Source organism: Legionella sp. PATHC039, from assembly GCF_026191275.1.
Taxonomy (GTDB): domain Bacteria; phylum Pseudomonadota; class Gammaproteobacteria; order Legionellales; family Legionellaceae; genus Legionella; species Legionella pneumophila.
In genome coordinates, this window is record NZ_JAPHOP010000002.1 from 1 (window position 1) to 57,671 (window position 57,671).

Sequence of the window (57,671 nt, forward strand, 5' to 3'; positions counted from 1 at the left end):
AGTATCCAATTTGAATGTTACCCCATTCTTTTTTAATTGTTGCGTTAAGGAATCCAAACCTTCCACTTCAAAAGCAATACTACCCCCGGACACAGCACTTGGTTTAACACCTTCCGCAAGGGTTGTGATTGCAAAGCATCCGCCTTGGGGTAAGTCGTACTCTATCCAATGACCATTCGCAGATATTTTGCTAGGTATTAAACCAAGATTTTTTTTATAAAAATCCATCGCTCGATCTAAATTTTCGACAGGATACATGGTAAACGCTACTTTTTTAACATGGTTTCTCCTTTAAATAATTTTTCCCATTATTATAAGCTCACATGCGCCCAAATGTCGTCATGGTGAAAATGATCGATTATTTATCGAAGCGGTTTGCTGGATTATCAGGACTGGCGCGCCTTGGAGAGATTTGCCACCTGATTATGGAAAATGGCAAAGTGTTTATGGTCGCTATAATCGATGGGTTAAAAATGGACATTTCAATGGAATACTTGAAATTTTAAAAAAAAGATGGCGATCACGAATGGCACATGATGGATGGTAGCGTTATTCGAGCACATCAACATGCGGCTGGAGCTCAAGGCGGCCAAGAGAAACAAGCACTAGGCCGAAGCAAAGGTGGTTTTAGCTCAAAAATCCATGTAAAGGTTGATTCTTTTGGATTGCCTTTGAGTTTTATTTTAACACCTGGACAAGACAGTGAGATAAAAACAGCAAAGGAATTGCTCGGTGATGAACTATCCGAGTATTTATTAGCCGATAAGGCTTATGATAGCAATGAATTTCGCGGGGAGTTGAAAAATAGAGGAATCACGGCGGTCATCCCATCCAAAAAGAATCGCATCATACCTATAGAGCATGATACACATATATACAAAGAGCGTAATTACGTTGAGCGTTTTTTTAATCGAGTCAAAAGTTTTAGGAGAATTGCTACACATTATGATAAAACAGCTATCATGTTTCTAGGAGCACTAACTCTAGTAAGTATTATATTGTGGCTGAAACTTTAAAAACACGCCCTAGTATTAAAGTGCCATTGTTACCTAAAAATAAATTTTTTTAAAGAATTCACTCTAGACATTGAATAGAACTATTTGTTTTTCTAGCAGTATTTGGAAAATTAATTACTAATAAAGAAAGACTTTGGTTATCTATCTGTATGAAAATACTATAACAACTTTATGTCACATGAACATCATGTATTTATTCAAGCATTTTTGGGACCCTTTTATTAAAAGTTCACGAGAAGTTTTCAAAGAAATTTTTGGCTGGGTATTTATTGTGTGGGATATTTTGCGATTATCTGCCTTTATTAGCCTCTATTTTACAGAAAGGAGGTTCTAGTTCACATTTGCTCCGTTTCTGTAACTTAAGCATTCAAATTCTTAATGCTAACTATATGAAAACAAATTATTTTGTTAAAATAAGCGCTAACTTTTGATGGTAAGTGGCCTAGCGCTCCGGAACTTGCGCCCTGATGCAAAAATCTAAAATATTAGATTGGAAAATCTCTTATGACGTCATTATATTTATCTTGTGCATGCTAAGCCTTCCTTGGATTTAAAAAACAGGCAGCATTGCAGGCATCAGCTGATTCGTGATGGCTCTTGGGATAAGGATAGAGGATGTCAAGTCTTAAATTTCTTTAAGCTTAACTTAAATAGGTTGGCTGTTTTATTTATTGAAAAATTTTAAATGTTGCAGAATTAATAACTCTAGTTCTCTTATTCAAGGATATATATTTTGCCAGAATTAGCATCGATGCGTAATTTAATTTTTTTATCCTCTGTACCAAGGGCCTTTGCCTCATACTGACTGCCGTGCGCTTCAATTTTGAAAATAGTATGATAGCCAGCGCCCTCAATTCTCTGCGCCGCTTCAAGCATTGAGATGGGGTATTTCTTGGTTTTTAAATTGGTGTTGATAAAGTCCCCTGTATTTGGGTTCATTCGAATAATAAGCTGAATCCCTTTTTCATCAAAGGCTTCCACCTCATATAAACCATCATCAAATTCAACTTCTCTTATTACGCTATAACCGCGAGTCTGTAGAATTTTCAAGATTTCAGACATAGGTAAGGTGCGACTGGGAATTTCATCGGCCAGGATTGTTTGTGTGGATAACGAAAAAATAAGGCCGCCACAGATTGAAATAAAAACCTCTTTTTTCATATTCGCCTCCTGTGCGGTGTTGACGGGAATAAAATTTCATCAATTTAACTCCGTTTTTTTTATATTGAATGAATATAAAACCAAAGGAGTACAATTTACTTTTATTTCATCCATAATAATGATATTAAAAAATAACAGCAAGTGAGTTATTCCAAGGATGCGAATGATGAAAAAATCTAGTTTGGTAACCCCATATGTATTAGTGCTCATTTCTTTAATGTTTTTGTTGGCTTCCTGCGCTTCTTCTATTAATAAGGAAGATTCAAAAAACAATAAACAGCCTAAACGTGTATTTGGTGGGTATCACCCGCGTGGTCATGGTCACGGACACCACTAAACCGAATTAAATTAAAAAATTGACATTAAGATAACCGTTAGTGATTCATATTTTAATGCATGGGTATGGTGTGAAAATATTTTTGATATAAAGATAAATAAAATCCATTTTTTTCGATATGTTTTAAGGCTTGATTGATTTGGTTCATTAGCATCTTAGAATCCATTTTGGCCATGATTCCATAACCGATGCCGACGGGGAAGGGTTTACCTAATCCTTTAAACAAGGTGTTATTATTGGCTATCCAATAATCAGCCGAAAAGTCATCCATAAGCAAGGCATCCACTTCCTGTTGATTTAAGGCAGTGATGAGTTGATTAGTTGAAGGATATTCTCTAACCCTATTGGTTTTAAATTTCTGAGTAATGAGTTGTTTGAAGAGAGAGCCTCTGATAATGCCTATTGATCTATTGTTGAGTTTTTTAAGAGATGTAATTGAGTCGTTTTTTGTGGTCATAAAACGTGCTGCACTTGCCAGATAGGGAAGACTAAAGAGAAAGGTTTTCTGTCGTTCGTCGGTGATGATAATTGCCGCTATCCCCAAGTCAATTTTACTCGCTTTTAATTCTGTAAACAGCTCGTCAAACAGCATGGGTTTCAATTGACACTGAGCTTTAATTTGCTTGCAAAGCTCTGTTATGAGCTCAACATCAAATCCAAAGAAATGATTTTTGTCGGCATTCATTGAAAACGGCGGGTCATACGCTACTATTCCAATAGTTAATGACTGAGCCTTAAGTTCGGCAGTCAAGATTATTAAAAAAACAAATAATAATCGTAGGTGCATAGGATAAACAAGTTAATGGATTATAAAGATCAGTGTATACCAGTTTGGTAATCATTTCAGTGACTTAATGCTATGATTTTCTGGTTTTTTTAGCAATAAGGTGTATCAAGGCCCAAAATCAAGGTACACTGGAACGAAAGGTTTGACAAGGATTTGATAGGGTAGGGAATGCGTTATTTATTTTATTATGTTGTGTGGAGTGCAATGAGCCTTGTAGCGAGTGAGGCACTCGCGGCCACCCCTTTGACATTCAAACAAGCCCTGGGCATTGCTTATCGCAATAATCCCGAATTACAGGCCGAAATAGATAAAGCACAAGCCATGCGCGGTTTTTTTATCCAAAGTGGGCTTTATCCCAATCCTCAAGTGACTTTAACCGCAGAAAACTTTGGCGGCTCGGGGAGTTATTCAAGTTATGAGGCGGCAGAAACTACGGCATCAGTGACCCAGCCCATCCCTTTGGGTAATCGGTTGCAGTATCTGAAAAAAGCAACCTATTCAGATTACTTAGCCTCTCTTGCCCAAATTCAAGTACAAAAAGCGATACTTTATGTGGCAGTTGGTGTGGCCTATGTGGATGCACTTTATGCGGGTCAATGGCATCAAGTCACCCAAAAACTTATTCGCCTCAATCAAGACATCGTAAGCGCAATCGAGCGTCGAGTTAAGGCAGGCGCTGGAGCGGAATTAGACTTACGTTTGGCCCAGGTGCGCTTAGGCGAAGCGCGTATTCAAGAAAATAAAGCTGCAAGGGATGCATTATTTCAGCGTGCGAAATTGGCGCGTCTATTAGGTGATGGATTACGAGTTGATGGACAATTAGTGGATAAAGGTCTTCCTGGAGTGACATTGAACTGGGCTGTGTTACTTAGAAAATTACCGCAAAGCCCTCAGTTAGTACAGCTTCAACAGCAATTACACGCCAAGCGTGCGACTATTACTGCAGTTAAAAAATCTGTGTGGCCGGATTTAAACATTCAATTAGGCGGTCGTCATTTCTCTGATGATGGCAGTAATGCCGCAGTGGCTTCAGCCTTTGCAGAAGTCCCTGTTTACAATAGAAATCAAGGAAAAATCATAACCGCTGAGGCACAATACACCCAAACGGCTCATGAGCTTCAAGGTACACGCCTTGATGTGCGTCAAAATGTCTATGGGGCTTTTCTACAAGCCGAACAAAGTCATTATGAGGCGAGCTTGGTGACGAATTCGTTATTACCTTTGGCGCGTAAATCAATCAAATTGGCACAGGATGGCTACCAAATGGGACGTTATACGTATATTGAATTATCCACAGCCCTTAATTCGTTGTATGAAGAAGAGCGTCATTACCAACAAGCTCATGCTGATTATCATAAAGCCTTAATTCAACTGACCGGGCTTTTAGGATTAGCGCCTTCTAAGGAGAGTAAATGAGAGTTTTAAAGCCATTCCTATCCTGCATGCCCTTTATAATTCTGTTATTGGGGTTGAGTTCCTTTTCGTTATGGGCAACAAATGAAGAATCCCATGGCGATGAAGAAAAAAATCATCAAGAAACCATGGAAAAGGGTCCGCAAGGTGGGCGTTTGTTTAAGGATGAAGATATAGCCCTTGAGTTTTTAATTTTTGAACGGGGCATGCCACCGCATTTTCGCGCTTATTTGTATAAGAATGGTGAGCCTATCGCGCCTGGGAAAGCGCAATTGACCGTTCAGTTAAAGCGATTTGGTGATAAAAAAGAAGCAATTGCGTTCACTCCTGTCGAGAATTTTTTACAAAGCGTTGAGGTGATTGAAGAGCCTCATTCTTTTGATGTGAGCATTCAATTAGAGCTTCAGGATAAACGCTATACCTGGCATTATGCGACTTATGAAGGCCGCATTAAAATGGTGCCAGCCATTCTAAAAGCGGCAGACATTCAAACGGCTAAGGCACAAAGCCAAACAATTAAAACTCAACTTAAAGTCGTAGGTAAAATTGCTCCCAATCGAGACACCTTAGCTCCCATCTATGCACGCTATTCAGGCATTATTAAATCAATGACTAAGAATTTAGGCGATGAAGTCACCAAAGGGGAGGTATTAGTTACGATTGAGAGTAACGAAAGTTTACAAAATTATACAATTAATGCACCCATGAGCGGAACCATCGTGCAAAAATACGCAACCAATGGGGAGCTTGCGCAAAGCACCAAACCTATTTATGAAGTGGCTAATTTGGCTACTGTGTGGGCTGATTTTACCTTATATCGTAAAGAGGTGCCTTTAGTAAAACAAGGAATGAGTGTGGTGGTAACTGGAGATGAAGGAACACCAAAATCCATCAGCACCATCTCCTACATTGCGCCCTTAGGCATTGAAGACAGTCAAACAACGCTCGCACGAGCAGTTCTTTCTAATGAGCCTCGTGTTTGGTTGCCTGGGATGTACATTAATGCCGCAATTACCATTAAAGAAAAAACGGTTCCAGTTGCCATACTTTTGTCGGCTATTCAGCGCATGGATGAGAAAGAAGTAATTTTTATCCAGCAAGGAGATTATTTTGAGGCAACGCCTGTTATTTTAGGCCAAAGGGATGATGAATGGGTCGAAGTGGTTTCGGGGCTTGATGCAGGCCAGCGCTATGTCAGCAATAATAGCTTTTTTATGAAAGCAGAGTTAGGAAAGGATGGCGCAAGCCACGAGCACTAAGGATTGGTAATGCTTGAAAAAATAATTCGTTTTTCCCTAAAACATCGATGGTTTGTCTTATTATTTACGACAATCATTGCTCTTTATGGTGTGTATAATTTTCAACGTTTGCCTATTGATGCGGTACCTGACATCACCAACGTGCAAGTGCAAATCAATACTCAAGCCTCAGGCTATTCACCCTTTGAGGTGGAGCAACGAATTACTTTCCCTATTGAACTGGCTATGAGCGGGTTGCCTAATCTGGATTACACTCGTTCTTTATCACGTTATGGACTATCGCAAGTCACGGTGGTCTTTAAAGATGGCACGAACATTTATTTTGCGCGTCAATTAATTAATGAGCGCTTGCAGGAGGTAAAAGACAAGCTCCCACCAGGAGTAGAAACCACTTTAGGCCCAATCTCTACAGGGCTTGGTGAGATTTTTATGTACACGGTAACCAATAAAGCCAATGTACCAGCAAGTCAACGTTACAATCCAACGGAACTGCGTACCATTCAAGATTGGATTATCAAGCCGCAACTGCGTAATGTAGAGGGAGTGGCTGAAGTAAACACCATTGGGGGTTATGAAAAACAATTTCACATCACTCCAGATCCCATGAAACTGGTTCGTTATGGGTTAAGCTTAAACAATGTGGTTGAGGCATTAGAACGCAATAATGCCAATGTGGGTGCAGGATATATTGAAACTAATGGCGAGCAGAACTTAATTCGCGTACCAGGGCAGGTGCAAAACATCACTGATATTGAGAACATTGTTATTGCAAGCTTTGAAGGAACACCTATTCGAATTCGTGATATTGCAGAAGTGGCTTTAGGCAAGGAGCTACGAACAGGAGCAGCAACAGAGAACAGTAAAGAAGTCGTTTTAGGCACAGTATTTATGCTTATGGGCGAGAACAGTCGCACAGTGTCTGAACGAGTTGCGGCCCAAATGAAAGTTATTAATAAATCATTGCCGGAAGGCATTGAAGCAGTCACGGTTTATAACCGAACCTTGCTTGTGAACGCTACCATTAATACGGTGAAGAAAAACTTGCTCGAAGGGGCATTGCTTGTTTGTGTTATTTTGTTTTTGTTTTTAGGTAACATTCGCGCAGCACTGATTACCGCGATGGTGATTCCTTTATCCATGCTCTTGACCATTACAGGGATGGTATCTAATAAAATCAGTGCCAATTTGATGAGCTTAGGCGCTCTTGATTTTGGTTTGATTGTCGATGGTGCGGTCATTATTGTTGAAAACTGCATTAAGCATTTGGGTGAACAACAGCATGCCTTGCATCGTGTTTTAAATTTAGAAGAGCGCTTGAAAGTCATAGCTTATGCCACAACAGAGGTGATTCGGCCCAGTATCTTTGGTGTCTTTATTATCACGGTGGTTTATTTACCGATTTTAACGTTAACAGGGGTTGAGGGGAAAATGTTTTTGCCGATGGCGCAAACGGTTATTACCGCGCTGCTCGCCTCCATGCTTTTTGCTCTGACTTTTGTTCCAGCAGCCGTTGCCATTTTTTTAGGTGGGCGTGTACAAGAAAAAGAAAATTGGTTGGTACACTACCTCTCACTTGTTTATGCAAAAGCCTTGCGCCGCTGTTTTCATGCCAGAAGGTTGGTGATAGGAGCTGCGGTTGCTTTGGTGGGGATAAGTCTTTTGCTTGCATTTCGGTTGGGTGGTGAATTTATTCCAAGTCTTGATGAAGGCGATATTGCCATGCACGCGATGCGAATTCCTGGCACTAGTTTAACACAAGCCATTACCATGCAGCATTTAGTAGAGGAGCGAGTAAGCCAGTTTCCAGAAGTCAAACGTGTTTTTGCAAAACTAGGGACTGCGGAAGTGGCTACTGATCCCATGCCGCCCAATGTCGCTGACACGTTTATTATGTTAAAGCCTCGGAAGGATTGGCCGAATCCTAAAAAAAGCAAACAGCAACTAGTACAAGAAATCGAGGCGGCAGTAAAGCAAATTCCGGGGAATAACTATGAATTTACTCAGCCCATTCAGATGCGCTTTAATGAATTAATTTCAGGGGTTCGTAGTGATGTTGCGGTGAAAGTATTTGGCGATGACATGAATACATTGCTGGAAGTAGCTGAAGCCATCAGTGCTCAATTAAAAAAAGTGCCCGGTGCTGCTGATGTAAAAGTAGAGCAAGTCAGTGGTTTACCGCTACTAACCGTTGAAATCAATCGCGATGCTTTGGCACGCTACGGCTTACAAATTGGCACGGTTCAAGATGCCATTGTCATTGCCACAGGCGGCAAAAAAGGTGGCGAGCTCTTTGAGGGAGATAAGCGTTTTGATTTAGTGGTGCGCTTGCCTGAAGAGTTACGTACAAACCCTAATGTACTACGCCAAGTATTTATTCCGTTGCCACAGGCTAAAGATGGCGAACGACATTTTATTCCGTTGAGTGAAGTAGCCAAAATGGTGCGTAGTGAAAGCCCCAATCAAATCAGTCGGGAAAGTGGTAAACGGCGTGTGGTGGTCAGTGCTAACGTTCGCAATCGGGATTTAAGCTCGTTTGTGAATGAAGCCAAGCAACGGATTGACCAGAGTGTCAAAATTCCCAGTGGCTACTGGGTAACCTGGGGTGGTCAGTTTGAGCAGTTGCAATCAGCCTCTCAACGGCTACAAATCGTTGTTCCTATCACACTATTGGGCATTTTCTTATTGTTGTTTATGAGTTTTGGTCGAGTACGAGATGCGCTCTTAGTGTTTAGTGGCATTCCTTTGGCGTTAACTGGTGGGGTATTTGCACTGTGGCTTCGAGGGATTCCCTTGTCCATTTCAGCCGGTGTTGGGTTTATTGCGTTGTCAGGGGTGGCAGTTCTTAATGGCCTGGTCATGATTACCTTTATTAATAAACTGCATGAACAGAAAAAAATGTACTTAAAAGATGCGGTATTACAAGGCTCTCTGGCGAGGCTTCGTCCGGTACTCATGACTGCTTTAGTGGCCTCTTTGGGGTTTGTGCCGATGGCTTTGGCTACGGGCACGGGCTCTGAAGTACAACGTCCCTTGGCAACGGTGGTTATAGGTGGCATTATCTCATCCACTTTCCTAACACTCTTAGTCTTACCCGGTTTGTATTACCTGTTTCATGAGCGGCACAAGAAATCAGTAATTAAAAAATCAGGCGAGGATGAGTGATTCCTTTGATGGAATTGTAACATATTGGTGATTGTCATTTTAAAATAAGTGGAAAGACATCTATAAAAAGCACTATAGCAAAGATAAGTGCGGCAGCAAGAGAAAGATAAAATCCCAAGTGAGTTATAAATTTCATTTTATGGCCGGAACTCCCTTTTGCCAGAATAATTAAAATTATTCCCATAAAAAAAGCAAATCCTAAGATGATCAGAAGACTGTGATTTGAAAGAAGGGTCGTCATTCTTCTTCCTTATACAAAAATAGATTCATTTAATTATAGCTCTTTTGAGCAAAGGACAACGGATAGTGTTTTTGACAACCGCTGTGAATGAGCTACACTTAAAGTTAAATACTTATTTAACTGTTTAATAAACTATGCTAACTCAAGACCAAATCATCACTTTAAGCGATATCTTGCATTTGATGGGTGAGCCTAATCGTTTAAAGCTTCTTATCGAGTGTTTGCATGGTCCAAAATCAGTTTCAGAGCTGGCGGAACAACTGCAACTTTCGGTGCCATTGGCGAGCCATCATTTAAGTCTGTTACGTTCTGCACGCCTTCTTCTAGCAAATAGAGAGGGAAAGCATATTTATTACACTATTTATGATGCGCATGTGCGTTGTATTTTAGAGGACATGCTCAAACACTTTACTGAAGAGACGGAGAATTAACATGAGTTTTCTAAAACGAATGCTTGGAAGTCTTGGCGGCCATCATGGCGGATACCGACGCTCTCATCATGGCCAAATAAGCCAACAGAATAATTACTCAACCAATCCTGAGCCAAGAGGATTGAGTTGCCCGCGCTGTAAGAGCTCTCTAGCTCCTGGATCACGATTTTGTAGTCAATGTGGCAGTGGTCTTGAGAATACTCAATGCAGTTGTGGCGCCACTATTGCTGCAGGGGCAAATTTTTGCGGCCAATGTGGGGGCTCATTATGACAAAGCCTCTAACCTTAACCACTTTTTTTGTTGCAGGCCTTGATTGCCCGGCTGAAGAGCAATTAATCAGGCGGCAATTAAAAGTGATTCCTGAAGTGGCGCAGATGGATTTTAATTTCATTGCTGAGGAAGTGACCGTGCACCATCGTCTTCCAGCTATTGATGTGTTGCAAAAACAAATTGAAGCGTTAGGCATGAGTGTTCGGGTTCAAGGCAGTACCTCCTCTGCAAAAGAAGAGAAGAAGCAAGTTGATTCGTCATGGCCATTGCTTGCTTTGGCAGGTCTTTTAGCGCTTTGCTCTGAGTTAACTGCTTATTTCATTGCCAAAGAGCAATCAATCTGGGTCATTTTGCCTGCGGTGCTTGCCATTATCTTAAGTGGCCCTTCTACTTTTAAGAAGGGTTTAATCGCGCTTCGTACTAAGGCCATGAATATTAATAGCCTGATGTTAATTGCAATCACCGGGGCTATGATTATAGGTGCCTGGCCGGAAGCTGCGATGGTCACCGTTTTATTTGCTCTTGCTGAGCGAATCGAACGTTATTCATTAGATAAAGCCCGCCTTGCCATTCGCAGTCTCATGCAAATTGCACCAGAGGTGGCTCGGATTAAAATGGATAATGGTCAATGGCAGACTTTGCCTGTAGAAGATGTAGCGGTCGGTGCGGTATTTAAAGTAAAACCCGGTGAGCGCATCCCACTGGATGGGGTGTTGATATCGGGACAAAGTACGGTCAATCAAGCCCCGATTACAGGGGAATCCATGCCGGTGAGCAAGCAAGTAGGTGATGACGTGTTTGCCGGAACCTTAAATGAGCACGGTGCCTTTGAAGTTAAAGTCACTAAGGCTTCGGGTGATACGTTGCTTGCTAAAATTGGTAAAGCCATTGAGCAGGCACAAAGTGAGCGGGCACCAACGCAACGCTTTGTCGATGAGTTTGCCAAATACTACACCCCAATTATGGTCTTGATTGCACTGGTTATTGCACTTATTCCCCCGTTGGTGTTTGGTTATCCTTTTTATGATTGGATTTATAAGGCCTTAACGTTATTGGTTATTGCTTGCCCTTGTGCTTTGGTCATCTCTACACCGGTAACGGTAGTCAGCGGATTGGCTTCAGCAGCACAACATGGTCTTCTTATCAAAGGCGGCAGCTATTTAGAACTGGGGCACCAGCTCAAATTAATTGCCCTGGATAAAACAGGCACCTTAACTGAGGGGAAGCCTGTGGTGACTGATTTTATCGTTTACGATAAAATCCAACCAAAAGAATACTTGTTAGTGCTGGCTGCAAGCCTTGATAGTCATTCGGAACATCCAGTGGCTCATGCTTTGGTTGAGTATTGGAAGCAAAGCCAACCTAATGGGTCTTTATTTGAGGTAGAGCAATTTTCAGCACTTCCTGGCCGCGGGGTGCAAGGCATTATTAGTCAAGAACTGTATTACGTTGGAAATCATCAACTGGCAGAAGATAATAAGGTGTGCTCTCTTGCTGTAGAGCAGGAACTTAAGCGTTTGGAAGAGGAAGGAAAAACAACAGTCATTTTGAGTAATTCAGCGGTAGTTTTGGCGGTTTTTGCGGTGGCTGATACTTTGCGCTCTACAAGCAAATGGGCAATTGACACCTTGCATCAACAAGGACTTAAAACAGCGATGTTAACGGGTGATAATGCCTTAACAGCTAAAGCCATTGCCAAAGTGGTGGGGATTGATGAAGTGCAGGCGAATGTCTTGCCTACTGAAAAATTACAAGCAATTAATCACCTTTTGGAACAGTATAAAACGGTAGGAATGGTGGGGGATGGAATCAATGACGCTCCAGCCTTGGCTAAGGCTACGATTAGTTTTGCAATGGGGAAAGGTACTGATACCGCTTTAGAAACGGCAGATGTTGCATTAATGAATGATAATTTAGCCATGCTGCCTTTATACATTGATTTAAGCCGAAAAACGGCGCGTATTCTTCGCCAAAATATTACTTTGTCCCTTGCCATCAAAGGGGTGTTTTTTATTCTGGCCTTGGGAGGATTCGCAACGCTATGGATGGCGGTATTTGCTGATATGGGTGCGAGTCTAATTGTTGTTGCGAATGGTCTGCGCTTACTTAATTCCCATAAAGGGCATTCTGAATATCAGGAAATGAATGGATAATGAGAGTCTTTGCGGGTTTGTCACGAAAGAGGTTGCATGATGAATGATTGGGTTGAAAATGAACAATGCAGCGCTCATCCATTGCGTTTTTTAGTGGTGGAATCCTCATTAGGAATTCGTATTCTCATTCGTATGCATTTATTAGAGTTGAAGCATTTGGTGGATATGGCAGGAGATGATGACTCGGCAAGAGAGTTGGCTTTCATGAGAGTTTATGATTTTATTTTAGTGGATAAAAATTTAAATTGCCATGAGCTGATTGACCAGATACAAAAAAATTCAGTATTAAACAACCATACGCCTATGATCATTTTAACTTCCAACCCTAATCAGGAAAACCTGCACGATAGCGCTACTTATTTTAAAAAACCTATATCCAAGAAGGATGCAGTACAGTTGCTTGATTTTGTAAAGAATATTAAAAAATGAATTTTTTTAAAGGTGGCGTGTAAACGTAAAATTGGAGAAGATAAGATGCATTTATCTTATGTTATTGAGTATATTACGATGTAAGTAGTTTCATGTTATTTTGATTGGCTGTTAAGGAGAAATAATGAATATTAATGGATTTAAAATAATTGTATTGATCGGTTTATTGGGTCTGGGCTTAACTGCCTGCACTCCTAAAACAACACCTGCTCCAGCTCATCCTGAGGTTGGCTATGAGGGAGGATTTGGTGGTGATGGAGGTCATAACCACCAACCTAAGAACGACTAAATAGGAAAACATAATGTTTACTAATGGATGGTTTTTAGGTTCTTTAGGTATTGCAATTATTGTATTGATTGGTCTTATCTTCTGGTTCAGAAAAACTAAGAAAACCATTCATTTTTACACCGCTTTAATTACTTTTCTTATTCTTGCCGCAATTTTCTTACATGGTGTTTCATTTAAATTAAATTAGCTGGTGGTGATGAGGAGCAATAATGAGTAAGGATGTACCTCATGATTAAAAAAATACTCAAAAGAGCAGTTACTTTGGTTCGCTCTTTTGCTCACGGGAGGCTTTTTAATTGTCGATGTCGCTGGTGGCATTATGGGTTAAATTACTCGTAACACTAGTTCCTATTTATTTTACTTCGTTAATTTTTTATATCCGAATACTAGCTCTTACCCAATAAACTTCTTTAAAATCATTTCAAGAGGACAAAATCCTGTAAATCCACTTTGCAAAAGATTAGCTCCTACAAATACCGTAAACCATAAAAAATTAACGTTGATAAATACTGGGCTGGTCGACACGCCTAGAGCGAGTGATATCAAAACAAAGGCACCAGCGACAATTCGAATAATACGTTCAATAGTCATCATCTATTCTCCTAATACTAATTAATGGTTACGCTTCCACCAACTTAAATAGATCAATGGAATTAAAAACAAGGTAAGTACTGTTGAAGCAAATGAACCAAATATCAAAGAAATAGCAAGGCCGCCAAAGACAGGATCGGATAACATCACAGCGGAGCCCAGAATAATAGCAAGTGCTGTTAAGACAATCGGTAGAATTCGCTCCACGCCTGACTCAATAACGGCTTCTACGATAGAGGAACCTCGATGTTGATGTTCTAAAATAAAATCGATGAGTAATAGCGAATTTCGAACAACAATTCCGGCTAAAGCAATTACCCCTATCATGGACGTGGCAGTGAACGGTTGGTTCATTAACCAATGGCCAGGAAAAACGCCAATGACAGTTAGCGGTATAGCCCCCATAATAATTAGGGGAATAAAAAACGACTGGTAAAAAGCTGTTAGTAAAATATAAATCAAGACTATAGCCACAATAAAGGCTGAGCCTAAATCACGAAAAACATCCAACGTCAGGCGCATTTCACCAAGCCAAAAGAGTTGACTTTTAGCAAAGCGATTAGGCTGTGATTCATGAAATCCTAAATTTTCAACCCCCATTGAAAAAGGGGGCTTCTTGAGCATATTTGTTGCAGAAGTGACCGCATAAGCAGGGCTCGTGCCCAACACTTCACCGGTTACATAAACAACGGGTGTTTGATCTTTAGTGAAGATGGGTTTTTCCTCTTTATCTTCATGTAAGGTTGCAATTTTTGCCAGAGGGATTAGTTGTTGTTGCTGATTTTTTAAACACAGCTGATTAAGTACTTGAGCAACTTCACGTGCCTTTTGCGGAAGACGTAAGATGATGTGCTCGGGCTGTCTGGCATTGGGTTCATGTGCATTTCCGATGGAAATACCCTTGAACAAAGCGCTTACCTCCTGCGCTACCGTTTTTGGGGCTAAGCCTGCCAGCATGACTGCATTATGATTGATTTCAATGCGGTATTGATTGGTGTCTTGAGTCACTGAGTTATCAATATTTATCATGCCGTATATTTTGGGATACACTTCAGAGGTTATCTTATTAGCGACAGACCTCAATTCATTGTAATTAGGCCCGTAGAGACCTGCCTCCATTTGTGAGCGAACAGGCGGCCCAGGAGGGCTTTCAAAAAGCTTGATATGGCTTTGGGGATGTTGTTTTTGCAAATGCACAAGTCCCTGGTAAACCTGTGTTGCAATTTGGTGTGAGCCAATAGCTCGATGATGTTTGTTCACCAAATTCACGCGTATTTGCCCGTATTGACTGCCTCTTAATAGATTATCTCCACGCACCAGAGCGGCAAAATCTTCTGGGGCTGATTCTCCTAAGTACAGCTCCAAGTCTGTGACGTAAGGATTTTTTTGGATGGTTGCACTAAGTTCGCGAAGTAACTCGTTTGTTTTCGTTAACGTTGCGTTAGCGCCTGCATCAACGGACACTAAAAAGGTATTCACGTTGTCATCGGGTAGCATTTTAATTTCAACTCCTAACGGGCTTAATGGGCCATTAGGGCCTGCAGGGCGAATAAATTGCCAGGCAGGTTGGAGTAATACCGCGAAGAGCAATAGTACAATAATCAAATAAAAGAGATGTCGTTTTTTCGATGAGTAAAGTAATCCTTTGAATAATACAAGGTACGCTCGCTGCAACCAGGTGCTATGGCTTTGATGATGCTCATTCATTTGTTTTTTAGCTTTAGTTCTTAACCAACGATAAGCAAGATAAGGAACCACGCTATAGGCAATAAAGAGGGATACAATCATTGCCAATGGCGCATTAAAAGGTATAGGCGCCATAAACGGCCCCATCATTCCACCTACAAAATCCATAGGCAGTAGCGCCAGCATCACTGTAAAGGTAGCAATAATCGTTGGCTTACCAATTTCATTGGCTGCATAAATAACTAAACGGGTAAAGTTTTTTTGCACTCCCTTAATAATATGGCGGTGAATGTTTTCAATCACCACAATGCTATCGTCTACTAAGAGGCCTAATGAAAGAATGAGCGCAAACAAAGTAATTCGATTGATAGTCTGGCCTGATAGCCAGCCAATACCAAGTACTAGGCACAAAATTAAGGGAATAGAAAAAACAACCACTGATGCTTCGCGCCATCCTAAAAACACCATCAGCAATACCACGACACTTAGAATCGCAATCCCTAAGTGCTCGACCAAAGTATTCACTGCATCATTAGCTTCATCTCCATAATTGCGAGTGATTGAGACATCTATATTTTTTGGAATGAGCTGACTGTTTTGTAATTGCTCAAGTTTATTCAAAAGTGCTTTTGCTACATCAACACCATTGCTTCCTTTTTGACGTGCAAGAGCAATGGTTACTGCAGGTTCTATATCTGCATTCTTCAATGGGCCGTGTGCTCCATAGGCAAAATAGGACGCAATAGTTTCATCTTGAGGCCCCTTTTCAATAGTCGCAATATCTTTTAATAAAATAGGTTTGGCCCCATCAGTTCCAATAATAATGTTGGCTAAGTCTTGATTGGAAATGAGTGAGCCCTCGATGCGAAGAGATGTTTCACTTAATTCATGCTCTAATGTTCCTGCGTCAAGACTGATGTTATTAACAGAGAAGGCTTGTTGAATGTTGGCAATTGAAATGGCGTGCTCTGCCATGTGCTTTGGGTTCAGCCAGACACGAATAGCCTGAGGTGATGCACCCATTACCCAACTTTTCCCAACTTGGGGTACGGTGCGCAATTCCTCCAAGACTTTATCGGCAAGCGTGCGTAAGTCAACTGGATTTGCGCCTTTAGCATGTAATGTCAGTGTCACTAGTGGAACATCGTACAAACTGATAGAGCGGATTAAAGGCATTAAAGTACCCGGGGGCATTTTATCCATGTTGCTGTTGATTTGGTTATAGACCTTAACCAAGCTCGCCTCTTCATTTTCATTCACTTTAAAGCGAACCGTAACCATAGCACTATCATCAATGGCCATCCCGTAAGTATGCTCAACGCCTGAAATAGAGGCCATCAACCCTTCTAGTGGGCGAACAATTTGATGTAGCATTTCTTGGCTATCACTACCAGGGCGACTCACAGAAATAGTTACTGCTGGAACAATAATTTCAGGATTATAGCTTCGCGGGGTGCGTTCTAGGGCAAGTACGCCAAACAACAGAATACCAACAATCAGTAACAGAGTCAGCTTGGATTGAATAAAGGTTCGCGCCAATTGCCCTGCTTTATTGAGCTTATTTTTGGAATAAAACACATCCTTCACCATAGTCTCCTGGTATACAATCAATTTATGCGCTTTTTATCGCTTTAGAAATTAGTTGATTACTGAGCATCAGCCAATGGGCTTGATGCACTCTTGATTGATGAAGCGCTTGCAGTTCTTGTGCTTTACTCTGCGTTAGTTTCATCTGACTCTCCAATAAAGCACTTAGAGGAACCAACCCACGACCAAATCGCTGCTTTAGTTTTTGAATTACTGCCTCTTCTTTCTCTGCTGTTTGTCGACTTAATTGCAACTCGTAAAGAGTTTGTTGCTCGGCACGCCGTATTTGCTTTAATTGTAATCGCAGCTGATTTCGTTGCTCATCAAGCTCAAATTGAATTTTTTTTGCATTTGCACTTGCTACCTGGACAGCGCCAGCGCGCTCGCCCGCACTAAATAAAGTCCAGTTAGCACCTAGCGCAATCGTATCTGACGGAAGGCCTGAACCTATGGTATTGCCATTCCAATCATGTCTTAATTGCATCGACACTTGGGGCTTATAGAGTGCCAAAGAGGCAGCAATTACCGCTTTTTCTGCTTGAAGACGTGCATGAAGGGTTTTAATTGATGGATTATCATTGATTGCTCGTGTCATCAATAAAAAGTTGAGTTTTGTCTTTGCACTCAAGGTTGTGTGCCGACTTGGTATAAAGGTGCTTTCGGGACTACCAAGCAACGTTCTAAAGCCATCAAGTTCATCTTCTGTTTGAATTCTTGCATTAGATAAACCAAGAAGAGAGCTGTTTAAGTAAGCCTCTGCCATTAATACATCGCTATTTAGGGTAATAGATTGCTTTTTTAGGTCCTTGGTTGTTGACAGAAACACCTTTGCTCGAGCAACCTGTCTTTCAGCGATGCCTACCAGTTCCTTGGCTGTTAAAAAACGCTCATAGGACACATAGACTTCATACGCCAGTTGATTTTGAGCTTGTTGATTGCCACGTTGTGCGGATGCAACTAAAGCACGCGTCTGTGCTTGCTGCGCTTTTATTCTTCCTCCAGTATAAATAGGAACGCTTAGTTTAAACGCAGTATCCAGATTACTATAATATCCTGGGTGGTTTAATGCTTGAGGCTTGGTATATAAGGTATTTAGTCCAGTATATTGATTGGCGCCAAAATCAGCAAAACTGGCATTCCCTTGACTTAGTTTATAACCAAATACCGACATCGGATTATCAGTCCTTGCTCCGCTTACCTCAAGGTCTAATTGTGGCCAACTCATACTTTTTGCTTGCTTTGAGGCCCCGACCGCTGCTTCTATTGAAGCGTTTGCCGCATGGATTTTAGGGTTATTAGCGAGCGCAAGCTGAATCGCTTTAGAATATGAGATGGGTACCGAGCCTGCGCAAAGAGAAGTCGACAGTGCACTTATTACAATAATAAAAGCACTGTGTTTTCTTGGGGTAATACTACTTAATAACATGACAGAAATCCTTAAAACATTAGAGTATTCTAATGAATGGAGCGATTTTTATTCTTTGCAATAAATTAAATAAAGCGTTGATAAAACAGCTTCCACTTCGGGTTTGCTAATAAAATAATAAACTCGAGTCCCTTCTTTTCTTACCGAAAGTACACCTTCGCGCCTCATTTTAGCTAAATGCTGTGAAAGCGCAGATTGAGACAAACCGACAAGGGGTTCTAGTTCGCCAACCGTGCATTCTTGTTTGAGGAGATAGCATAGAATGAGAAGCCTTTTGGAATTGGCTAAAAGTTTAAGTAATTGTTCAGCCTTAGAAGCATTATTTTTCATCACTTCAAGGCTAGTGTTTATTAATGTATTCATAGGGTCATTATATTAGAAAATTCTAATATTTCAATGTCAGGTACAATCTTTTTTTACGAGTAGTTAAAGTCGAGCAACCGGGTCTTGACTTAATCACACTGTGTTTAGGTTACGGCTTCAAATCTGTCTCAAAATAATGGGCATACTTATTTGCGACTTCTATCCTAATTATTTCATGATGTATTTCACGTAATTATAAAATATACGTTATTTTATTGTTATTACTACAGAGGGATACTTAAAGGAGCGAGATTAAAGTGGGGCCAGAATCGATGTTTTTATGAGGAGCCATAGGCCAACTTGATTATCGGTAATTAGACGCCTCTTTGTGTAAAACAAACATTGAAAATGTAACGCATTTGTTATACAATTTAATTATGAAAAGTATTGGAGTGAATATCATGAATAAGGCGGCGACAATTAATGCTCGTATTGAGCCTGCTCTTAAAATACAGGCGGAAGAGATATTACATAAAGTAGGTTTATCTGCTGCTGAGGCTATTCGGCTTTTCTATAGTCAAGTATGTCTTCAAAATGGTCTTCCATTTGATGTAAAAATACCGAACAAAAAGACGCTTGATGCAATTGAAGAGCTTGAGTCAGGTAAGGGCGAACGATTTAAAACAATGAAGGATGTTTGGAATTCTATAGATAATGCTTGAATTAGAACTGGCTACTCAATTTAAGCGTGATCTTAAAAAGATAGTAAAGCAGAGGAAAAATAAAGATCTTTTAGATTCTATTTTAGATCCCAAGCATAAAGATCATAATCTTTCAGGAGATTGGCATGGTTATCGTGAGTGTCATATAACCCCTGATTGGCTTTTAATTTATAAAATCATTAAAGATGATTGTGTGCAGTTGTTAAGATTATCAAGAACAGGATCTCATTCTGATTTGTTTAAGTAAGTATGGCATCATTCTAATGCGTACTTCTAAGAATATTAGTCAAATCTCTTTTAGGTTGAACATGGAACTTTTAGATAAAATTAGCGCTCTGGAAGAAGAAGCCTCCCAATTTGGGTTCAAGTGGCAAAGTGCAGACCAAATCATGAATCAAATTCACAGTGAGTGTGATGAAATCAAGGAGCACTTGAATCATGATAGTTCTAAAGAAAATCAAACTGCTTTGCAAGAAGAGATTGGTGATTTACTCCACGCAGTGTTTTCGCTGTGTATTTTTTGTAAGTTAAGCCCAAGAGTAACACTTGGACAAACGCTGACTAAATTTGAAAGACGATTACGAGCGGTTAAACTGATTGCTGAGGAACGTGAATTGATTAACCTTGAGGGTCTATCCCTTAATGAGTTGATGCATATTTGGGATAGGGCTAAAGAGTTAGTTGGGTAAAGAGCTGTAATCTCATTATTAAAAGTTAAGCTGAATTCTGGGTCTTTTTTGTTGTGCGTGGAATTAAATTCTGTAGTGAGCTAACCAAGGGACGTCCTGTATACATAGAAGTCATAGTTGTGCCTGTGCGCAGCTGTGATTGCCATTGAATTGAGATCATCCTTGATCTCGCTAGTGTTTCAACATCCTGTCAACAATCCAGCTGCGCCAAACAATTACATTGTAGCTTTATATTAATAAAATAAATTGATTTGTTTGCTTATTTTTTTGTAAGATATTTCTCAAATTAAATACTGATATACCTTGGCGTTCGTTTCAATCGACCATGTATGTTTAATGATCTATTTGATCCAATTAACGTACATACACTTCAATCCTGCTTTTTATTTTTTATCTACTTTTATCTAATCTTGATAAGTATATGACAAACAACAATATAATTGGGTAGCCGTTAAAATTACATAAATTAAGACACTTTTTGTTTACTTGGCTTAAGAAAAAAAAATATTGATGATGCTTTTATCCAACCTTACTCCGAACATGCGAAAAGAGATTCGTTAGAAATTTATTCAAAATTAAGCTTAGCTGATGCACAAGATAAATATAATGATGTTATTGGAGACTTCCCAGTCTGATATTTTAAATTTTTGCATCAGGGCGCAAGTTCTGGAGCGCTACGCCAATTAGAGTATTCTCACAAAAGTTTAATTGGGGGTAATGGGATCTATACAAAAACAGCATCGATAGTTTTTATAAGTCCAATAGTTTATACTATTGGACTGTTTGCAATTATTTGAAAATTAAGTATTATTGATATCTAATTTGGCAATTAAACTTTTTGCAACGCCCGTTGCAGAAAGTTTTTGAAATTAAGTTATCGTAGTCGTATAATTTTCGCTCACGACAGGACAGTGAGCAAAAATTTTGTGCTTGGAAGACAAATTGAATTGAAATCGATTAGTCAATCCAACAAAGGAACCAAGTATGTCAAAAGAAATAACTTTTCATCTCGATCATGATTATAAGTCATTTTTAAGTGCGCTTAAAACTCAAATAAAATCCTCACAATTCCGTGCAGCACTGGCCGTAAATCAAGAAGTTATCAACCACTATTGGTACATTGGCAAACAAATAATTGAGAAACAGAAGCAAAAATCTTGGGGAACGGGCTTTATTGAAACATTATCTCGAGATCTACAGAATTTATTTCCTGAAACCCGGGGTTATTCAGTAGCAAACATCCGACGAATGAAACGTCTTGCCGAGGAATATCCTGATTTAAATGAAATTCGCGCACAAGCTGTGCGGGATTTACCTTGGGGACATATTGTTGTTTTAATACAAAGAGTTAATGATGCTATCATGCGTGATTGGTATGTAAGTCAAACCATTGAAAATGGTTGGTCACGCTCAACACTTGAAAAAAATATTAATCAAAATTTATATCAATCTCAAGCTTTATCCTCTAGTAAAGCATCTAATTTTATACACCGATTACCAGCGGCACAATCATCACTTGCGCAAGAAGTACTTAAAAGTCCATATAATTTTGATTTTTTAGGTCTTCATGATGATGCACTTGAGCGCGAAATTGAGCATGCTTCCATTGCACATATTACCAAGTTTTTATTAGAGCTGGGCAAGGGTTTCTCATTTGTTGGTAGTCAATATCCGATGGAAATTGATGGCGAAACTTATTTCCTAGATATGCTCTTTTATCATTTAAAACTTAGGGCATTTATTGTTATAGAATGGAAGGCAGTTCGCTTCAAACCAGAACATGCTGGACAATTAAATTTTTATCTCAACTTGGTTGATCAGTATCTTAAAACGGAACACGATAACCCTAGCATAGGTTTATTGCTTTGCAAATCAAGAAGCAAAGTCATTGCTGAGTATGCTCTAAAAGGCATAGAAAAACCAATAGGCGTTTCTGAATATCAACTTACAAAGGCAATTCCTGAAAACTTAAAATCAAACCTGCCAAGCATTGCAGAACTTGAAGCAGAATTCAGTGAAGATAATATTGATGGTAGTACGCATAAGACCAAATGATCTATTTATTTTAAATTAGAGTGTGACCATGGCAAGTATTCCTATACCACAACCATTAATAGACACTTGCCAACAGCTTAAAGAAAAAAATTGGCAAGCATTTATGCCACCATCTTTTGCGCCATATGACCTAATTTTTTGTCTCGACTTTTTAAAACAATATGATAACAATAATGCCACATTTGAATCATATCGTCGAGAAGTAGAACGATTAATTCAATGGGCCTGGCTAATTGAGAAAAAATCATTACTGGATTTGAAACGGCAAGACATTGAAAATTACATGCAATTTTGTTTCAATCCACCAAAATCATGGATTGGATTTAAAAAAGTAGCACGATTCATTACGCATAACGGCGAACGCATTCCCAACCATGAGTGGCGCCCATTTGTAGCCACTGTAAGTAAAATTGATCATAAAAATGGACTGAGGCCCAATAAGCAAAACTATCAATTATCACAAAAAGCAATTCGTGAAATTTTTACGGTGCTGAGCAGTTTTTATAATTACTTGGCCTTAGAGGAAAAAGTATCCATTAACCCGATTACTTTGATCAAACAAAAAAGCAAGTATATCCAAAAAACTCAACATCAAGCACAAGTGATGCGCTTGAGTGAAAAACAATGGCGAACTTGTCTTGATACAGTTAAAAATATGGCAAATAATGCGCCCGATAGACATGAACGGACATTGTTTATTATTTCTGCGCTTTATTTATTGTACTTACGTATCTCTGAGCTATGTGCCAGTGATCGTTGGACTCCAGAAATGCGACATTTTTATCAAGATAGCCAAGGATGTTGGTGGTTTAAGACGGTAGGAAAAGGTAACAAAATGCGAGATATTGCCGTACCTGATGACATGCTTGCAGCACTCAAGCGATATCGTGTCAGTATGCAGTTAACCCCACTTCCTTCAATGAATGATCAAAGCCCTCTATTACCTAAAGAAAAAGGTAAAGGAGCAATGACTAGTTCAAGACACATTCGTCGCTTGGTTCAAGACTGCTTTGATAACACCATACAAAATTTAAGAAGCACCGGCTTTTCAATAGAGGCTGATAGTTTTGAGTCAGCAACAGTACATTGGTTGCGCCATACAGGTATTTCCGATGATATTAATATGCGTGGGCGGCCTGTTGCGCACGTACGAGATGATGCTGGTCATAGTTCCAGTGCTATTACCGATCGATATAATGATATTGATCTCCTTGAACGACATCAATCTGCCAAATATAAAAGACTAATGTCGAAAGAAGATTAATCAGGAGGTGTACCAAAATAATTCTGTCAGCAATGCTGACAGTTTCGCATTTTACTTTAACAGATTTCCGCAACACCGCTGCGGAAATCTGTTATTAGCTAGTTTACTGCCGGAGATAGTGACAATTATCACAAATATGAGTTGGATTACATATCTGGGGCAAAAGCGAACTGAGATCCAATAGATACCATGCCAGGCTTGAGTTTATCTCATAATTTATGACATTCAGTGAGTGACAAAAAATCCAGGGGAGAATCAATAAAATTAGTGTGACACGCAACCGGTTTGATTATAATTAACACTTATTTGTGTGATATAGAAACTCTAATTCGCTTTTGCCCCAGATATGTAATTCAACCCAGTATAGCGAGAAAAACAAAAAATACGCTGCTCTCTGGAGTCTGAGTAGATTAATTCGGGATCAATATTTTGCCATGTCTCCTTTATATGAGTATTCAGTCCACGAGTAAAGCAATGCAAACCAAATTCAATGACAAACGCATATCGAATTTCAGGCTTATTTGTAGCTTCCTGTTGAACAAATTCCCAACGCAATTCGTTTAGATGATCGAGTTGATATACTTTGCTTTTGTAAATAAATGGATTCCACGTTTTAATTGTACATACCTCTTATTGTTATTTTGATTTTATCAATGCAAACTGGATTACTTGTTAAGCAATAAATAATCCCCCCGCTCCATAGCAATGGTAATGAATGCACTATATCTTAATGGGCTTGTGCTCCTACGGGCTTTAGTTCTTTTTGAAAAGTCCAAATCAAACCTAATATAATAATCCCCATCCAAGTTATTGATTTGCACCATGAAGCATAATAATAAAGCTGTATGAAGTGTTGTGGCTGATTTAAAATGGGAATTACATTAGGGGATGAAAATAAACTGATATTATTACTTACAATAATTGGTGATGCAAAAAGGAAAAACCCTTTTAAAATAAGCTCATGATTCTTCATTTTAACAGAAGAAAGAATAATCAAAACAAGCGCAGGCGCTAGAAGCAAAGCAAACCTTGGCCAGTAAAAAATATGAGTTATTGGGGTAAATAAATCGCCATAAGAGGAAAATACCCCTGATTTTAAAGCGGTTTCAAAAGAAAGCGACAAATAGGACAGAACTAACAGTAAAAAAGAGAAGTAGTGTATTGGTGTTTTTAGATTTATGCGCATTATAATAGTTCCTTTTTTTTGATCACGGTGTGAGCGTGCTTTAGCTCACCGCTTATTCTTTAGGATATAGTGTTCTTCCAGAAACGGTTGCTATTGCTTCTATAGGAATCGCATGTTCCTCATCATTAGAACAATTTAGGCTGATGATGCTAGCTATAGCATTGCTGTATCGTAATCAGGCCTAATATGTGTATCTGACGAGGCGATACATAATGTATTTCCAATGAATAATTTAAAACGTGCTTGGCTTAGTTTTTCTGAGACGTCGAAAGTCTTTAGAGTAACTCCTGATAACACTGTCCCAGGGGAAATTGTTTTTTCCTTGTGAGCCTTATCAGATGGAAGCTCAAATTGTTTTGTTACTATAATGTGCGCTGTTTTCCCTCCTTCAACATAAATTCTATTGGGTTTTTCTGATGAAGTCGAATTGGTATTTTTTGCTTTGCTTTTTATTAAAAGGAGATCAGGCGGCATTGGGCCGATAATTTTTAGTTCTGGTGAAGCCCAATAGATGGCTTTATTATTGCCTAAAAGTTTATAAGGCAAAAACACCACATCATGTTCCCCCATATTCCAAAAAACACCACAAAATAGATGCTTATCACCTATTGTAGAGCGGTTTAATAAATTACCTTTGCTGTCTGTAAAGCGATCGCAATAATGGTTATTTTGGGTCTTTGGCACTTTTAATGGTGAATACGCTAATTGAATTTCGCCATTGGCACCCATAAGAAACAATTGCCGTGAAGCAGTTGCATAGAAATCATAGCTCAATTTAGCAATGAATGGAGACAAAAACAGCACCAAGATCCCTAGCTTTATACCCAAACGCCGCGATGATTTTTCATCGAAAATAGAAAATAGAATGCACCACGTAAGCACAAGCCCCAGAACAATGATACAACCGTTAGCAAATGTTAAGAACACAATACCTCTCTTGTAAAAACTATCTATGCAAATGGTTACCATTTTATCATATTATTTTTTATAACATTTAATCTTATTAATTAGCTCATTTTTATTGAGTGCATCTATTTTATGTATTATCTTCTTAGGATTATGCCCTTGATCGAGCAATTGTTTAGCCCATAACATAAACACATCATCCTCGGTGAGAATCTTAAAAAGAATACGTTTTAATAAAGTCTTCGTGTGAACGTTTCAGATGTGATTTAACCTCCTCCAAAAACATCTGATATTGCTCAGTCGAAGAAAATAAATCCATGTTTAGATACCAATGTGCGCCATATTTCAAACTCATGGCATTTGATATAGCGGTACGAAAAGCGACTTCTATTCTCTCTAGGGCATCGATAACTAATAAGCGTAGCTCTCTATCAAAGGCATACAAATTTAAAAGATCCGAAAATCGCGTGTTAGGTTTAAATTGGCTAGTGTTTGTCGCAGAGCTAATGAGAAAAGGCTTAAAATAAATCATCAAACGATAGTAACCAATGGTCGTCAAATACTGGCTAGCTTCTTGTTCATTATCCAACAATAGCCCTTTTTGCCGTAAGTGATGTATTTGTTCTGGTATGGAAAGAGGTGGTTTATTAAAAACCATTTTTGAATGCATAAAGTAAATAACCCGCCCTGGTCCGCATTATTAAGAGGCGTGGCAGGTATGGTTAATTATATTATAACCCGATTGCGCTCAAAATCAAATACGATTGATTGTCATTAATGTAATTTAAACAGAATGTGCAACGTAACTGCCTGAATCACCGTACACGCCAATTCCCCATAAGAATGTTATAATTAACCGATCGTTAAAAGTCCTCATTTAAAGATTTTTGATTTAGGAATTATGGTGTAAGCAATGGATGTGAGTGTAAAAGAGTTTTTGATAACGCTATATATCGTAGGTGGATTAATTACCCTAAGTTATTCTATCCACAGCTTTCTCAATTTTCGACGCTTAAAAATATATTACAATAATAATTTGCTGCTAAAAAGGCCTGATATTAAACGCTATTTGATTCTTAACCCTCTCCCTTTGGCCATATTTTTTTGTTATCGAAAAAAGCCCTATAGAGCGATTTTCCGAGCTATTTTTTAAACATTATGGTGATGAGGGGCATACTTATTTTAGAAGCCAAGGGCTTAAAAACTTTTTAAATGACCTATTCAAAGGAAAAAATCGTTATAAAAAGTATCAAATACACACACTTTGCTGGCCAATTGACAAAAACTCTCAAGATTGGATTGAGCATGAGCGATTTTTTAAAGGCAATAATTTCTATGCGCGGATTGGGTTGAAGGAAGAGACACAGGTCTATTAGCCTATATGTACATAAAACAGTTAGCCCCTAATTTTGATTTTGGCTCAACTGGAAATTATAATAGTGAGGTTTGGGAGTATGGAGAGTCTCTACCCTGGATTATAATGCACCATTGCCGGAATGGGTTCTAAAAGCTATTTAAATAGCTTTTAGAAATATTTTTCTTTTCAACCTATAGAGATTATATTTGGGATATTGAGTTGCAATTTAATTAAACAATAATGTCCCAAAATTCCATCTTTCTGGTACTGAACAAATCCTCTTTTGTATATTATATGTTGTCCTTGGTGTTGATTGAACTTGAAACAGGAACGTGCAATCTGTTTTTATCAATTAAATCCAGATGCTTTGGAAGTCATCTATCAAAAGTAAATATTTAAATCATATGATAGATGTAACCCTCTTGTTTTCTGCCTATCACTAAAGTGTGTACCCTTGTGATATCAGAAAGCCAGTTTTGAAATTGTGTGTAATGGCTCGGCATTGGCCATCAATGCTCTTGCTTTTTTAGAGACTTTAATAAGAAAAGGCTAAAATCAAATAGCTGAATTTGTTTAAATAGTTTCGAGATCCTCATTGAGCGTTTATTATTACGGGGAAGGAAAATAATTGTTTGGTCATAAAATGGTCGTGGAGCAGGGTAAAATCCAACTGGAGCACCAAAATGTTCACATTCTTCACTAATAAAGAACCAGTCTTTACTATTTACAGAAAAAAGATCAAATTGGTTTAATAAAGAAAATACGGACTGTGAGTCTAAATGAACTGTATATAGTCTACCGCAAACAGGAAACTTTTTATTTAATTTTAAGGCAAGATATCGAGCTGCTGAAAAATGATGAGATCCCCCACTATTACATAAATGAATGCGGTTGTTATCCCATGCATAGCAATAAAATGAAGGATTATTGAATATTCGTCCGCCCTCCCACTGCAAATTTTTATTTAAATTTTGTTCTGATATGTCGGCGATTAAATTATGGTTAACTGTTGTTGCGAAATCATCAAGGGTTTTAAACAGGCTCAGATCTGATTTTGATGCGCCAAGGCAATCAATATCGCGAATATCACACCACCAATTTTCTGTTTCGTTAACTGTGACAATATATTCTAATTCTGGGATATATTGTTGTGTTGAGTAGTATCTTTCCCTTAGATTCATGGTGTATTTTTTATCAAAATAAAAACTATCCCACCTGTTCCAATGAATTATTTGATCCGCGTTAGCCGTTTGGGGAGGTGTTTTTAATAACATTTGTAGCTGAGAGTGACTTTTGATTTTTTTTATAAATCTTGATGGGTGTAAAAAACCTTCTTGTATCGAATCAACAATTAAATTAAGTACAGTCCCCATGCTTATCCTTTGTTTAGACGTGCGTTCAACTAGCTCAAAAGCTATTAAAATAATGCTAAAGAAGTATTCCTTTTACTATTGATGAAATACTGTTTTTTAGTTGTTTCCCATTATATATTTAAAGTGTTCAGGTTTTTTTTGTTTTAAAATGAGTTGTGTAGTTGGCTGTAATATCATCAGCCTCTAACTTGTATTGATTAAGACGTTGTTTGACAGTTTGACTGTCTTCAAACTTATTATCAGAGGCTATAGATTTTATAAATTGACGAGCGTTATTAACTAACTTTTCTAACAAGCTCTTATTTATTATTTTTATATTTTTACTTGGAGAACACGCATACTCAAAACAAGCAGATAAATGAATCATAATAGGTACACATTTAGCACCATTGCCATAATTGTTATTAAACCAAATTTCAGAACCATTCAGCTGATTACAATCGTGTTTACAAATAAGATCAGTGGTTGCACCATTTTTACATTCAATAACTAAAAATTTTAAATCATCCAACAGCCAGAGATTATCTGGTCCTTTTCCATAATCATTTTCGGGGCGTTGGCCTATAAAGCCAAGTAGGTATGCTAACTCTTTAAAAGCATCCTCAAATATATTTGCAGTGCCTTCACTAAATACAAGTTTTGAAAATACTCCCTCTGCATAGATAATAAGTTTGTTTCCATCTTTAAATTTTTCTTTTAAATAGTTAGAACATTGTATTGCTTGTGATCCGGTATGATTTTGTAGTGGCCTATAACAGATGCCTTCGATTGGTTTAAGAACTCTTAAATTATCAGATATAGCGGATAGCTGAGTTTTTTGCGATTCCACCTTATCGTACTTGTTTATATATTCCGACATGTATTGTTTTAACACGCCTCTTAATAAAGGATCTTCAGTTGACCTATTGATTTCATTCAAAATTCTATTTGCTGCTTCTTGTGGTTTCCCAGAGCGATCTAAATCGTAAGCCTCTCTTAAAGCTATTTTTATTGGGTCAGTTTTATTTTGATTGGAATAATTTAAGTCTGCCATAATACCTCTGCTTAACTTAACCCATTGAGGATCCCTTTTTAGACTGTAGTTTATGACAGTTTTAATCTCATCAGCTCCCTTATCTTTTATTTGGTCTGCTATTTGCTCTGATAATTCTAATTGAGCCTTTGTCGCGGGTGAAAATAGTTCTAAAGTTTCGCTCGTATAAAGCTGAGAAGTAAGATCTTTCCCCATAAGAAAAATGACGCAATAATCATCATTAGATCTAATTCCTCTCCCCATCCCCTGTTCCACTTTATGAACTATTTGATTTACTCTGTTCGAACTACCTGCAAGCTCACTCTGGCGAATTTTATCAATATTATTTCGGGCTGCTGGTAATCCATCTATAACTAATAATCGGCAAGCATTTTCGGGTAAATCAATCCCATCATATTTGTTAACTAAAATCGTTAAGCCAATATGAGTCGTTTTAAGTTGTTCAATTCCATGAAGCATACTGTCTTTATTTAAAATGAGATCCGCTGCATCCTCCCAAAACTCCACTCGCTTGTTAGAGGGGACAATAACTACCACGTTATATTCTTTGGATAATTCCAAACATAATGCTTTAACATCACTATCGAACATATTGGTGTTAAGAGCTTGTGGTAATAAGATTAATCTGTCACCTACATCCCCCGCTGAATCTGGAGTGATGGGGGTATTAAGATATTGGGGGCTTACACCAAAATGAGTCGTTAAGACGCTATCGTCCGATAATGTGGCGGTCATAAATATTTTTCTTGATGCATTACTCAGAGACGGAATCACATCAATTGGAATACAATTACTTGTAATTTCAATGTCATGCTTACTAATCACGCAACTACATCGCTCTAAATTTTCTTTTATTAATGCCCATTTAAATTTTATTTCTTCATGATTTTTGTTTTCAATTAAAACCTGCATTACATTACTAAGATTTTCTTGCCAGTTCCAATATGGGATTAAGATGTAGGCAAAAGGATCCCCTGATTTAATCTCCAAATATTTTGCTTCCGACTGCCTTTTCATTGCCTCTTCAAAAATACTAAATATTTTTTTATGTGCCGGGTTAGAGGATGATACATTCAAAGTGAATTGTTCTTCGACTGTATTTACGCATGCATGGGCATCATCAATAAGGATCGTTTTAATGGGTATTTTAGTTCCTTCATCCCCAACACCAAATACTGATTTTCCGTTAATTAATTTATATATATTAGTTACTAAAATTGCTTTCCCTTTTAAAAAACTCTCATTTTCAGGGTCATCGACTGCATTTAATCCAAGATCTTTTGCTTCGGATAAAACTTGCTCTACTAAAAAATTATCTGGAACAATGTAAACTACAGGTCCTTTCTTCTCATTCAAGCAACTTTTTAAAATTAAAAGGCCAACCACTGTTTTACCGCCGCCTGTATTCATTTTTATGACCAGGTTTCGTTCCTCTTTTCGGTCAAACCACTTGCTCCATACTTGAGATTGCACATCGCGGGGATAATGGAATTTGTTTGATTTTTTATTGGGTAACGCATTAAAAATTTCTCTCGGTTTTAAAACAGTATCAACAGTTTGTCCCGTACCCAATTTGGAAAAATCTAATGCCATTTAATGTCCTTTAAAGTTTACTGTTAATCCATATTGGCCAAAGAGTAATTAGGCCTGTAATTGCAATTTTAAGTGCATGTTCAGCGCATCAGCAACCTTCACCAGGGTCTCTAATGAGGGAATAAATGAACTATTGCCACTTTCAAGGCGAGAAATAACCGATTGTTTGGTTCCAATTTTATTAGCCAATTCAGATTGTGTCATATGTCGCTTTTTACGGGCATTTACAATCATTACTGCTATATTATTAATAATTTGCTCACGCTCATAGTGCTTGGCAAATTCTTCATCTTGATTGATTTTATCGTCAATAAATTCATTTAAGGTAAGTGCTTTCATTCTCGTATACCTCCATCATTCGTTTTTCAGCCAGTTCAATTTCTTGCTTTGGCGCTTTTTGTGATTGTTTTTTATAGGCATGTAAAAGAACGATGATTTCTTTTTGAATGCACACATAAAAAAACCGATAACCACTGCGCGATGTTTTAATTTTAATTTCCCAAAGCGAGCCTTTTATTTGCCTGAATTGTACCCTTGGGCTGTCAAACCCTAGCTCTTCAATACTCTTTAAACAACCAGCAAGTCGCGCTATCTCATCGGACGGCAAATCATTTAGAAATTCCGCCACGGGGTTTTTGCCCGATTGTTTTTGGTAAAATTTTATTTTCATAATAATTTATAGCATAAATGTGATAATTTGGAAAGTATTTAACTAAACTTAATCCATGGATTTTAGTTTATTGCTTAACGTTTCCGAGTTATTCAAAGATTCTAGTTTATCGAGCAGTTCCTTGAGCGGTCTATGATTTTTTAGTAATGGATTTGCCCACAAAAACAAGATATCGTCATCAGTTAATATTTTTTGCACTATATCTGGTTTTTCCTCCAGTAAAATCTCTACAGCACAAGCTACTAACCATTTAGAGGTTGATAATTCACCTTTTGCGATTTCTTCAATGGTTTTTGGCGCAATACTTTTATCTTTATTGAAAAGCGTTCTGGCTTTTTGGTGCAGTTTTTCTGATTTGTTATGAATGGATAATAATTCAGAAAATATCGCCTGTATTTTCAAGGAAACATCTGTTTTTACATTTTCAGATAATCCTAGTTGATTAAGCAGTGTAAGCGCTTGCTGTTTTTTTTCATCAGGAAGGCTTGCTGTCTTTATTTTAAGTTGCCCAATAGCGGCACTTATCATGGCATCATAAACATTCAAGTCGATGTGTTCTTCAAAGCATAACCTGCTGAGCTCATCAATAGCATCAATAAAACTACCTGGTAATCGGATCCTAAAATCTTTTTGTTCGGACAGAGCCTTTGTGGAAAAATAATGCTCAATAGCCACAAGATTATTCATGTAGTGCTTTAGTTCAATGGCTTCGTCCTGGCTTAATTTGTCCCAGCTATCGAATTCATCGCAGTTATTTGCTTGAAATGAGCCATAGGTTGTTTTTTTATCGGCTGATTGCACGTGAACTCTAGGTGGTTTATTCATGTTTGCTTTAACGGCAAACGATAGTTTTTTCATGAATCTACTCCTGTTAATGGCCTACTCCCTACGGTAGGGAGTAGGGCAATAGTCAGTATTTATAATCGGGTATTCTTTCTATTCTGTTATCAATGAATTCAACCAGTTGATCGCAATAGACTCCTTTTATCGGTTTATAGGGTATCACTGGCCACACTAGCATGTCTGAAAAGTCTTTGTTAAGGTAAAAGGAAATATTGTATAAGTCTTGCGCCTCATCCAACTCGATACAGACAAAACCATCTAAATAACGCGCATGAACTCTTATTGCAAGTGCATTAGATGATAGTTCATGCCATTTAGATACGCCCCAAGACCAAACGATCGCTTTATTCGTGTGCAGCAATTGTTGCTGGATAATTTCTGGAATAGTCATTGTGTTCTCCTATGTTTTTACTATGTGTCATTAGGACAAGAACAATATAACAAGGGCAGCAATAAATATCAACATTTTTGGTAAATAATTTTTATAAATATATTTTATAATAATTGTTGACGATTACGCGCTTTTTTGAGATACTGTATTTGTTCCTTGAGAACAATAGTAAAAACATAGGAGAAAACATAATGTTACCCATTTTATCAAAAGAAAAACTATTTAAATTAGCCCCTTCCATATTCACACAAGAAAGTTCCCACAAAACAAGTGATCAGTACTCACCCATCTCAACAGAGCAAATCATTGAAAAATTAATGTCAGAAGGATTTTTTCCAACTTGGGCAACTCAGACCAAAAGCCTGAGTCAAGAATCGAAAGCATTTGCAAAACACATGCTCCGTTTTCAACGCCATGATGTCATTCAAAATAATCAGGGACTTTATCCAGAACTTGTTCTTATCAATTCTCATGATGGCCTGTCTTCTTATCGCCTAATGGCGGGTCTTTTTCGGGTTGTGTGTGGTAATGGAATGATTGCGGGACAATCCTATGACGAAATTAGAATTAAACATCAGGGAGATGTTGTTGGGAACGTTATTGAAGGTACTTATAAGGTGATTGAAACCGCGAACAAGATGCTCGATGTATCAGATGATATGGCTTCAATTCATTTAAACGATACTGAAAAGATGATTTTTGCCGAAGCTGCCCATTCTCTAAAATTTTCTGATGATGAGGGCGCAATGATCGTTGCTCCTGAGCGTTTATTGCAACCAAGGCGTTATGTGGATCAAAAAGATAATGATTTGTTTACGGTGTTTAATGTCCTACAAGAAAATTTAATTAAAGGAGGGATCCGTGGCCATCGTTTAAATAAATACGGTTACACCACTCGAACAAAAACGAGAGAAGTAAAAGCCATTGATCAAAATGTGAAATTAAATCGTGCGTTGTGGACGTTAACCGAAAAAATGATGGAAATAAAAAGGTAAAGGAATTTTTTAGAGGCAAAGAAAAATCCCTTTGCCTCATCTTGAAAATAGCGTGTTAACAATAGCAAGATAAAAGGAACATTGATGAAATTAAGACTATACCACGGACGCAATACCCCAGAACAAGAAATGGATGATTGGGGCTTTGAAGGAGCAACACTTTTTGGTGTTGATGGCATTATCTGGACATACGGAGTTCCTAGAGTGTTTTTTATTAATGATGATTATTTTAATATAGCCAAGGAAGTAACCGGTTGGGATGAGATTGCTGATGGTTTAGAGATGCGTGTTTATGAGGATTTAATTAAAACCAAAGAGGGGTACTTTGGGGATTGGGAATTAATTGGAATATAAGTGGTACTTTTTTCTATTCTTTTTGTCTCCTTTTGTTGGTTTTATATCTTATATATGCGTTGATAATTAATAGTATGTTAATTGATAGGATCACAGAATAATAAAAAATTCTGTGATCTAAAATTAGAGCTTCCAATTTATTGATGATTAAAAATAAAAAATTCTTGATGTAAGAAAAAATAGCATTAATATTAATCAGAATAATAATGACTAAAAATAACCCCACCTTCCTTTTTATTAAGGAAAAAAATAACATTATTGAATGTGCTTTTATTTGTAAGGATCTAATATTCATTCTAGGATAGTACCCTACCTGATACCAATCCCACGGCTTCTAAGGGTATCGATTTTGAGTTCTCATTGGCGCAGTTTATGCCGCTAATTTTTGCAACTATATTTCCTGATCTATAATCAGTTTTTAAAATGGAATCCGCAATTGCCGTACAAGACATGGAATTGATGTTTATTTTAAATCGTAATTGATTTGGATTATCAGAATCATGAAAAGGAGCCATGACGAATGCGCTGAAAATTGTACCCATGGGTATCGATTTAGATTCCTTAATATCAGATGAGGTGAAATTAAAATTTTTTGTAACCACAACTTCCCCCATCTTGCTTTCTGACACATAAATTCTTTTTGATTTTGATGTGAGTTCATTTTTATGTTCGGCCAGCAGTTTTAGAGACTCATTTTTATTAATAAACGGAATAGGGATAAACCAATCAACAATGGTTATCATGACCTTATCCAGAAAAGGAGGTTCAACACCATGAATTTTCGCGGCAATCTCGGACAACTCTTTTAGAGATATATAGGTTTGCTTTTCTTTTTGATTTAGTTTTGATTGAACGGAATAAGAGTGATAACCAAATAGACCAATAATAGTTAGTGGTATGATGTATTTACATGTAGTCCTAATACGGTTTTTCACTCGGATATCCTTTTTTTTTAATTGTATATTTACTAAATTAAATCCTAATGCGGAACAATACTAAACGGATTCAATAGCCTGTTTCTTCTCTTTTCGATGTTGCTTCCATTCTTTATCTTTAGAAAAGATCATGATGGAGGACTCTTCAAAAAAATAGCTAATATCATCAATGCCAACCCATGAGCAGTATTCTTTTATTTCTGAGTAAATGTCTTTACTAATTTCGATTTTAATTTTTTCTTTTTCAGGTGTTTTTTTTGCACTAATTAAAGCCATGGTATTCTCCAAAATTAACATCAATTTTATAAAAAATTTAGTTTACTATATCAGTAAAAATAGGACATAAAAATACAAATCGAAACAATTAATAGCGATTGGCAAACGGATCATAACTATTGCAATAATTTGTAGATGAATAACTACGATAATTGTTGTCATGATTTCTATAATAATCATCAAATGAACTGTTAGATCCAAATGTATTGCCATTTACATCCAGACAACCAATCATTGGCAGGCCGCTTGCAGGATTAATTTTTGTATCATTTGATTTAGAGTAAGAATGAAAAGAATGCCGTTTAGCATACACAGCCTTCTCTTCTTCAGTCCATTCACTATAGGGTCTAAAATGAATGATTTTAGCAATTTTTTTCAGAAATCTTTTTAATATATTCATGATATAAATATCCCTATTGAGTAAATGGTTAAGAGAATACTGTGAATCACAAGCACGCAATTATTATGCGCTTTTCATAATATTAATTTAAATAAATAATACTAAAATTCCCAGTTAAATGCCCATACAAAAAGAATGATTAAATTAAAAAAGAACACACCCCTCGCAATGGTCATTGCCTAAAACAATTCTGTTATAATTCAGATAGTTAGCTATAATTTTGCATTTTATATTTTATCAACACCTTAATTACCATTAGGTGTGGATGCACTCTTATATAGTAATCAATAAGTTAAAATAATTCAACACCTAATCCACACCTATTTATTAATATATAAAAGTCTTTAAATAGCTAATAGACACCTATTCCACACCCATTATTAAATGGTACAATTCTCTATAATGTATCAAAAACGATGTGCGGAATGTGCATTCTGAATTAACCAGAGGAATTTATGCCCAAGGCTTATTGTTATCTAAATCAAAAAACAATCGACCAGCTCGAATCAATAAAAAAAGATGAAGGACATGATTCATCATCTCAAACCATGAAAGAAATAATTGAGTTGGGGATCAAAGTTTATCTCCATAATAAAGAGAATCCTACGATGAGCGAGGATGAAAAAAGACGATTGGAAAAAGAAGAGGAATTGAACAAGCAACACACAACTCATCTGTTAAGATTGCTCGCGGTCAGTGCTGATATTTTTCGTTGCGTTTATGATAAAAACAAACTCCCTGATGGAGCGGTCAATGCAGATGAACATATAGCTGCACTTAAGAAAAAAGTAGATAATTTTGTTGATGGCTATATCAATAACTAAGTCATTAAGATGATTATATGAGTTAACAAAATAACATTTGAATGGTTTAATAGGGGCTTCTATAGCGAAACCCTTGAATGTATTTTCATACATATTTTTAGCTTTTTGATAGCTTAATTTTTAATTGAAAGCCAATTAGAAAACCTAAATGAAGCGACAATAATAGGATTGATATTGCATAAATGGTTTCAATTTCCACTAAATTAAAAACCTCTATTTTTCTTGGAGAAACGCTTAATAAGCTATAAATTGAGATAATTGCTACTGAAAAAAATATAGTGTATTTTTTATGACTGTCATTAAAAACAAGCCCTGATAGTGAGTAAATCAATGAGAATATAAATCCAAATGCACTGACAAAAAAAATTAAAAAAGGCCAAAAATCTCTAAGATCACTATTATTCGAATCCATCATTAATGAAACAAACCCAGCCAATAGAAATGAAGAGGTTATCAGGAATAAATCAATTTTAAACCCTTCTTTTTTTGTAATTTCAGAACCATTTAATAACAAGAGTTTATTGTTTCTTTGTGACCAATAAACAAATGCTAGTACTAAAGGAAGTGTCATAAAAATTCCTTCTAAAGGTACACTTAACTTATAACTCTGATATTCCATAGCTAAGGTTCCAGCTAAGTAACAGATAATTATTAGCCATGTGTATCTATTAATTTGTTTCAAGTACGCCTAATCTTTTTATTACAAATAAGTATGATCATAATAAATAGTACCGGTATTTTAATAACATTTATGTTCATGAATAGAGTTATTAAGAGCCAATTTAATGACCCATTCATCATAATAAATGTGCCTATAAAAGCGAAAATAAATGCAATGAAAATGTGTATGGAATCGCGCATAATGAACCTTAATTAATATAAATTTAATAAAATTATTCGTGATGAAATCTATGAAAATATATTTAACTTATAGTAAATAGATTCCACCACCCCAATTTACTACTAATAAATTTCCATTTCTTCTCGTTGTAACGTTCTTGTTTTTTCTATGGATGGATTTTTATTTTCAGGTATTTCTATCTTCAATTGCCGAGAAATTGTCTCAAGACACTTCTTTATTTGGTCTTCATTCACATCGATTTTGTTATTAGTACCAAGCATTTTTTCAATACTTACTGACTTGTTCAATGTATCAATAACACCTTGTACTCCACTGGATTTATTCACATCATTAAAATCTTTTTCCCGTATGGGTATGGCAATCTCAACGGTTTTTCCATGATGTTTTAATCGTTCAATAGTTTGAATGATTGCTTTGTCTTCCTTAATTGGTTTTCCATCATTATCAAGACAAATAACCACTTTATCAGTGAGTAAATCCATATGAATACTAGGAAAGTTACTTTTCCCAAGAGAGACTATGACGCGTTCATTTTGTACGGCATCTCGAATACTTAATCCAGTGACCACGCCTTCGGCAATGTAGGTGACACTTTCCTTTCCTTGACCTTCATTTAAGATAACCCCTGCTCCATTTTTTGAACCATATGATCTCTTGTCTTTTATGTTCATTAGAGGTTTATTAGCTGTGTCTTTATCGAGGTAAATTGCCTCAACTGCTACCACCTTATTATTTTTATCGCGCGCAATATTTAATAAAGCTGGCCTGTATTTTATTTCTTCAGATTTATGAGTATATACCTTCGGATGAAAACGAAGATTCTCACCAGAAATATTGTGTATTCCTCTAATTTCTTTTAAATACTTTTCTGCAATCGTGCCTATTATAGGCCTGGATTCTCGAATCAATTGCATGCCATATTCATTTTGTTTATCCTGTTTTATAGTATGTTTCGTTTTAAAATGATTCTGCTGTTCTCCCATAGCTTTAATACTTTCTTTTAAGTCATCACCTGTTAATTTTGCCGCATATTCAAGACTTTCTTTAAAGTTTAGATTGCATGTATTTTGAATTAAATGAAGTAAATTTCCTTTTTCATTGGTTTCATGGTTGAACCATGTTCCTCTTTTTTCTCCAGTTAAACAAAAGCTTAAACTGCCATGTGTGCCATAACGATAATTAACTTTTGAGGATAAAGCTGGATTAGGTTTTCCAAGCAAGGATTCAATAACCAGCTCCGCATGATGTGATAAATTCTCTGACACGATATTGGCATCATAATGAGGCCTCTGGTTCTTTACTATAGGATTGAAATTAAACGAAGTTGGATCCGCTGATGGAGGACTAAGTGCTTTAGTTGTATAGTCAGTATTAAGACGGTTTAATGATTCCAATGCAGAGGTTTTCTCTGGAGTTACACGAAGTTGTTCTTGCAATTTCTTATAATTATCCGTGTAAATCATGGCATGCTGTGAGCCACGTGTTACCATGATGTAGAACGAGCGTAAATGATTTACCTTATCATTCCCAGTTTCAGCTACTCCGATAACAAAAGGTGATGATGCGCCTTGAATAGAGTAACTCGTAGCCGTATAACTGTAATCCCAATGTGAATCTTTCATTTCCTTTTTTAGTAATACATGATTTGCTCCACTGCTGTCTTTTACTGTAAAGGACTCGTCTTTTACATCAATTACTTGCACCCTTTCATTAGCAAAACGTCCTAAAGACTTATCGGATTTTTTAAAATGTATTTTTTCTCCAACAGAGATTTTTCCTGGCTTCGATTGAAACAATTCGATTTTCCAATCCTTATTTTCTTTTTCAGGTATAAATACTGTTTTATTACCTTTCGTATCATTTAAAACTACAACTTTAGCGGATTCATCCACAGAAACCACCTTGAAATAGTGTTCTCCTCTTTTTAAAAAAAACTCCCCATCTTTTTTTAAACAATCACGATATGTTTCACAATAGTAAAGCTCTGCGGTGGTGTAGTTAGTACTTAATAACCGAGGAAATGACTTATTTTCAGAGCCTATAGAAGATTCTTCCATTAGAGCATCCCGTATAAGGGTATTTGCAAATTCTCTTTTTTTGTTTTCATGAATAATAACAATGGTTTTATCACGACAAGCCGGAGTACGGGATAAATAGTCCCCTACTGCCATTTCAATTGGGCTCTTTTGCTTTAATATCTCCAGAGTATTTTCATTAGAGTCTTGTATATTATTAGTCTGTTGTAGCGCGTTTTGTTCCGCGTTTCTTGTTTCAATAATTGACGAGTTCATCTTATGGTAAAGACTATCGGCATTAGTTCGCTCAATATCGACTAAGGGTAGATCTGCTAATTGAACTAATGCTTTATCAGTATCACCACTAATCAAGGTTTCAATCGCTTTTTTGTATCCTACAACCTGCTGCCTTACCAGGTCGTCCATACAGGCAACACGTATACTCCCTTCCTGTATCAATATTTTGCTTGGCTTTCCACTTTCTATACTCTGATGCTGACTAATATCGCCTAGTAACGCACAACGTGCACCCGAAGCTTGAATTTTTTGTACTAGGCTCGCACAATCTCGATTGGATACCATAGACGATTCATCAAGTAATACCAGCGAATCTTTGGTTAGGGTAGACTCTTGGTCTTGTGCAATAAGGAAACTCTTTAATGTTTGTGCTTGGATCCCCAATGCCCTCATTTCCTTAACGGCCTGGTGTGTCGGTGCTACAGCAATGATATGAATATCTTCCTGAACCATTGATTTTGCAAACTGTATGCTGTCGATGGCGCTTCGAGTCATGGTTGTTTTTCCAGTGCCTGCATAGCCTTGAATCATAATAAACTGATCGGATGTGGTCGTGATTAACTCACAGGCTTCTTTTTGACCTTTTGTAAGGTTCGCATGATCTAATTTTTGGAGTGCCTCTTCATTGCTCATCAGTGGCTTAAGCGTATTTATTCCCGCTTTAACTGTATTCACAATGGATTCTTCAAAGACAACAGCTTCTTTGGTGGTCAACAAATTCTGGGTTCCAGAAATTAAATCACCGCTTTTTATTACCTTATCTAATACAGTATCCAATTCGTTAAAGCCTGACTTCCCAATAGCCTTATCCAGTGCCACCTTGAGTACTTCTTCCCTTTCGAATGCAGCTTCTCTCTCTGAAAGATGGGCTATAGCAAATTGCAGTGCTTTTTCTGCATCACTTTTTATTGGTTTTTCACCGGACAAAAGTACTAGGGCTTTCTCAAGTGATGTTAACAGCTCACCGGTGGTTACGTTGTCAATAATTTGTGCTCCATGATTCATTTTGGCAGCCTCTAAAGTTAAGGATATTGCAGAACCTTGTGAGGTGGTCCTTAAAGCGTATCGGTTAGCCTTATCCACATCATCGGTAATAATCATTAACTCTTCTTTAGTTGATTCCGATAACAACGACAGGGTGTTTTGACGAAGAGCATAGGCTGGTAGAGTAACGAGCGTTCTTTCAACAGGCTTAAAATCATGAGCATGCATGGTCTTGGCATATGCATAATTGAGAGGAAGATGTTTGTCGGTACTCGTGATTAGGTGAATGGTATTTTTTCCATTCTTTATCTTTATTCCATGACGTGTAAACGCGGATACTTCATACTGAGTACCCATTTTTACTCCCTCAAAGGAAAGGCTTCCCGTGGCCACCAATTGTTCACCTATCCCAATAGAGAGTGGCGTTTGTTCATAAACCTGCATGGAACCTGTAATATTTTTAGTAGGTAATTGTGAGATTCCCCCATTGTGATTACGCACAACCAGCAGATTATCCTTCTCATTAACACTAATCACGGTGAATTTTTTAGACTCTGTGCGAGTGTTATGGATTAATACCAAGTCTTTCTGATAACTTTTAGCCAGTTTTTTTTCACTGTCCGTAAGTGAGAGACGGGTCAACGTATTAATAATTTTTTCTTCCGATGAAATCTCACCTTGTTCTTTTAACTTTGTTCGAATGGTTTCATTAACTTCTTTTGCCTCCAGCTTCGATGCAGTTAATACCAGGGTATTCTGCCTTTGATTCAATGGCAGGGCACTATAGAGCGCGGCTGTTTTTAAAATACGAGCATCTTTTTCTCGCGCTTCTATCAGATTGACATTGGAGGTACGCAACGGTTTATGTTCGACATTAAATGTTTTCACAAAAGCTTTATCAAGAAGACCTGGTATATCTGACTTAAAGCCGTTTAATGAGTGTGATTTTTCCAGAAGAATTACTTTGGCCGCACGCCTATCTGCGATAGCTAATAAGGTATTCATCTCGTCAGGAGAAAGGCGCTGTGACTCATCCACAATAAGTAGCTCTCGCTCTTTTTTACTTTTAAAAAAAGGTAGTCTATGGTCTGAGTCATGACGGTAATTAAAGCCTGCAACTGTTTCGCACAAATCCTGCTTTCCAATAGATAAAATCCATTGCCACAATGAGGGCGCTGATTTGGCCATATCTTTATTAATGCTTAGTGCAGAAAGAGTTGATGGAGCAAGTACTCTAATTTTTTTTGAATTTTGCGCATAATCGATTAAAGTGCTTAGAAGCTCTCGTGATGTGGCACTTTCTTGTTTGATTCGAACAACCCCCTCTTTATGAGATAAGGCCTGTGTAACCCCTTTTTGAATGGACTCATTATTCGTTAATTCCTTTACCTTATTCATATCGCGAACTATGGCATTTTTTTGTGGCGTAAAGTCTGAGATTTTTTTAATAAGTTCACGCTCTTTATAGATGAGTTTATGCGTTGTAAAACACGTATCTTCTGTATCAAGAGCAATAAGCTGTTGTGTGCCAAGCGCCTGTTCAATCTGAGACATCAGCGCATCAAACCCCTGCTCGCCCAATGAAAAATAAAGGCTTGTCTGCAATAGCTCCTGATAAGTAAACTTAAGTTTTTTTTCTTCTAAGTGAGCAATGGCATCAAACACACCCATTCCAAACTCTTGACTCTTGATTTGAGTATCCTTTATCGAGTGTGCCGCATGAGTTTGTTCTTTCAAAGTAGCTAAATAAGTCGATGGATTAATACCCAAATCTTCGCTTTCTTTGTTCCAACGTTCACGCAATACCTCGGGATCGGTCGTCTCTTTTGCTTTTCGGGAATCCAAAGTTGCCCGGTCATACGCTTTTAGAGAATCAGAGTGCATTCCCTTTATTTGTTCCTCAACCTGAGCGCGACGTTTGGACAATTGCGCCAAGAGTTCCTTATCAAAATGTTTGATTTCAAATAAACCATGCGCATCACCAGTCTGCTCTATTTCTAACCCCATGTTTTTTAAACCAAGAGCAATTTCAGAACGATACACAAGGCCTAAAAAGATTTGGTTATCCATAATCCATTCCATGGTTCCGTGATTGCGACTGATGTCAGAAGCCAGTGCACGCCACTTGCCATCAAGACGCTCAGTTAAATTCATCAACAGCGCATGCACATGAAGTTGGGGATCTTGCTCTCGCGAGGTGTCATGAAGAATGGTTGCAAAACACAGGTTGCCAGTTTTTTCATACTCTATGCCTTCTTTCCCTGACTTTCGCGCTTCTGCAGCTTCCCTCTCAATGAGTTTCAATACGGTTTTCACCGCATTTAAGTGCAAATCAACAAATTCTTTATGCCCACAGACCAGCGCAAGATACGACACAGATTTAGGTGCGGAAAAGGTCAAGTCATAACCACCACGATGCTTGATTTCACCACTAAGAGATTTCAGACCAATGACATCACCGCTTGGTAATGTACCGCCAACAACGGCTTCAAGATCGAGTACGTTGACCTCTCCAGATAGGTTTTGACGTACAGCACTTAAGCCAACCCATTCGGTGGTTAATTGATTAGTAAAGTAATAATTTTCTTTATCAAAATAATACTTGGGATTAGTAATAGGTTTTACTTGCATACTTAACATGATTTATTCCTCTATCAAAAAATGGATTCCATATCGCACTCACGTTCGACACGTTTCTTATTGATTGGTGCTTGAGCATCAAAGCGGCTGTCTGCCGTATCATTAACAACAGCAGTATTTTTAAGAGTTGCATTACAGGCCGAAGGAAGCGGTAGGGTTCGAGGTAAAAAACCTGATGCTTTTGCACTTCGTTTTTGATAGAGAAGTTCCAATTTAGTAATAGGATATTGACCAGGTAAACGCAGGTAGCAGGTAAGGGGATCAAGTCCCATAATTTCAGGATAGGTTACTAAGGGGCGTGTTATACGGTTTTTTCCTAATGAAATACCGTCACGAATGGAGTTGGCTCCATAAGAGTAATTTTCTCGGGTGTCATCAATTTCTTCATCCCCAAGCTCTTTACTGACAAGTTGCGCCATTTCATGGCTTGGGCTTGCAAAAAAGGCTCGGGTATTAAGCAAATCAAAAATTTCAGCTGCCCCACTACGCCCATATACCTTCTCCAATTGACTAAAGCTCTGCATTCCCAGAAGAAAACAGCCGCCAAATTTCCTGACTTCAGCAATGGTTTCACCCAATAAGGGTAATTTGTGCAGGCTTGGTAATTCATCACAAATAAACCAAATTCGCCTGTTCGCGTCTTCTGGCAAACTTAAGAGTGTCAGTGATGCCATGGCAATCCACATCGAAATCAACGGCTTTAAAGATTTATGTTGCTCCCCATTGCTTGATATAAAAAGCCAGCCCTCCAAATCTTTATTTAACAGATAATCACGAATGGAAAAGGAAGGCTTCCCAGACTCATCAAGCCCACTTAACGACTGCATTGATTTAAGGTAGGTTGTAATGACAGAGCGAATGGAGATGGCTGTTTTTTCTATTTTATTACTGACCAAAGTCGCTGCGGCTGTACCGTTGAGATAAGGTTCCAACTCGCTAAACTCGCCAGTTACAAGTAACCCTAACAGCTTGGATAAGGAACGTTCTTTATCCTCACGCATTTGACTTGCAAGACAGGCAAACACGGTACGTGCTGCATTAACCCAAAACGGATCGTTTTCTCCATGCATAGGGATAAGACTTTCTGCCATATTTTCCAGTAATTCATCTTTTGGGGCTTCCAGCCATAAATCCCAATTAGCGCAGCGTGCATCAAAAGGATTGAGCAAGACATCATGACCTTCCTGAAAATACGCCTGAGTAAACGTGCACCCCTTATCATAAACAATGACTCGGTCGCCACGCGCACGTAAACAATCCATCAATTTCATGATGAACTGACTTTTTCCCATACCGACCGTACCATGTACTAATAAATGCTGTACCTCTGAGCCTTGCAAAAGAGGGAATCCATCAAGATGTAAATCAGATGCTTTTCTTTGCTTTATTATCTGTTTTTTAAGTGTTTCTGATGGGACTAAACTCGCCCCTCGTATAAATTGGTTTTGTGTTTGTACCTTTCCTCGATAAATGAAATATCGGCTCACCAAAAGTGCCACAATCAACGATAAGGGAAAACTCCATAGAGTTGACTGTAACAAGAAGGTCAGTAAACGATCTGAGGTAGCAGAAAAATAGTGATTGTGGAGAAGCTGCTCGACAGTTTGTGATGCATACCCCCCTTTAACAGGGATAGAAAATACATGTGGCACCCCTGCCAGGTGATAAAAGTGAGCCGCGTGATAGGACACCGTCTGTCTTATCATTCCATGTGGCGCAAAAATACCGGTCAATACAATGCTTAACCCTGCCCAAATGAATAAGTAAACATGAAAGAGCGCTTTGTTAATCTGAAACCACATCCGCAGATTATGGAATGAGATCTGGCCTCCCCGGGTATAATGTTTGTAATTGGATTCATGACTCATTTTATCTTCCTCCTGCTTGTTTTGGGCAAAGCAGCGGCTTCCACTGCTTGTATTTGTGGTTAAAAATTATTCTTTTTGATGTGTTTTTTTTATTTTAAGGGTATTGCCGCACTGGCATTTTTGTCCTTATCAAAATAATTCTTTATAAGAGTAAACAGCACGCTGATGCCTATCCTATTGAGCTCCATTTCAACAAGGATGCTCGTTAAAATCCCACTGATGAAAAAAGCGCCAAAGGATATGAAGAAGGCAGCACTGGGAAACAAGAACAGTGATGGAATCAAAACAATCCCCGCAAATATTCGATAGGCTATAGTCCCAGCTCGCCTTATTTGTTTTACAATCAATGAGCCTGTTCTTAGTTTGTGTTTCAATTGATAGTCAATCAAAATGTATTGATTTAATGAGCTGTAAATGAATAGAAAAACAAAAAGGCACAGTCCTAGAGCCATTAATGGCAGCCAGAAAAAAATGTAGATGAGCTCGTGCGTTGAAGTCTCCACCATCAACACGTTCCAATAAAAAGGAAGTGGAAGTAAAAATCCTAGAAGTATTGTTCCATATAGTTTAAAAAAAACATGCAAAAACAAACGCCTGTTCGCCTGGTAATACTCCTTGGCCGGCATAATATCCACGTCCAATGTTTTTAATGTTTCTATATCCAAGGCGATGGCCTCTTTTAATTCTTGTGAATTCATTTCTTCATTATTCATGGATAAGCTCCTTCTTTGGGGCTGATTTATCATGATGATCAACCCATTTAGTAAAATAGGCGGGTATAGCCACGTTGGTTTGCCCCAGTTTTTTACCTTCGCCTACATCGTTGTTTGTTGTTTCAACCGCTTGCTGGTATTGACTCTTTAAACGCCCTCCTCCACTGCTTGTTTTATTTACCGCCGCATCTACCTGATTATTAATTTTTTGCTGCATACTTTTGGCTCTTGATGCATCCATGCCAACTCTCATAGTCCTTCCAGAATCCTCCAATGCATTACTGTTTTTGTGGTAGTCAGCTCTCATTTGTGACTCTTTTGTACTTAATGGATTTGCTGCATCCTGATAAAAGGAGTCAATCCGAGCATTTTTAGAAGCATTGCCGTATCGTGCGATTAAACCTTCTCGTTGCTCATGGATAAACTCATTAGCTAGCGTTTGTAATTGTTTTAACGAAGCCAGATCTGAAGGATTGGAATACAACGCATCACGAGTTACTTCATCAGTTCGACTGGCAACATATTTCGAGAAGGCCTGATTTAGATCGGTAGTAACTTGATCAGCGTTTGATTCCACATAACTCCTGGCCGTGCTAATGCGAGCGGCTTTAGACATCGAGGCATCGTAGTTTTGGCTTGCCGTTTGCGCCTCCCTTAAATCGGTACCCATTTGATTCGAAAGACTTGCCCCTTCCGAATGGCTGTTATCAAAATGATGGTTTTGTGCAAACTGGCTCACGTAATTAAGCGCCTGATTAAAGTCTTCTGCTTCCTTCGCTGACATGCTACTGTCCGTCCCTTCATGGTAACGATCACTACTTGTTGATGACCGATCGAACTTGGCATGACTATCAGCACCTCCTGTTGCTCCAAAAGCAAACCGCCCAATGCTTCCCAGCATGCTTTTTTCACTTGCAACTCCGGCGTGGACATTTAATCCAGCAGCGGTCATATGAGCCAGCGCATCTTCTTGGCTTATCCCTTCGCGTTTAGCTACATCCGAGGCAATGTGCGTCATGGTCGATAATGCCTGGCTGTATTGACCGGATTCACTTTCAGACACTCCATCGCCCAAACGCATATCATGCCCCTGCATTTTAGATAACTGCACGGCACTGTGCGCAAAACTGGACAAGGACGTTTGATAATGCTGACTTTCATTGGCTGCAGCCTGTCTGGATTCTTCAAAAGCCTGATTTAAAGAGCCGCTTATGGCCTTTGTATCTGATATGTGTACGGGTCCTCGTGACATCCCAGGATTTACGTCAAAAACAGCATCCCCATGGCTTGTGGTAGTCTTAAGCACACCACTTCCCAATTGTTCCGTGTGCATCCCATGCATGTTCGTCCAATTGGTATCGTGCTTGTTAGCCGAAACGTTATTAGCGCTGGTATTTTCATAGTTCATATTCCAACCGCTGTAAGTTGCCATTGAGATGTTACCTGCAGCTGCAGATTGCGCTTCACTGACTGACAAAGATTGCGCCATACCACCAAAATGCTGGGAGGATGTACTTAAAATCTGTCCTAATCCTTTCGTGATGTACAGGGCAATAACTGGAACACTTGCAGCCAATGCACCTGCCGTATAGGCAAAATTACTGTGCATGCTGGCTAATGAATCGATATTAGAGAAGGTCACTCCTCCTGTTTTTTGACCAAACAAAGTGATGGTAGTACTTGAGGCCATGGAAACAAACCAATGAAAAATAATAAACATCGGCGGCCATGACCAAAGGTAGATTTGAGATTGCACCCACAGGAAATAAGCGTTACTCAGGGTCGGAAAAAATGAAATCAAAACAACTAATGGAAAGATACACAGCGTCAACATCCACATTACGGTCATATAGTAAGGCAGGCGAAATCCTGCAAGCCAAAAGCTATTGGCTTCAGCGATGTGCATTTTTTGGGTGCTGTCCGTATTGGTGTAATTCATGAGTGCAGCATCAGCTCCTGAAAAAGCAAAAGCATCGGCTGCGGCATCTCGGGTCGCATTAATTAAGATATTTTGGGTGAGTGTTTCGGCAGCATCTTCGGTAATGTTCATGTAATATTTGTGAGCGGCCTGCAGTCTGTCACCAAAAGTCTTTTCGCCAGGCAACGAACTGCTGTCTGTGTTGCGTGATGTTAAAGCGCCTGTGGTTACCAGATGATTAAGACGCTCCAACTCCAATTTCGCTGCAATGGGCAGTCGAGTCTTCAAATTGGCTGCCGCGTCACCACAACTTAAATTGACTCCATTATGCAGAATCACCCGATAAATGGGTGAGGGCTCCTCAAAATAGGTTTTAGAAAGATGAGCACTTTGGGTCAGCTCTTGAGGGCTTAATTGATGGCTTGCCAAAAGTTTTGCCGTAAACACGCATTGGCGGATAAAGGACGATAGGTCTTGTGCCAAATCAGGCGACATGGAGAGTCTTGTCTGAGTTGCGGCCAGCCAGGTTCTTGCACCAAAAATCATTCCGGTTTTGTTGTATTCCAGGCTATCTGGCATGTGAAATACATCACTAAAGGCGGTCGTAATTCCATACCCCATGCCACTAATCAATGAGGCAGGTAAAGCAACGCCTAGAGGTACATGATCAACCGTTAAGGCTTCCCCTGCTCCTTCGGCTGTCTGCATGTCAATAATAGCCACAGGCACTTTAATGCCCAGCACGCAATACATGACTAAAAAGGTGGTCAGCATAAAGCGAGTTAATGATTCGAGCTTTTTCCCCATCACGAACTGATAACCGACCATACTAACGGATAGAATCATGATAATGTCACACGCCGTACTAAAGGTAGATTCAGTAAGCAAAGTGGCCATACCATCAAGCAGCTCTTTTAAATAAATCCCATTTTGTGGGGTATAGATTAATAATGGGCTCATTGTGCGCCTCCGGTATAGGATTGTCTTAAGATGGGATTAAGGGCATTCAGTGCCTGCTTCACGTTGTTTTGAACCAATTGATTGGTGGTCAGTGCCGCATTAAAACGTGCTCTTGATTCGCTATTAAAATTATCTACAAATTGTTGTGCAACCTGCAGATTTTTAAATAGTTTTTCTTCATGGGCATTTCCTATATCACGCCCTGCAAGGGATGCTCGAATCACTTCAAGTGAGTTTGCAAGATATTGGGCAAGCAAATCCGTTGCTACACTCTGGGCAAGCTCATAACTGCTTTGTATGCCAATATTCTGCTGTGCGCTGGCTGAAATAAGCTGAAATACGGACGGCTGGGTGAGTTCAATTAACCCTTTTTGTTGGGGCGTTAAGGCTGTCCCTGATTTGATATTCTCATAAACTCCCTGCAGGATGGCCTGTACTTGAGATACCAGAGCGTCTTTACTGCTAATCTCCTGGCTTCCTTTCACATTGATGGCAACACATTTCATCGGCTTATTCGAATCAGTACATTTATAGCTGGGCAATTTGCCTCCATAAAGCAAGGCTTTTACAAAATCCTGATTAGTCGCTAAAGAGGGGTACGTTTGCATCCCTCCTTTGGCATCAAATACCAGCGTTCCTGAAATCGACATATAGACTTCTGAAATTTCTGTATCTGATTTGATGAATTCATTCAGTTGTAATGCATCCCAAACTACGTTGGTATTCAAAAGAGCCCTGTCTTTATATTCTGAATCGTTTTTTGCCTGTTCCAATCGTTTTTCAATCTCCCCTCCTGTCGAACATTTATGTCGGGCTTCTGCCCAATCGGTGTATACATTACGGTTACGCCCGATGTCCTCACACAAACGCTGATGTGCCGCTCTATTTTTGGGATAAAGCGCTGCAGTCAGATTTTCTCCCATCTCACACGAATTAAAATTAGTTCCATTAATGTCATTTGCCAGCTTTTGCATGTACTGCATGGCATGAGCAATTTCAGGCAGCTCGGTCTCGAGTGCCAGGTTCATTGCATAGCCTGCCCCGTTACTTAAAATGTTCTGCATGAATGAAACTATCTGCTCTGATTTAATAAAGGAAAAACCACCTGCAAAAATATCAATTCCGCCACATCCTGAGCGAAAACCAGGTACATCAACGTGAGCTATCTGAATGGAGCGCACTTGATTTCTGGCATAGACTGAGCCTAATGATGCAAATCCTGCTGCCTGTGATTCATAGGAATGGCTACCTGTGACATTCGCAGAATAACCAAGATTATTAAAAAAATGATTTAAATCGGCACTGGCTGATGCATGAACACCATTTCCTGCCACGCAAGTAAAAGACGCAACAACGGCTAGCACAAGAGCTCTAATCATTAAATTTCTCCTCAATGTGTTGCTTTAATTCATGAACTCTTTGTGCCAGCTGATAAGGAGTTGCTTCTCCAAACAAGACAGCGTAGGCTTCCAGGGTATGTCGATTGACTAAAAACAAGGCGGGAACCGTAGGCTTATACCCTCCTGATACATAGAACGTTTGAAAAAGTTCAGGTGTTAATGGTGTGGTATCGAGTCCATCCAGGGATTCTCCATCCAGGCTAAAAGCACGAACCTTAATATGGAATGTTTCTGAAAAATCCTTTAATACAGGGGAGAATTTTTTACAATGTGGGCAGGTGCTTCGATAAATAAATGCAAAATAATAATTTTTAGATAAATCTTTAGCTTCAGCTGATTCCTTTTGTGCAAAAGCTTTAGGGGCTTGCTTTTTCAATAACAGTGCATTGAGTTCTTCAACTGCCACATTGGCGTGCAAAGGACTAATTACAGAAAAAAGCAGTAAAAAAATGATGCGAACAATCATGCTTCAAACCCCTCATAGCTGTATCGTTTGTAATGAGTCGCCACATCCAGCAGACGTTCCTTTAATTCGGTTGTGGAGACAAATCCGTAGGACAAGGGCGACATGTGTTGTGTTTTTAAATCAACAAGAAACAGTGCAGGCATGTAGCGTGACTGCAAATTCATTGTTTTTTGTATTTCATGAAGAGGTATGTTTTTAGGATTAGGCAGACCTTCAATAGGTTGCCCATCTGTCGTGACTGAAATCATGGAAAAATGGGTCAAATTGACGAATGGAACAAGATGAGTGATGAATTTTTGCGAAATGGAACTGTTCCCTTTGTAAAAAAGGATTAATCCATAACGTTTCGCCCCTTCTCTGACTACCCTCTCCATTAAAAGATTCATTGAATCATTGCGAATGGCCACAGCCGTATTGTCGGTTGGAAAATTTAAGGAATGATCCAGCTCAGGATGAGACAACAGAACCTGTTGCCAGTACTGGACAAATTTCTGATTGTTTTTGGCATACACCTGCTGGGCTTTCATGTACTCATAGGTTGCATCAAATGATGGGGCAATTAATGCCGTTGCGAGCTTATTCATTGTGGCTTTGCGGACTTCCATGAGCTGCTCATAAGGAGTCAGCGAAGGCTTTGATACCTTTGGATTTTGAACAGGTTTCACCTGATGCTCTTTGTTTTCTGTACTGTACCAATGAAACCCATGAGCGGGTGGACTTACTAAATCAGCCATGACCGGCATGGAAAGTAACATTAAAATAATAGTGAATAATCTCATTTTTGTTCCGCCTTTTTCTGGACTCGCCGTTTGATTTCATCCATGGTTTTTGAAGCGTCGGGGCTATTTAAAACGACATCGCCTACAATTCCTGCTTCTTTTGTTGGCTGTCCCTGGGGAAATGGATACACAGGGTTTAAAAAATCGATGCGTCCCATATCAAGGCTTTGTAATTCATTCACACTGAGCCCCGCACAGCGTGTATGCTCTGCATCTCCTAAAGCGTTGGGATTTAATTGTCTTAAACGTCCTTCGGCCTGGATAATGCGCGCCATTTTGCTGTCAAAGACACAATAGGTGCGTTTGTGCTCCAGACAGGTGCCAAAAATGGGATCTTTCTGGCTGCAAAACTCGCCTACATAATGAGCCAGGTAATTCAATTTGGCTTTGCCTAAAGCCTTATCTTCTTCACGACACAAATCGATATGGAGTTTGTCAGCCCAGCCTTCATTCGAACAACAATCAATAATGTCCCAAACCCAGATTTTGCACTGCACAGGATGGCCTGAAAATAAGGTAGCCTGCGTTTTACCAAACTCAGCGCCAGCAGCCCCTGCAACGGCCATGGGTGCCATGGCCTCTCCAAAACCATCATTCTGAGTTGCTGCATGTTCCGTGCAGTCTCCATCGGCACAAAAGAGATCTCGCACACAGGCCACAGGCTGTGGGCAGACTGTCTCATCGCAACGATATACCTGCTCATAGAGCGAGCAGGTATTATTGTTCATTAATGTGCAGCGCGAGCTTGCCTGTAAGCATCCTTTTTCCCGTTGCGTTTTACATTCATCGGCTGCAGCGGATGCACACTGGTATCGTGCATTAAGCTCCCAGCAATCACGGGTGACGGGCAGACCATTAATGACACGGGTTGGATTGGAATCAGTACACTGCTCTTGTGTTTTTTGACATAGGTTGTTTGTCTCAAGAGTGGCGCATTCATTATCCCAGTGCTCTTCTTCCACATAGGATTTGGAATGGGCATTAATCGTCAATGCCACCTGAATTGGGTAATAGCGACTGAACTTATCTGAAATATACAAGGTGATTACGCCTCCATTCTGGCAAGTTGGGAGTCCCACAACATGCACCCAATGAGCAGAACCACCATTATTTAAAATGGAGTGAACCGTGGCTTTCATTTCTTCACAGGGATGATTTAACTTCACAGGATTGGTTAAGTGCCCGCCTGCGCTATTGGTCATGGCGCCCGTTATAAGATTAACCGCAATAAGCCCCGTCCATTTTTTATGAACCCATACCTCAAAATCAGCTCTTTGACTTAAACGCTCGGTATTCACGGTTACTTTACGTTTTTTAAAACACTGCTGCTCGGGCAATTGCCTTGATGTATGACAGATTTCCTCATGCGATTTAATTTGACAAGCCTGTGGTTTTTCATCACATTTGACTCGCTCATTGGATTGTCCATGAGTAATGGCATAACTTTCTTCTTCAATTAATTTAGCGTTTTTAATCGCTTCATTTTTGGTATTGATTTCAAATTGGCGCTGACCAAAATGCTCAGTCACAGTACGTCCACCGGCATCATTGTGTAAGGCATTGGCAGCAAAGGTACTTAAATCGGTTTTTTCAGTTTCAACCCCCTGATAATGAAGCGATTGCGAGGGAGTTTCCGTATAGTCTTTGAAGGTATTCTGGGGCTTAAATTCATTCATGGCGCTCAGTGGTTGATTCCCCAAAGATTTTGCGTATTCTTTTAATTTCTGAAAGTCTTGGGCTGTTGTATTGGCAGCCGAGAAAGTGCAAAAACCAAAAATACAGGCGATGGCCAACAAACTTCTAAACATGGCCTTTCTCCAAAATGGTGGCCGCTAATGTCGCTCCTGCGTCTCCTTTCTGGGCGATGAGCTCGAGTCCTTTTTTAATGCTTGCATTGCCATACACTACATCAAACGGTTGATTGGTGCAGGGCTGCCCTGAACCGCAAGACCTGGAGGGCTCTGTTACTACAAGCGCTGGAACCGTTGTAATGTGGAATTGATTAAACCAGACTGGATCAATAGAAATTCCCTTAAAGTTCAAATGCTGCTTTTGGGCTTCGCTATTAAGACGTTTAAATGTTTCTATGGTCTGTTTAAAATCACCATCCACTAACCCATTAATGACCACGGGAATATGAAACCGTGCTGCTTCATCGCTCAATGCAAATAAAAGTGAGTCGGGCATGGAAAAGGATACAAATAAAATGGCACCTTCAGCTCCCTGCGGTTTTTGATTGCTTTGTAAACCGTCTGTGCTGCGTTGCATGAGTGTATCAATTAATAATTGGTGCTCTGATTGATTCCGTGAGGACGTGCGCTTTAACGTTTCAATTGTCTTATTCGAAATGGTTGATACCTGGTGAGCCCCCTCCTCTTGATAATGCCTTAACTCATCATTAGTGTTTGCAAAGCATCCGCCAATCCCAGTTAGAAACAGAATAATGATTTTAATGTAGTGCGCCATGAAAGGCCTCCTTATAAAAAGCAACAATTTCTCTTGCGCCAAATCATGAAACCAAAATTATCCCCATCCCCAGGATAGGTATGTCCGGCTTCCCAGGTAATGACTGAACGGCCAAAGGGCTGGCAGCGTTTTGCATCAGGCAATGTATTGACTAATTGGTAGCGATACCGGCTTTTAGGTAAAATGGAAGAGCGATAGGTGCTACAAAGTGCAGGCCAATCTTTACCAACGGAATCTTTAATTGCTCCAAGGCGATGAAGCTTAAAGTCGGTGCGTTCTGTCAGAAGCGTTGCGGCACTAATGGGACTTGCCTGATTGGCAACAAAACCATTGAGAGGATAGGTAGAGCCTTGAGCGCCCATGCACCAGAATAAAGAATCCATGGCCGTCCCTGCCAATGCTTTGGTTGCATCTGCAGCACAAGACGCACGCACTGGCGGTGTGGTAAATAAAGTGGCCTCAGGATTAAGAACAAAAGCAAACTCAGAGTCATTCCATGTTGGATCAAGTTCACTCAAATACATCACATCAAAATCTTGTGTCTCCATACAGCCGATGGAAGTGAGTACCTGCAGCCAATACATCAGTGGGTATTTGTACCAATGCACGTAATAAAATGCGCCCCGCCCATCGGTATCAGGCATTTGTGAACCACCCAGCCCCTGATCTTTAATGTGTAATTGCACCCCAAGATTCACCATGCAATAAGGCTTTCGTGTCACATCCACTAACGCAAAGGGTTCCCAATAACCTATGGTCACTCCTAAAAGCTGTAATTTGTTTGGGCAGGAACAGACAGGGCTGCCAGGGTTTTTAGTATCAGGATATTGGCTCTTTACTACTTCGGAGGAACCAATGGTTAAAGGGAACAAACAATCCCAGCAAATGTCGGTTATAGGATTGACAAAATGCCCCTTACATTGTGATGCATGCAGTGAACCTATGAAGAATAAGCCCACAACAATCGAATAGAAGAATCGTTTATTCATCGTTCACTCCTATTTCTTTGACCTGCCAATCAAGACCTTCCTGACTGACTACGCTTGGAACGTGTTGAAGGTGAAGTTTGGATGAAATGTTGCCATTTACATCAAAATAAATTCGACCAAAAAGCTCTGCAGCAACTCGAACATCCCCGCCGGTCAAAATAAATTTAACGTGCTTAAAGTCGGTGTAATGTTTTTTAACCCAGGCAACCTGCCCCGCGTCATCTGCATTAAAGAAGATCAGGGTTTTAAGGAAGTGAACGCGCTCAAATGGATTGATCCGAGTTCCTGCCTTTGCAATTAAGTGCCCATCAGGTGTCCAGACATCATGAGATACAGTCACTGCCGGTGAAATGCGAAACGTCTTAGGCTTGCGAGTCGTGCTCAATGCCAAAGGGGTTGGCCTCATCGCCTGACGTGCGGCTTTCTGCTCTAAATCGCGCTGAACATGCTCTAAATCACCGCTTTGCTGCAATGCATAGAGTTTGTTCATAATGACTTTCCTTATATCCTCTTCTTTGACAGGGAATGTCTGACCATAATGACCTATATTTTTTGCATGACTCACAGGTTCTAATAGACAGAAAAAACCTAGAATAAGGAGAAACAATCGTTTACTAGCCTGCATCATGTTTTATCCTTGTTATGGTCAAGGCAATAAGCTCATCCGTCACATCCACATGGGACGGTTTGAAACCCGCTAATACGGACGCACTCACAAGGGTTACCCGATGTGACGCTCCATAATCCTTGATGACTTCTGGGAGGGTGCGCGAAAAGCGCTCCATTATTTTTAATTGTTCTTCATGAGTCAGTTTGGAACGAGCAAGCATTACCGAAGGCGCTTCAATGGCACGATTCATGTCAACTACCAAAAGAGGAAAAGGCTTAGGCCACATCACCAAAATACCCGCCAGAATTCCAATTAATCCGCCAATTCCTGCAAAGACCCAGTGCATGGTTTTGAATCGGTTAAGCAGCATAAGACCTCCCATAATGCTCCTTTGCCACTCGCGATACGGCATCAAGAAATAACAGTCCCTGTGCCACGTAATTAATGACTGCCTGATAATCATCACCATCGGAAGATAAAAGCACGCGAGTAAACGGATCCACAAACAAGCGATGAAAGGAGGAAATACCATTAGCACGCAGCAAGACTTGAGAAAAACCCGCTTCTTTCGCTATTGGGAATGATTTGAGAATAGTCATCTCGTAGTCTGAAAAAGTCTCATGCTTTTTTTGATGCTCTAAAAGCGGTGATTCCTCTTGTAAAAAAACAAGCTTTAATGCGGAATTTTCCCAGGCGGCTCGCGCCTCTGAAAATTCGAAATAATCCTCAATCCCCTGGGTAATCGTGACAAATGATGCTTTATGCCGCCGACCAGTACGAAAGCCTTTGGTAATAAAGTTCACCGCAATTGAATCTCCTGTAAAAAATGACCAGGCTTCATCAATGATGCACATCTTTTGTTTGTTCCTGTCTGAGTTGAACATACGTCTTTGAAACTGGGAAATAACGGACAGAAGAACAGGGGCGCGAATACTTTGATTGTCCTCAATTTCCTTTAAGTCCACTACAATCATACGAGCATCAGGTGATAGTTGAGATGGTTCATTAAACGCTTTGCCATGCTCTGAGGCAGAACAGTAACGCTGGAGGTTCTTAGACAAAATGCGCGCTGTAGGATAAGTTTCGCGGTCGTGCTCGTACAACGACAATAAGACTCCTGCAACCTCATCAATGCGTGTTTGATTCTGAGTTGTTCCAAAAGCGGTTAAAATGGCTTCTCTTAAAGTGCCTCGGTCGTCATCTGTAGCACCGCTGGTTGGGCAGGTTAATAATTCAAACAAGGCAATAATGTCATCAATCTCCCGTAAAATGTCCGTTACATGGGTAAAGGGATTCATCGCCAAATTGCTGTATTCAAGATAAGTCCCACCGAGCGCCTCACACAGTTTTCTATAGCTCCCACCTACATCAATAATGAAAATATCTCCGCCATTAAATAGGATATTGAGCATCAGCATCTGAATGAAAAAGCTTTTTCCACCGCCCGAGGTTCCGGTGACAGCCATGTTGTAATTGCTGCCAAATACACCAGAGAAAGGATCGATGCAGGCAAATTGATCGCGCATGGTAGGCAACAAGATACCCTTACCTACTCCGCGCCAGTCAGAAAGAATGGGCATGTATTGAGTTGCATTCCATGAAGAAATTGGCCACATCATTGTGGGAAGAGAAAAATCCTTAACCAGATTTCCTGTGAAAAAAAACGGCATCGATACTAAAAAATAGGGACATTGCATGCGTTTACACAATGCCAGTTTAATGTCATTAAACGCAAATACTGTGCGAGCAGCTTCTACATCACGCTCTTTCTCATGAGGTCTTGAAAAAAGAACCACGTTATAAAGCATCTTTACAGAGCGAGTCTTTTGTGAGGATAAATCATCACGAAAGGTACGCCATACCCGTGCCTGCTCCTCCGTTCCCGCCACATTTAATGCGTAATCACTTTTAGATTTTTTATCCAAATCACGGGTTTTACGATTCGCCCTACCCTGAGCGCGTCCTTGCTCTTCGACCAGATAGATGACCGAGATGATGTGATTGCAGGATATTCTTTTATCAGGATGAAAAATATTGCTGGTATTATTAATGTTCTCCCATAAACAATACTGGCGAGGCAGGCGATCAATGGTCAGAACAGATACTGCTGTTTCATAAGCACGCCCAGATTCATTAACCCCTTTAATCACTACTTCATTATTTTTAAATTCAATATCAAAGTCATGAGACAGTGCCTGCTCTTTGAGTAATTTGGTTTTATCATAAATCACAGGGCGTGGAGTAATGACATCAGGGCAATTATCCAGATAAAAGTGAAGCAAATGCAAAAAATCAG

At 39.0% G+C, this 57,671-nt stretch carries 54 protein-coding genes and 1 pseudogene (1 of these 55 running past the window's edge); 20 read left to right on the forward strand and 35 right to left on the reverse strand.

Translation table 11 applies throughout. The features are described 5' to 3' along the window. On the reverse strand, positions 1-258 hold a 258-nt coding region (locus tag OQI99_RS15220), incomplete at its 3' end, for a VOC family protein (RefSeq protein WP_265732384.1). A gap of 127 nt (positions 259-385) precedes the next feature. On the opposite strand from OQI99_RS15220, the gene OQI99_RS15225 reads away from it, so the two are divergent. Next, entirely contained in the window at positions 386-547 is a 162-nt protein-coding gene (locus OQI99_RS15225) for a transposase (protein ID WP_370569568.1), read from the forward strand. After that, a pseudogene (locus OQI99_RS15230) lies at positions 528-1,016 on the forward strand (IS5 family transposase); the annotation flags it as partial. The gene OQI99_RS15225 and the pseudogene OQI99_RS15230, both read left to right, overlap by 20 nt. Positions 1,017-1,730: 714 nt before the next feature. On the opposite strand, the gene OQI99_RS15235 reads toward OQI99_RS15230, so the two are convergent. Further along, positions 1,731-2,177: a PepSY domain-containing protein gene (locus OQI99_RS15235; RefSeq protein WP_021460627.1), complete on the reverse strand. Its 447-nt coding sequence runs from the start codon at positions 2,175-2,177 to the stop codon at positions 1,731-1,733. Between the two features lie 163 nt (positions 2,178-2,340). On the opposite strand from OQI99_RS15235, the gene OQI99_RS15240 reads away from it, so the two are divergent. Continuing rightward, positions 2,341-2,514, forward strand: a complete 174-nt coding sequence (locus OQI99_RS15240) for a hypothetical protein (protein ID WP_154694749.1) — start codon at positions 2,341-2,343, stop codon at positions 2,512-2,514. A gap of 52 nt (positions 2,515-2,566) precedes the next feature. Here the strand turns inward: OQI99_RS15240 and OQI99_RS15245 are convergent, their stop codons facing one another. Further along, positions 2,567-3,301 carry a transporter substrate-binding domain-containing protein gene (locus OQI99_RS15245; protein ID WP_032831349.1) on the reverse strand — a complete coding sequence of 245 codons (735 nt, stop codon included), beginning with the start codon at positions 3,299-3,301 and terminating at the stop codon, positions 2,567-2,569. Positions 3,302-3,505: 204 nt separating this feature from the next. Between OQI99_RS15245 and OQI99_RS15250 the strand changes: the two genes are divergently transcribed. Genes OQI99_RS15250 through OQI99_RS15260 form a run of 3 tightly spaced genes read left to right on the forward strand, consistent with a single transcriptional unit; the run spans position 3,506 to position 9,135 of the window. Beyond that, entirely contained in the window at positions 3,506-4,717 is a 1,212-nt protein-coding gene (locus tag OQI99_RS15250; RefSeq protein WP_370569567.1) for a TolC family protein, read from the forward strand. Beyond that, a complete protein-coding gene (locus OQI99_RS15255; protein WP_021460624.1) occupies positions 4,714-5,973 on the forward strand; it encodes an efflux RND transporter periplasmic adaptor subunit in 1,260 nt (419 codons plus the stop codon). Before OQI99_RS15250 ends, OQI99_RS15255 begins: the two co-directional genes overlap by 4 nt. 9 nt (positions 5,974-5,982) lie before the next feature. Beyond that, a complete protein-coding gene (locus OQI99_RS15260; RefSeq protein ID WP_021582687.1) occupies positions 5,983-9,135 on the forward strand; it encodes an efflux RND transporter permease subunit in 3,153 nt (1,050 codons plus the stop codon). 34 nt (positions 9,136-9,169) lie between these two features. Here the strand turns inward: OQI99_RS15260 and OQI99_RS15265 are convergent, their stop codons facing one another. Beyond that, complete coding sequence (locus tag OQI99_RS15265; protein WP_021460623.1) at positions 9,170-9,376, reverse strand: hypothetical protein; 207 nt, start codon at positions 9,374-9,376, stop codon at positions 9,170-9,172. Positions 9,377-9,510: 134 nt separating this feature from the next. Here OQI99_RS15265 and OQI99_RS15270 point away from each other — a divergent pair, with 134 nt between their 5' ends. The 6 genes from OQI99_RS15270 to OQI99_RS15295 all read left to right on the forward strand — a co-directional run bounded on the left by OQI99_RS15270 (position 9,511) and on the right by OQI99_RS15295 (position 13,136). Further along, positions 9,511-9,807 (forward strand): ArsR/SmtB family transcription factor, encoded by a 297-nt coding sequence (locus OQI99_RS15270; RefSeq protein ID WP_021460622.1) that lies wholly within the window; start codon positions 9,511-9,513, stop codon positions 9,805-9,807. 1 nt (position 9,808) lies between these two features. Beyond that, positions 9,809-10,078, forward strand: a complete 270-nt coding sequence (locus tag OQI99_RS15275; protein ID WP_021460621.1) for a zinc ribbon domain-containing protein — start codon at positions 9,809-9,811, stop codon at positions 10,076-10,078. Continuing rightward, positions 10,075-12,231, forward strand: a complete 2,157-nt coding sequence (locus OQI99_RS15280; RefSeq protein WP_021460620.1) for a heavy metal translocating P-type ATPase — start codon at positions 10,075-10,077, stop codon at positions 12,229-12,231. The genes OQI99_RS15275 and OQI99_RS15280 overlap by 4 nt, the downstream gene beginning before the upstream one ends. Positions 12,232-12,267: 36 nt before the next feature. Continuing rightward, positions 12,268-12,660, forward strand: coding sequence for a response regulator (locus OQI99_RS15285; RefSeq protein ID WP_021460619.1), 393 nt, complete (start codon positions 12,268-12,270; stop codon positions 12,658-12,660). A gap of 124 nt (positions 12,661-12,784) precedes the next feature. Beyond that, a complete protein-coding gene (locus OQI99_RS15290) occupies positions 12,785-12,949 on the forward strand; it encodes a hypothetical protein (RefSeq protein ID WP_021460618.1) in 165 nt (54 codons plus the stop codon). Positions 12,950-12,962: 13 nt separating this feature from the next. Beyond that, positions 12,963-13,136, forward strand: coding sequence for a hypothetical protein (locus tag OQI99_RS15295; RefSeq protein WP_021460617.1), 174 nt, complete (start codon positions 12,963-12,965; stop codon positions 13,134-13,136). A 206-nt stretch (positions 13,137-13,342) separates the two neighbouring features. On the opposite strand, the gene OQI99_RS15300 is transcribed toward OQI99_RS15295, so the two are convergent. The 4 genes from OQI99_RS15300 to OQI99_RS15315 are packed head-to-tail and all read right to left on the reverse strand — an operon-like array spanning position 13,343 to position 18,602. Next, positions 13,343-13,543 (reverse strand): DUF2892 domain-containing protein, encoded by a 201-nt coding sequence (locus OQI99_RS15300; RefSeq protein WP_021460616.1) that lies wholly within the window; start codon positions 13,541-13,543, stop codon positions 13,343-13,345. A gap of 18 nt (positions 13,544-13,561) precedes the next feature. After that, positions 13,562-16,813: an efflux RND transporter permease subunit gene (locus OQI99_RS15305; RefSeq protein WP_265678180.1), complete on the reverse strand. Its 3,252-nt coding sequence runs from the start codon at positions 16,811-16,813 to the stop codon at positions 13,562-13,564. A gap of 25 nt (positions 16,814-16,838) precedes the next feature. Then, positions 16,839-18,239, reverse strand: a complete 1,401-nt coding sequence (locus OQI99_RS15310; protein WP_021460639.1) for a TolC family protein — start codon at positions 18,237-18,239, stop codon at positions 16,839-16,841. A gap of 48 nt (positions 18,240-18,287) precedes the next feature. Further along, positions 18,288-18,602, reverse strand: coding sequence for an ArsR/SmtB family transcription factor (locus OQI99_RS15315; protein ID WP_021582658.1), 315 nt, complete (start codon positions 18,600-18,602; stop codon positions 18,288-18,290). Between the two features lie 401 nt (positions 18,603-19,003). Here OQI99_RS15315 and OQI99_RS15320 point away from each other — a divergent pair, with 401 nt between their 5' ends. From OQI99_RS15320 to OQI99_RS15340, 5 genes are all read left to right on the forward strand, one after another. Continuing rightward, positions 19,004-19,264: a type II toxin-antitoxin system RelB/DinJ family antitoxin gene (locus OQI99_RS15320; RefSeq protein ID WP_021460640.1), complete on the forward strand. Its 261-nt coding sequence runs from the start codon at positions 19,004-19,006 to the stop codon at positions 19,262-19,264. After that, entirely contained in the window at positions 19,257-19,511 is a 255-nt protein-coding gene (locus OQI99_RS15325; protein ID WP_021460641.1) for a type II toxin-antitoxin system YafQ family toxin, read from the forward strand. The genes OQI99_RS15320 and OQI99_RS15325 overlap by 8 nt, the downstream gene beginning before the upstream one ends. Before the next feature lie 61 nt (positions 19,512-19,572). Then, positions 19,573-19,953, forward strand: coding sequence for a MazG nucleotide pyrophosphohydrolase domain-containing protein (locus OQI99_RS15330; RefSeq protein ID WP_021460642.1), 381 nt, complete (start codon positions 19,573-19,575; stop codon positions 19,951-19,953). 984 nt (positions 19,954-20,937) lie between these two features. Next, positions 20,938-22,008 carry a PDDEXK nuclease domain-containing protein gene (locus tag OQI99_RS15335; protein ID WP_021460643.1) on the forward strand — a complete coding sequence of 357 codons (1,071 nt, stop codon included), beginning with the start codon at positions 20,938-20,940 and terminating at the stop codon, positions 22,006-22,008. Between the two features lie 28 nt (positions 22,009-22,036). Beyond that, positions 22,037-23,272 carry a tyrosine-type recombinase/integrase gene (locus OQI99_RS15340; RefSeq protein WP_021460644.1) on the forward strand — a complete coding sequence of 412 codons (1,236 nt, stop codon included), beginning with the start codon at positions 22,037-22,039 and terminating at the stop codon, positions 23,270-23,272. 324 nt (positions 23,273-23,596) lie between these two features. On the opposite strand, the gene OQI99_RS15345 is transcribed toward OQI99_RS15340, so the two are convergent. From OQI99_RS15345 to OQI99_RS15390, 10 genes are all read right to left on the reverse strand, one after another. Continuing rightward, positions 23,597-23,827, reverse strand: a complete 231-nt coding sequence (locus OQI99_RS15345; protein WP_021460645.1) for a hypothetical protein — start codon at positions 23,825-23,827, stop codon at positions 23,597-23,599. 172 nt (positions 23,828-23,999) lie between these two features. After that, positions 24,000-24,458 (reverse strand): hypothetical protein, encoded by a 459-nt coding sequence (locus OQI99_RS15350; RefSeq protein WP_058393154.1) that lies wholly within the window; start codon positions 24,456-24,458, stop codon positions 24,000-24,002. A 153-nt stretch (positions 24,459-24,611) separates the two neighbouring features. Beyond that, entirely contained in the window at positions 24,612-25,385 is a 774-nt protein-coding gene (locus OQI99_RS15355; protein ID WP_230305092.1) for a hypothetical protein, read from the reverse strand. A 193-nt stretch (positions 25,386-25,578) separates the two neighbouring features. After that, complete coding sequence (locus tag OQI99_RS15360; RefSeq protein WP_162262800.1) at positions 25,579-26,022, reverse strand: Abi family protein; 444 nt, start codon at positions 26,020-26,022, stop codon at positions 25,579-25,581. 1,208 nt (positions 26,023-27,230) lie between these two features. Further along, positions 27,231-28,094 (reverse strand): DUF6685 family protein, encoded by an 864-nt coding sequence (locus OQI99_RS15365; protein ID WP_021582677.1) that lies wholly within the window; start codon positions 28,092-28,094, stop codon positions 27,231-27,233. Positions 28,095-28,221: 127 nt separating this feature from the next. Beyond that, positions 28,222-30,720 carry a helicase C-terminal domain-containing protein gene (locus OQI99_RS15370; protein ID WP_025520167.1) on the reverse strand — a complete coding sequence of 833 codons (2,499 nt, stop codon included), beginning with the start codon at positions 30,718-30,720 and terminating at the stop codon, positions 28,222-28,224. Positions 30,721-30,768: 48 nt separating this feature from the next. After that, a complete protein-coding gene (locus OQI99_RS15375; protein WP_021460513.1) occupies positions 30,769-31,059 on the reverse strand; it encodes a helix-turn-helix domain-containing protein in 291 nt (96 codons plus the stop codon). Continuing rightward, the gene (locus OQI99_RS15380; protein WP_021460512.1) at positions 31,037-31,390 is read right to left on the reverse strand and encodes a type II toxin-antitoxin system RelE/ParE family toxin; all 354 of its coding nucleotides are present in this window, start codon (positions 31,388-31,390) and stop codon (positions 31,037-31,039) included. Before OQI99_RS15380 ends, OQI99_RS15375 begins: the two co-directional genes overlap by 23 nt. A gap of 48 nt (positions 31,391-31,438) precedes the next feature. Next, a complete protein-coding gene (locus OQI99_RS15385) occupies positions 31,439-32,248 on the reverse strand; it encodes a hypothetical protein (RefSeq protein WP_021460511.1) in 810 nt (269 codons plus the stop codon). Positions 32,249-32,300: 52 nt separating this feature from the next. After that, positions 32,301-32,624 (reverse strand): hypothetical protein, encoded by a 324-nt coding sequence (locus tag OQI99_RS15390; protein ID WP_021460510.1) that lies wholly within the window; start codon positions 32,622-32,624, stop codon positions 32,301-32,303. A gap of 191 nt (positions 32,625-32,815) precedes the next feature. Here OQI99_RS15390 and OQI99_RS15395 point away from each other — a divergent pair, with 191 nt between their 5' ends. Further along, positions 32,816-33,619 carry a DUF932 domain-containing protein gene (locus tag OQI99_RS15395; protein ID WP_021460509.1) on the forward strand — a complete coding sequence of 268 codons (804 nt, stop codon included), beginning with the start codon at positions 32,816-32,818 and terminating at the stop codon, positions 33,617-33,619. Between the two features lie 84 nt (positions 33,620-33,703). Next, positions 33,704-33,973, forward strand: coding sequence for a hypothetical protein (locus tag OQI99_RS15400; RefSeq protein ID WP_021460508.1), 270 nt, complete (start codon positions 33,704-33,706; stop codon positions 33,971-33,973). A gap of 296 nt (positions 33,974-34,269) precedes the next feature. Here the strand turns inward: OQI99_RS15400 and OQI99_RS15405 are convergent, their stop codons facing one another. The 3 genes from OQI99_RS15405 to OQI99_RS15415 all read right to left on the reverse strand — a co-directional run bounded on the left by OQI99_RS15405 (position 34,270) and on the right by OQI99_RS15415 (position 35,584). After that, entirely contained in the window at positions 34,270-34,908 is a 639-nt protein-coding gene (locus OQI99_RS15405; protein ID WP_021460685.1) for a hypothetical protein, read from the reverse strand. A gap of 60 nt (positions 34,909-34,968) precedes the next feature. Beyond that, the gene (locus tag OQI99_RS15410) at positions 34,969-35,184 is read right to left on the reverse strand and encodes a hypothetical protein (RefSeq protein ID WP_021582697.1); all 216 of its coding nucleotides are present in this window, start codon (positions 35,182-35,184) and stop codon (positions 34,969-34,971) included. Positions 35,185-35,272: 88 nt separating this feature from the next. Beyond that, a complete protein-coding gene (locus tag OQI99_RS15415) occupies positions 35,273-35,584 on the reverse strand; it encodes a hypothetical protein (protein ID WP_021460687.1) in 312 nt (103 codons plus the stop codon). 455 nt (positions 35,585-36,039) lie between these two features. Here OQI99_RS15415 and OQI99_RS15420 point away from each other — a divergent pair, with 455 nt between their 5' ends. After that, positions 36,040-36,408 (forward strand): hypothetical protein, encoded by a 369-nt coding sequence (locus OQI99_RS15420; protein WP_025520174.1) that lies wholly within the window; start codon positions 36,040-36,042, stop codon positions 36,406-36,408. A 97-nt stretch (positions 36,409-36,505) separates the two neighbouring features. On the opposite strand, the gene OQI99_RS15425 is transcribed toward OQI99_RS15420, so the two are convergent. The 14 genes from OQI99_RS15425 to traC all read right to left on the reverse strand — a co-directional run. Beyond that, entirely contained in the window at positions 36,506-37,090 is a 585-nt protein-coding gene (locus OQI99_RS15425) for a hypothetical protein (protein ID WP_131795757.1), read from the reverse strand. A gap of 281 nt (positions 37,091-37,371) precedes the next feature. After that, the gene (gene traI / locus OQI99_RS15430) at positions 37,372-43,206 is read right to left on the reverse strand and encodes a conjugative transfer relaxase/helicase TraI (protein WP_058393173.1); all 5,835 of its coding nucleotides are present in this window, start codon (positions 43,204-43,206) and stop codon (positions 37,372-37,374) included. Positions 43,207-43,220: 14 nt separating this feature from the next. Continuing rightward, a complete protein-coding gene (traD, locus tag OQI99_RS15435; protein ID WP_021582615.1) occupies positions 43,221-45,074 on the reverse strand; it encodes a type IV conjugative transfer system coupling protein TraD in 1,854 nt (617 codons plus the stop codon). A gap of 89 nt (positions 45,075-45,163) precedes the next feature. Further along, a complete protein-coding gene (locus OQI99_RS15440) occupies positions 45,164-45,787 on the reverse strand; it encodes a hypothetical protein (RefSeq protein WP_019350437.1) in 624 nt (207 codons plus the stop codon). Next, on the reverse strand, positions 45,780-48,665 hold the full coding sequence (locus OQI99_RS15445; protein WP_058393172.1) for a conjugal transfer protein TraG N-terminal domain-containing protein: 2,886 nt from the start codon (positions 48,663-48,665) through the stop codon (positions 45,780-45,782). Before OQI99_RS15445 ends, OQI99_RS15440 begins: the two co-directional genes overlap by 8 nt. Further along, positions 48,662-50,044, reverse strand: a complete 1,383-nt coding sequence (locus tag OQI99_RS15450) for a conjugal transfer protein TraH (protein ID WP_021582612.1) — start codon at positions 50,042-50,044, stop codon at positions 48,662-48,664. Before OQI99_RS15450 ends, OQI99_RS15445 begins: the two co-directional genes overlap by 4 nt. Continuing rightward, positions 50,037-50,531: a type-F conjugative transfer system pilin assembly thiol-disulfide isomerase TrbB gene (gene trbB, locus OQI99_RS15455; RefSeq protein ID WP_021582611.1), complete on the reverse strand. Its 495-nt coding sequence runs from the start codon at positions 50,529-50,531 to the stop codon at positions 50,037-50,039. The genes OQI99_RS15450 and trbB overlap by 8 nt, the downstream gene beginning before the upstream one ends. Further along, the gene (traF, locus tag OQI99_RS15460; protein WP_021460428.1) at positions 50,528-51,310 is read right to left on the reverse strand and encodes a type-F conjugative transfer system pilin assembly protein TraF; all 783 of its coding nucleotides are present in this window, start codon (positions 51,308-51,310) and stop codon (positions 50,528-50,530) included. Before traF ends, trbB begins: the two co-directional genes overlap by 4 nt. Next, positions 51,307-53,118, reverse strand: coding sequence for a type-F conjugative transfer system mating-pair stabilization protein TraN (gene traN, locus OQI99_RS15465; RefSeq protein WP_021582610.1), 1,812 nt, complete (start codon positions 53,116-53,118; stop codon positions 51,307-51,309). The genes traF and traN overlap by 4 nt, the downstream gene beginning before the upstream one ends. Continuing rightward, positions 53,111-53,776: a type-F conjugative transfer system pilin assembly protein TrbC gene (trbC, locus tag OQI99_RS15470; protein WP_021460425.1), complete on the reverse strand. Its 666-nt coding sequence runs from the start codon at positions 53,774-53,776 to the stop codon at positions 53,111-53,113. The genes traN and trbC overlap by 8 nt, the downstream gene beginning before the upstream one ends. Before the next feature lie 11 nt (positions 53,777-53,787). Next, a complete protein-coding gene (gene traU / locus OQI99_RS15475; RefSeq protein WP_021460424.1) occupies positions 53,788-54,765 on the reverse strand; it encodes a conjugal transfer pilus assembly protein TraU in 978 nt (325 codons plus the stop codon). After that, positions 54,758-55,393, reverse strand: a complete 636-nt coding sequence (gene traW, locus OQI99_RS15480) for a type-F conjugative transfer system protein TraW (RefSeq protein WP_021460423.1) — start codon at positions 55,391-55,393, stop codon at positions 54,758-54,760. Before traW ends, traU begins: the two co-directional genes overlap by 8 nt. After that, on the reverse strand, positions 55,380-55,745 hold the full coding sequence (locus tag OQI99_RS15485; protein WP_080282391.1) for a TrbI F-type domain-containing protein: 366 nt from the start codon (positions 55,743-55,745) through the stop codon (positions 55,380-55,382). Before OQI99_RS15485 ends, traW begins: the two co-directional genes overlap by 14 nt. Continuing rightward, positions 55,735-57,671, reverse strand: the 3' portion of a protein-coding gene (gene traC, locus OQI99_RS15490; RefSeq protein ID WP_021460421.1) for a type IV secretion system protein TraC. The gene runs 613 nt beyond the window's last position; 1,937 of the gene's 2,550 nt are visible here — the last part of the coding sequence; its start codon lies beyond the right edge, outside the window — the gene reads right to left on this strand; the stop codon is at positions 55,735-55,737. The genes OQI99_RS15485 and traC overlap by 11 nt, the downstream gene beginning before the upstream one ends.

Excerpts from the sequence above, each read along its gene's own strand:
- OQI99_RS15290 (WP_021460618.1), top strand. The coding sequence starts at position 12,785 with ATGAATATTAATGGATTTAAAATAATTGTATTGATCGGTTTATTGGGT.
- OQI99_RS15235 (WP_021460627.1), bottom strand. The coding sequence starts at position 2,177 with ATGAAAAAAGAGGTTTTTATTTCAATCTGTGGCGGCCTTATTTTTTCG.
- OQI99_RS15330 (WP_021460642.1), top strand. The coding sequence starts at position 19,573 with ATGGAACTTTTAGATAAAATTAGCGCTCTGGAAGAAGAAGCCTCCCAA.
- OQI99_RS15320 (WP_021460640.1), top strand. The coding sequence starts at position 19,004 with ATGAATAAGGCGGCGACAATTAATGCTCGTATTGAGCCTGCTCTTAAA.
- OQI99_RS15365 (WP_021582677.1), bottom strand. The coding sequence starts at position 28,094 with ATGGGGACTGTACTTAATTTAATTGTTGATTCGATACAAGAAGGTTTT.
- OQI99_RS15275 (WP_021460621.1), top strand. The coding sequence starts at position 9,809 with ATGAGTTTTCTAAAACGAATGCTTGGAAGTCTTGGCGGCCATCATGGC.
- OQI99_RS15325 (WP_021460641.1), top strand. The coding sequence starts at position 19,257 with ATGCTTGAATTAGAACTGGCTACTCAATTTAAGCGTGATCTTAAAAAG.
- OQI99_RS15450 (WP_021582612.1), bottom strand. The coding sequence starts at position 50,044 with ATGATTAGAGCTCTTGTGCTAGCCGTTGTTGCGTCTTTTACTTGCGTG.
- OQI99_RS15395 (WP_021460509.1), top strand. The coding sequence starts at position 32,816 with ATGTTACCCATTTTATCAAAAGAAAAACTATTTAAATTAGCCCCTTCC.
- OQI99_RS15340 (WP_021460644.1), top strand. The coding sequence starts at position 22,037 with ATGGCAAGTATTCCTATACCACAACCATTAATAGACACTTGCCAACAG.
- OQI99_RS15350 (WP_058393154.1), bottom strand. The coding sequence starts at position 24,458 with ATGCGCATAAATCTAAAAACACCAATACACTACTTCTCTTTTTTACTG.
- OQI99_RS15400 (WP_021460508.1), top strand. The coding sequence starts at position 33,704 with ATGAAATTAAGACTATACCACGGACGCAATACCCCAGAACAAGAAATG.
- OQI99_RS15390 (WP_021460510.1), bottom strand. The coding sequence starts at position 32,624 with ATGACTATTCCAGAAATTATCCAGCAACAATTGCTGCACACGAATAAA.
- OQI99_RS15300 (WP_021460616.1), bottom strand. The coding sequence starts at position 13,543 with ATGATGACTATTGAACGTATTATTCGAATTGTCGCTGGTGCCTTTGTT.
- OQI99_RS15415 (WP_021460687.1), bottom strand. The coding sequence starts at position 35,584 with ATGAATATATTAAAAAGATTTCTGAAAAAAATTGCTAAAATCATTCAT.
- OQI99_RS15285 (WP_021460619.1), top strand. The coding sequence starts at position 12,268 with ATGATGAATGATTGGGTTGAAAATGAACAATGCAGCGCTCATCCATTG.
- OQI99_RS15270 (WP_021460622.1), top strand. The coding sequence starts at position 9,511 with ATGCTAACTCAAGACCAAATCATCACTTTAAGCGATATCTTGCATTTG.
- traN (WP_021582610.1), bottom strand. The coding sequence starts at position 53,118 with ATGTTTAGAAGTTTGTTGGCCATCGCCTGTATTTTTGGTTTTTGCACT.
- OQI99_RS15360 (WP_162262800.1), bottom strand. The coding sequence starts at position 26,022 with ATGGTTTTTAATAAACCACCTCTTTCCATACCAGAACAAATACATCAC.
- OQI99_RS15445 (WP_058393172.1), bottom strand. The coding sequence starts at position 48,665 with ATGAGCCCATTATTAATCTATACCCCACAAAATGGGATTTATTTAAAA.
- OQI99_RS15485 (WP_080282391.1), bottom strand. The coding sequence starts at position 55,745 with ATGCTGCTTAACCGATTCAAAACCATGCACTGGGTCTTTGCAGGAATT.
- OQI99_RS15260 (WP_021582687.1), top strand. The coding sequence starts at position 5,983 with ATGCTTGAAAAAATAATTCGTTTTTCCCTAAAACATCGATGGTTTGTC.
- OQI99_RS15315 (WP_021582658.1), bottom strand. The coding sequence starts at position 18,602 with ATGAATACATTAATAAACACTAGCCTTGAAGTGATGAAAAATAATGCT.
- OQI99_RS15265 (WP_021460623.1), bottom strand. The coding sequence starts at position 9,376 with ATGACGACCCTTCTTTCAAATCACAGTCTTCTGATCATCTTAGGATTT.
- traI (WP_058393173.1), bottom strand. The coding sequence starts at position 43,206 with ATGTTAAGTATGCAAGTAAAACCTATTACTAATCCCAAGTATTATTTT.
- OQI99_RS15240 (WP_154694749.1), top strand. The coding sequence starts at position 2,341 with ATGATGAAAAAATCTAGTTTGGTAACCCCATATGTATTAGTGCTCATT.
- OQI99_RS15295 (WP_021460617.1), top strand. The coding sequence starts at position 12,963 with ATGTTTACTAATGGATGGTTTTTAGGTTCTTTAGGTATTGCAATTATT.
- OQI99_RS15335 (WP_021460643.1), top strand. The coding sequence starts at position 20,938 with ATGTCAAAAGAAATAACTTTTCATCTCGATCATGATTATAAGTCATTT.
- OQI99_RS15410 (WP_021582697.1), bottom strand. The coding sequence starts at position 35,184 with ATGGCTTTAATTAGTGCAAAAAAAACACCTGAAAAAGAAAAAATTAAA.
- traF (WP_021460428.1), bottom strand. The coding sequence starts at position 51,310 with ATGAGATTATTCACTATTATTTTAATGTTACTTTCCATGCCGGTCATG.
- trbB (WP_021582611.1), bottom strand. The coding sequence starts at position 50,531 with ATGATTGTTCGCATCATTTTTTTACTGCTTTTTTCTGTAATTAGTCCT.
- OQI99_RS15380 (WP_021460512.1), bottom strand. The coding sequence starts at position 31,390 with ATGAAAATAAAATTTTACCAAAAACAATCGGGCAAAAACCCCGTGGCG.
- OQI99_RS15385 (WP_021460511.1), bottom strand. The coding sequence starts at position 32,248 with ATGAAAAAACTATCGTTTGCCGTTAAAGCAAACATGAATAAACCACCT.
- OQI99_RS15245 (WP_032831349.1), bottom strand. The coding sequence starts at position 3,301 with ATGCACCTACGATTATTATTTGTTTTTTTAATAATCTTGACTGCCGAA.
- traW (WP_021460423.1), bottom strand. The coding sequence starts at position 55,393 with ATGATGCAGGCTAGTAAACGATTGTTTCTCCTTATTCTAGGTTTTTTC.
- OQI99_RS15370 (WP_025520167.1), bottom strand. The coding sequence starts at position 30,720 with ATGGCATTAGATTTTTCCAAATTGGGTACGGGACAAACTGTTGATACT.
- trbC (WP_021460425.1), bottom strand. The coding sequence starts at position 53,776 with ATGGCGCACTACATTAAAATCATTATTCTGTTTCTAACTGGGATTGGC.
- OQI99_RS15250 (WP_370569567.1), top strand. The coding sequence starts at position 3,506 with ATGAGCCTTGTAGCGAGTGAGGCACTCGCGGCCACCCCTTTGACATTC.
- OQI99_RS15255 (WP_021460624.1), top strand. The coding sequence starts at position 4,714 with ATGAGAGTTTTAAAGCCATTCCTATCCTGCATGCCCTTTATAATTCTG.
- OQI99_RS15375 (WP_021460513.1), bottom strand. The coding sequence starts at position 31,059 with ATGAAAGCACTTACCTTAAATGAATTTATTGACGATAAAATCAATCAA.
- OQI99_RS15280 (WP_021460620.1), top strand. The coding sequence starts at position 10,075 with ATGACAAAGCCTCTAACCTTAACCACTTTTTTTGTTGCAGGCCTTGAT.
- OQI99_RS15420 (WP_025520174.1), top strand. The coding sequence starts at position 36,040 with ATGCCCAAGGCTTATTGTTATCTAAATCAAAAAACAATCGACCAGCTC.
- traD (WP_021582615.1), bottom strand. The coding sequence starts at position 45,074 with ATGAGTCATGAATCCAATTACAAACATTATACCCGGGGAGGCCAGATC.
- OQI99_RS15310 (WP_021460639.1), bottom strand. The coding sequence starts at position 18,239 with ATGTTATTAAGTAGTATTACCCCAAGAAAACACAGTGCTTTTATTATT.
- OQI99_RS15440 (WP_019350437.1), bottom strand. The coding sequence starts at position 45,787 with ATGAATAATGAAGAAATGAATTCACAAGAATTAAAAGAGGCCATCGCC.
- traU (WP_021460424.1), bottom strand. The coding sequence starts at position 54,765 with ATGAATAAACGATTCTTCTATTCGATTGTTGTGGGCTTATTCTTCATA.